Origin of the sequence: Cellulomonas sp. Y8 (genome assembly GCF_008033115.1) — a bacterium.
GTDB lineage: Bacteria > Actinomycetota > Actinomycetes > Actinomycetales > Cellulomonadaceae > Cellulomonas.
In genome coordinates this window covers 4,346,338-4,398,668 of record NZ_CP041203.1, presented here as the reverse complement: position 1 = coordinate 4,398,668, position 52,331 = coordinate 4,346,338, and the positions used below count along the sequence as shown (strand labels likewise).

The 52,331-nt window shown below is 75.0% G+C and carries 67 protein-coding genes and 1 pseudogene (2 of these 68 only partly in view); 34 read left to right on the top strand and 34 right to left on the bottom strand.

Going from position 1 to position 52,331, the window contains the following annotated elements; translation table 11 throughout:
- The 4 genes in view from dhaK to FKM96_RS20030 are tightly spaced (at most 36 nt apart) and all read right to left on the bottom strand, a layout consistent with a single transcriptional unit that may run on beyond the window.
- Window positions 1-509, bottom strand: the 5' portion of a protein-coding gene (dhaK, locus tag FKM96_RS20045; protein ID WP_147796733.1) for a dihydroxyacetone kinase subunit DhaK. The gene continues 487 nt to the left of window position 1, outside the view; only the first 509 of its 996 coding nucleotides appear in the window; it begins with the start codon at window positions 507-509; its stop codon lies off the left edge, out of view.
- Between the two features lie 36 nt (window positions 510-545).
- The gene (gene dhaL, locus FKM96_RS20040; RefSeq protein WP_147796732.1) at window positions 546-1,166 is read right to left on the bottom strand and encodes a dihydroxyacetone kinase subunit DhaL; all 621 of its coding nucleotides are present in this window, start codon (window positions 1,164-1,166) and stop codon (window positions 546-548) included.
- A complete protein-coding gene (locus FKM96_RS20035; protein ID WP_147796731.1) occupies window positions 1,163-1,954 on the bottom strand; it encodes an HAD-IA family hydrolase in 792 nt (263 codons plus the stop codon). Before FKM96_RS20035 ends, dhaL begins: the two co-directional genes overlap by 4 nt.
- A complete protein-coding gene (locus FKM96_RS20030; protein ID WP_147796730.1) occupies window positions 1,951-2,829 on the bottom strand; it encodes a class II fructose-bisphosphate aldolase in 879 nt (292 codons plus the stop codon). Before FKM96_RS20030 ends, FKM96_RS20035 begins: the two co-directional genes overlap by 4 nt.
- Window positions 2,830-3,062: 233 nt before the next feature.
- Between FKM96_RS20030 and FKM96_RS20025 the strand changes: the two genes are divergently transcribed.
- On the top strand, window positions 3,063-3,374 hold the full coding sequence (locus tag FKM96_RS20025) for a hypothetical protein (protein WP_147796729.1): 312 nt from the start codon (window positions 3,063-3,065) through the stop codon (window positions 3,372-3,374).
- A 41-nt stretch (window positions 3,375-3,415) separates the two neighbouring features.
- Here FKM96_RS20025 and FKM96_RS20020 read toward each other — a convergent pair whose 3' ends face one another.
- The 5 genes from FKM96_RS20020 to FKM96_RS22385 all read right to left on the bottom strand — a co-directional run bounded on the left by FKM96_RS20020 (window position 3,416) and on the right by FKM96_RS22385 (window position 7,609).
- Window positions 3,416-4,594, bottom strand: a complete 1,179-nt coding sequence (locus FKM96_RS20020) for a sensor histidine kinase (RefSeq protein ID WP_147796728.1) — start codon at window positions 4,592-4,594, stop codon at window positions 3,416-3,418.
- Window positions 4,591-5,253, bottom strand: a complete 663-nt coding sequence (locus FKM96_RS20015) for a response regulator transcription factor (RefSeq protein WP_147796727.1) — start codon at window positions 5,251-5,253, stop codon at window positions 4,591-4,593. The genes FKM96_RS20020 and FKM96_RS20015 overlap by 4 nt, the downstream gene beginning before the upstream one ends.
- Before the next feature lie 62 nt (window positions 5,254-5,315).
- Window positions 5,316-6,572, bottom strand: a complete 1,257-nt coding sequence (locus FKM96_RS20010; RefSeq protein ID WP_147796726.1) for an SLC13 family permease — start codon at window positions 6,570-6,572, stop codon at window positions 5,316-5,318.
- 36 nt (window positions 6,573-6,608) lie between these two features.
- Window positions 6,609-7,070, bottom strand: a complete 462-nt coding sequence (locus tag FKM96_RS22390) for a hypothetical protein (RefSeq protein WP_371300459.1) — start codon at window positions 7,068-7,070, stop codon at window positions 6,609-6,611.
- Between the two features lie 17 nt (window positions 7,071-7,087).
- Window positions 7,088-7,609 (bottom strand): NAD(P)-binding domain-containing protein, encoded by a 522-nt coding sequence (locus tag FKM96_RS22385; protein ID WP_371300458.1) that lies wholly within the window; start codon window positions 7,607-7,609, stop codon window positions 7,088-7,090.
- Window positions 7,610-7,886: 277 nt separating this feature from the next.
- Between FKM96_RS22385 and FKM96_RS20000 the strand changes: the two genes are divergently transcribed.
- The 4 genes from FKM96_RS20000 (at window position 7,887) to FKM96_RS19985 (ending at window position 11,346) form a co-directional block, all read left to right on the top strand.
- A complete protein-coding gene (locus FKM96_RS20000; protein WP_147796725.1) occupies window positions 7,887-9,626 on the top strand; it encodes an FAD-dependent oxidoreductase in 1,740 nt (579 codons plus the stop codon).
- Window positions 9,627-9,860: 234 nt separating this feature from the next.
- The gene (locus FKM96_RS19995; protein WP_147796724.1) at window positions 9,861-10,124 is read left to right on the top strand and encodes a metal-sensitive transcriptional regulator; all 264 of its coding nucleotides are present in this window, start codon (window positions 9,861-9,863) and stop codon (window positions 10,122-10,124) included.
- A gap of 78 nt (window positions 10,125-10,202) precedes the next feature.
- Window positions 10,203-10,595, top strand: coding sequence for a nuclear transport factor 2 family protein (locus FKM96_RS19990; protein ID WP_147796723.1), 393 nt, complete (start codon window positions 10,203-10,205; stop codon window positions 10,593-10,595).
- 40 nt (window positions 10,596-10,635) lie between these two features.
- Window positions 10,636-11,346, top strand: a complete 711-nt coding sequence (locus FKM96_RS19985; protein WP_147796722.1) for a YafY family protein — start codon at window positions 10,636-10,638, stop codon at window positions 11,344-11,346.
- Between the two features lie 16 nt (window positions 11,347-11,362).
- Here the strand turns inward: FKM96_RS19985 and FKM96_RS19980 are convergent, their stop codons facing one another.
- The 5 genes from FKM96_RS19980 to FKM96_RS19960 form a co-directional block, all read right to left on the bottom strand.
- Window positions 11,363-11,761, bottom strand: a complete 399-nt coding sequence (locus tag FKM96_RS19980) for a hypothetical protein (RefSeq protein ID WP_147796721.1) — start codon at window positions 11,759-11,761, stop codon at window positions 11,363-11,365.
- Between the two features lie 2 nt (window positions 11,762-11,763).
- Window positions 11,764-12,222, bottom strand: coding sequence for a hypothetical protein (locus FKM96_RS19975; RefSeq protein ID WP_147796720.1), 459 nt, complete (start codon window positions 12,220-12,222; stop codon window positions 11,764-11,766).
- A gap of 175 nt (window positions 12,223-12,397) precedes the next feature.
- Window positions 12,398-12,928 carry a putative immunity protein gene (locus FKM96_RS19970; protein ID WP_147796719.1) on the bottom strand — a complete coding sequence of 177 codons (531 nt, stop codon included), beginning with the start codon at window positions 12,926-12,928 and terminating at the stop codon, window positions 12,398-12,400.
- Window positions 12,929-12,980: 52 nt separating this feature from the next.
- A complete protein-coding gene (locus FKM96_RS19965) occupies window positions 12,981-13,736 on the bottom strand; it encodes an ABC transporter permease (RefSeq protein WP_147796718.1) in 756 nt (251 codons plus the stop codon).
- Between the two features lies 1 nt (window position 13,737).
- On the bottom strand, window positions 13,738-14,661 hold the full coding sequence (locus FKM96_RS19960; protein ID WP_147796717.1) for an ABC transporter ATP-binding protein: 924 nt from the start codon (window positions 14,659-14,661) through the stop codon (window positions 13,738-13,740).
- A gap of 79 nt (window positions 14,662-14,740) precedes the next feature.
- On the opposite strand from FKM96_RS19960, the gene FKM96_RS19955 reads away from it, so the two are divergent.
- The gene (locus FKM96_RS19955) at window positions 14,741-15,394 is read left to right on the top strand and encodes a TetR/AcrR family transcriptional regulator (protein WP_147796716.1); all 654 of its coding nucleotides are present in this window, start codon (window positions 14,741-14,743) and stop codon (window positions 15,392-15,394) included.
- A 70-nt stretch (window positions 15,395-15,464) separates the two neighbouring features.
- Complete coding sequence (locus FKM96_RS19950) at window positions 15,465-15,869, top strand: helix-turn-helix domain-containing protein (protein ID WP_147796715.1); 405 nt, start codon at window positions 15,465-15,467, stop codon at window positions 15,867-15,869.
- A gap of 30 nt (window positions 15,870-15,899) precedes the next feature.
- Here FKM96_RS19950 and FKM96_RS19945 read toward each other — a convergent pair whose 3' ends face one another.
- From FKM96_RS19945 to FKM96_RS19935, 3 genes are all read right to left on the bottom strand, one after another.
- Window positions 15,900-16,577, bottom strand: a complete 678-nt coding sequence (locus FKM96_RS19945; RefSeq protein ID WP_147796714.1) for an SDR family oxidoreductase — start codon at window positions 16,575-16,577, stop codon at window positions 15,900-15,902.
- A 77-nt stretch (window positions 16,578-16,654) separates the two neighbouring features.
- Window positions 16,655-17,344 (bottom strand): DsbA family oxidoreductase, encoded by a 690-nt coding sequence (locus FKM96_RS19940; protein WP_147796713.1) that lies wholly within the window; start codon window positions 17,342-17,344, stop codon window positions 16,655-16,657.
- Between the two features lie 115 nt (window positions 17,345-17,459).
- Window positions 17,460-18,473, bottom strand: coding sequence for a helix-turn-helix transcriptional regulator (locus FKM96_RS19935; protein WP_147796712.1), 1,014 nt, complete (start codon window positions 18,471-18,473; stop codon window positions 17,460-17,462).
- Window positions 18,474-18,714: 241 nt separating this feature from the next.
- Between FKM96_RS19935 and FKM96_RS19930 the strand changes: the two genes are divergently transcribed.
- The 6 genes and pseudogenes from FKM96_RS19930 (at window position 18,715) to FKM96_RS21770 (ending at window position 23,379) form a co-directional block, all read left to right on the top strand.
- Complete coding sequence (locus tag FKM96_RS19930) at window positions 18,715-19,869, top strand: glutathione-independent formaldehyde dehydrogenase (protein ID WP_147796711.1); 1,155 nt, start codon at window positions 18,715-18,717, stop codon at window positions 19,867-19,869.
- A 1-nt stretch (window position 19,870) separates the two neighbouring features.
- Window positions 19,871-20,446, top strand: coding sequence for a type 1 glutamine amidotransferase domain-containing protein (locus FKM96_RS19925; RefSeq protein ID WP_147796710.1), 576 nt, complete (start codon window positions 19,871-19,873; stop codon window positions 20,444-20,446).
- On the top strand, window positions 20,443-20,928 hold the full coding sequence (locus FKM96_RS19920) for a hypothetical protein (RefSeq protein ID WP_147796709.1): 486 nt from the start codon (window positions 20,443-20,445) through the stop codon (window positions 20,926-20,928). Before FKM96_RS19925 ends, FKM96_RS19920 begins: the two co-directional genes overlap by 4 nt.
- Entirely contained in the window at window positions 20,925-22,100 is a 1,176-nt protein-coding gene (locus FKM96_RS19915) for a zinc-dependent alcohol dehydrogenase (protein WP_147796708.1), read from the top strand. The genes FKM96_RS19920 and FKM96_RS19915 overlap by 4 nt, the downstream gene beginning before the upstream one ends.
- A gap of 4 nt (window positions 22,101-22,104) precedes the next feature.
- The gene (locus FKM96_RS19910) at window positions 22,105-22,791 is read left to right on the top strand and encodes a DUF1345 domain-containing protein (protein WP_147796707.1); all 687 of its coding nucleotides are present in this window, start codon (window positions 22,105-22,107) and stop codon (window positions 22,789-22,791) included.
- Between the two features lie 84 nt (window positions 22,792-22,875).
- A pseudogene (locus FKM96_RS21770) lies at window positions 22,876-23,379 on the top strand (nuclear transport factor 2 family protein).
- Window positions 23,380-23,441: 62 nt separating this feature from the next.
- On the opposite strand, the gene FKM96_RS19895 reads toward FKM96_RS21770, so the two are convergent.
- The gene (locus FKM96_RS19895) at window positions 23,442-24,236 is read right to left on the bottom strand and encodes a MerR family transcriptional regulator (protein WP_147796704.1); all 795 of its coding nucleotides are present in this window, start codon (window positions 24,234-24,236) and stop codon (window positions 23,442-23,444) included.
- Window positions 24,237-24,314: 78 nt separating this feature from the next.
- Here FKM96_RS19895 and FKM96_RS19890 point away from each other — a divergent pair, with 78 nt between their 5' ends.
- A complete protein-coding gene (locus tag FKM96_RS19890) occupies window positions 24,315-24,671 on the top strand; it encodes a nuclear transport factor 2 family protein (protein ID WP_147796703.1) in 357 nt (118 codons plus the stop codon).
- Window positions 24,672-24,704: 33 nt separating this feature from the next.
- Here the strand turns inward: FKM96_RS19890 and FKM96_RS19885 are convergent, their stop codons facing one another.
- Window positions 24,705-25,133 carry a VOC family protein gene (locus FKM96_RS19885; RefSeq protein ID WP_147796702.1) on the bottom strand — a complete coding sequence of 143 codons (429 nt, stop codon included), beginning with the start codon at window positions 25,131-25,133 and terminating at the stop codon, window positions 24,705-24,707.
- A 62-nt stretch (window positions 25,134-25,195) separates the two neighbouring features.
- Here FKM96_RS19885 and FKM96_RS21765 point away from each other — a divergent pair, with 62 nt between their 5' ends.
- Genes FKM96_RS21765 through FKM96_RS19870 form a run of 3 tightly spaced genes read left to right on the top strand, consistent with a single transcriptional unit; the run spans window position 25,196 to window position 28,202 of the window.
- A complete protein-coding gene (locus FKM96_RS21765) occupies window positions 25,196-26,878 on the top strand; it encodes a GNAT family N-acetyltransferase (RefSeq protein ID WP_147796701.1) in 1,683 nt (560 codons plus the stop codon).
- Window positions 26,770-27,426 (top strand): HAD family hydrolase, encoded by a 657-nt coding sequence (locus tag FKM96_RS19875; RefSeq protein ID WP_147796700.1) that lies wholly within the window; start codon window positions 26,770-26,772, stop codon window positions 27,424-27,426. The genes FKM96_RS21765 and FKM96_RS19875 overlap by 109 nt, the downstream gene beginning before the upstream one ends.
- 11 nt (window positions 27,427-27,437) lie before the next feature.
- On the top strand, window positions 27,438-28,202 hold the full coding sequence (locus FKM96_RS19870; RefSeq protein ID WP_147796699.1) for an SUMF1/EgtB/PvdO family nonheme iron enzyme: 765 nt from the start codon (window positions 27,438-27,440) through the stop codon (window positions 28,200-28,202).
- Window positions 28,203-28,213: 11 nt separating this feature from the next.
- Here the strand turns inward: FKM96_RS19870 and FKM96_RS19865 are convergent, their stop codons facing one another.
- Complete coding sequence (locus FKM96_RS19865) at window positions 28,214-29,185, bottom strand: NAD(P)-dependent oxidoreductase (protein ID WP_147796698.1); 972 nt, start codon at window positions 29,183-29,185, stop codon at window positions 28,214-28,216.
- Between the two features lie 255 nt (window positions 29,186-29,440).
- Here FKM96_RS19865 and FKM96_RS19860 point away from each other — a divergent pair, with 255 nt between their 5' ends.
- Window positions 29,441-29,650: a hypothetical protein gene (locus tag FKM96_RS19860; protein WP_147796697.1), complete on the top strand. Its 210-nt coding sequence runs from the start codon at window positions 29,441-29,443 to the stop codon at window positions 29,648-29,650.
- 229 nt (window positions 29,651-29,879) lie between these two features.
- On the opposite strand, the gene FKM96_RS19855 is transcribed toward FKM96_RS19860, so the two are convergent.
- The 4 genes from FKM96_RS19855 to FKM96_RS19840 are packed head-to-tail and all read right to left on the bottom strand — an operon-like array spanning window position 29,880 to window position 33,390.
- The gene (locus tag FKM96_RS19855) at window positions 29,880-31,304 is read right to left on the bottom strand and encodes a carboxylesterase family protein (protein WP_147796696.1); all 1,425 of its coding nucleotides are present in this window, start codon (window positions 31,302-31,304) and stop codon (window positions 29,880-29,882) included.
- The gene (locus tag FKM96_RS19850; protein ID WP_210417321.1) at window positions 31,301-32,614 is read right to left on the bottom strand and encodes a replication-associated recombination protein A; all 1,314 of its coding nucleotides are present in this window, start codon (window positions 32,612-32,614) and stop codon (window positions 31,301-31,303) included. Before FKM96_RS19850 ends, FKM96_RS19855 begins: the two co-directional genes overlap by 4 nt.
- Before the next feature lie 33 nt (window positions 32,615-32,647).
- On the bottom strand, window positions 32,648-33,007 hold the full coding sequence (locus FKM96_RS19845) for an MmcQ/YjbR family DNA-binding protein (protein ID WP_147796695.1): 360 nt from the start codon (window positions 33,005-33,007) through the stop codon (window positions 32,648-32,650).
- Complete coding sequence (locus FKM96_RS19840) at window positions 33,004-33,390, bottom strand: MmcQ/YjbR family DNA-binding protein (protein ID WP_147796694.1); 387 nt, start codon at window positions 33,388-33,390, stop codon at window positions 33,004-33,006. The genes FKM96_RS19845 and FKM96_RS19840 overlap by 4 nt, the downstream gene beginning before the upstream one ends.
- Window positions 33,391-33,461: 71 nt before the next feature.
- On the opposite strand from FKM96_RS19840, the gene FKM96_RS19835 reads away from it, so the two are divergent.
- Together FKM96_RS19835 and FKM96_RS19830 are read left to right on the top strand one after the other, a co-directional pair.
- Window positions 33,462-34,055: a TetR/AcrR family transcriptional regulator gene (locus FKM96_RS19835; RefSeq protein WP_168217058.1), complete on the top strand. Its 594-nt coding sequence runs from the start codon at window positions 33,462-33,464 to the stop codon at window positions 34,053-34,055.
- A gap of 28 nt (window positions 34,056-34,083) precedes the next feature.
- Window positions 34,084-35,106 (top strand): zinc-binding dehydrogenase, encoded by a 1,023-nt coding sequence (locus FKM96_RS19830; RefSeq protein WP_210417320.1) that lies wholly within the window; start codon window positions 34,084-34,086, stop codon window positions 35,104-35,106.
- Between the two features lie 75 nt (window positions 35,107-35,181).
- Here the strand turns inward: FKM96_RS19830 and FKM96_RS19825 are convergent, their stop codons facing one another.
- Window positions 35,182-35,664, bottom strand: a complete 483-nt coding sequence (locus tag FKM96_RS19825) for a hypothetical protein (RefSeq protein WP_147796692.1) — start codon at window positions 35,662-35,664, stop codon at window positions 35,182-35,184.
- 80 nt (window positions 35,665-35,744) lie between these two features.
- Window positions 35,745-36,329 (bottom strand): TetR/AcrR family transcriptional regulator, encoded by a 585-nt coding sequence (locus tag FKM96_RS19820; RefSeq protein ID WP_147796691.1) that lies wholly within the window; start codon window positions 36,327-36,329, stop codon window positions 35,745-35,747.
- Window positions 36,330-36,446: 117 nt separating this feature from the next.
- On the opposite strand from FKM96_RS19820, the gene FKM96_RS19815 reads away from it, so the two are divergent.
- Window positions 36,447-37,364: a serine aminopeptidase domain-containing protein gene (locus FKM96_RS19815; RefSeq protein WP_210417319.1), complete on the top strand. Its 918-nt coding sequence runs from the start codon at window positions 36,447-36,449 to the stop codon at window positions 37,362-37,364.
- A gap of 16 nt (window positions 37,365-37,380) precedes the next feature.
- Here the strand turns inward: FKM96_RS19815 and FKM96_RS19810 are convergent, their stop codons facing one another.
- The 3 genes from FKM96_RS19810 to FKM96_RS19800 form a co-directional block, all read right to left on the bottom strand.
- Window positions 37,381-37,611, bottom strand: coding sequence for a hypothetical protein (locus FKM96_RS19810; protein WP_147796690.1), 231 nt, complete (start codon window positions 37,609-37,611; stop codon window positions 37,381-37,383).
- An 80-nt stretch (window positions 37,612-37,691) separates the two neighbouring features.
- The gene (locus tag FKM96_RS19805; protein ID WP_147796689.1) at window positions 37,692-38,099 is read right to left on the bottom strand and encodes a nitroreductase family deazaflavin-dependent oxidoreductase; all 408 of its coding nucleotides are present in this window, start codon (window positions 38,097-38,099) and stop codon (window positions 37,692-37,694) included.
- 80 nt (window positions 38,100-38,179) lie between these two features.
- Window positions 38,180-38,623: an HIT family protein gene (locus FKM96_RS19800; protein WP_210417318.1), complete on the bottom strand. Its 444-nt coding sequence runs from the start codon at window positions 38,621-38,623 to the stop codon at window positions 38,180-38,182.
- Between the two features lie 340 nt (window positions 38,624-38,963).
- Here FKM96_RS19800 and FKM96_RS19795 point away from each other — a divergent pair, with 340 nt between their 5' ends.
- Window positions 38,964-39,449 carry an FBP domain-containing protein gene (locus FKM96_RS19795; protein ID WP_147796688.1) on the top strand — a complete coding sequence of 162 codons (486 nt, stop codon included), beginning with the start codon at window positions 38,964-38,966 and terminating at the stop codon, window positions 39,447-39,449.
- Window positions 39,450-39,487: 38 nt separating this feature from the next.
- Window positions 39,488-39,925, top strand: a complete 438-nt coding sequence (locus FKM96_RS19790) for a VOC family protein (protein ID WP_147796687.1) — start codon at window positions 39,488-39,490, stop codon at window positions 39,923-39,925.
- 6 nt (window positions 39,926-39,931) lie between these two features.
- Here FKM96_RS19790 and FKM96_RS19785 read toward each other — a convergent pair whose 3' ends face one another.
- The 4 genes from FKM96_RS19785 to FKM96_RS19770 form a co-directional block, all read right to left on the bottom strand.
- A complete protein-coding gene (locus FKM96_RS19785; protein WP_147796686.1) occupies window positions 39,932-40,720 on the bottom strand; it encodes an alpha/beta fold hydrolase in 789 nt (262 codons plus the stop codon).
- 31 nt (window positions 40,721-40,751) lie between these two features.
- Window positions 40,752-41,624, bottom strand: coding sequence for an SDR family oxidoreductase (locus FKM96_RS19780; RefSeq protein ID WP_147796685.1), 873 nt, complete (start codon window positions 41,622-41,624; stop codon window positions 40,752-40,754).
- Between the two features lie 22 nt (window positions 41,625-41,646).
- Window positions 41,647-43,050: an MFS transporter gene (locus FKM96_RS19775; RefSeq protein WP_147796684.1), complete on the bottom strand. Its 1,404-nt coding sequence runs from the start codon at window positions 43,048-43,050 to the stop codon at window positions 41,647-41,649.
- 88 nt (window positions 43,051-43,138) lie between these two features.
- Window positions 43,139-43,843 carry a DUF1361 domain-containing protein gene (locus FKM96_RS19770; protein ID WP_168217057.1) on the bottom strand — a complete coding sequence of 235 codons (705 nt, stop codon included), beginning with the start codon at window positions 43,841-43,843 and terminating at the stop codon, window positions 43,139-43,141.
- A gap of 106 nt (window positions 43,844-43,949) precedes the next feature.
- Between FKM96_RS19770 and FKM96_RS19765 the strand changes: the two genes are divergently transcribed.
- From FKM96_RS19765 to FKM96_RS19750, 4 genes are all read left to right on the top strand, one after another.
- On the top strand, window positions 43,950-44,426 hold the full coding sequence (locus tag FKM96_RS19765) for a hypothetical protein (protein ID WP_147796682.1): 477 nt from the start codon (window positions 43,950-43,952) through the stop codon (window positions 44,424-44,426).
- Window positions 44,427-44,490: 64 nt separating this feature from the next.
- A complete protein-coding gene (locus tag FKM96_RS19760; RefSeq protein WP_147796681.1) occupies window positions 44,491-44,925 on the top strand; it encodes a VOC family protein in 435 nt (144 codons plus the stop codon).
- Window positions 44,926-44,928: 3 nt separating this feature from the next.
- The gene (locus FKM96_RS19755) at window positions 44,929-45,576 is read left to right on the top strand and encodes a helix-turn-helix domain-containing protein (protein WP_147796680.1); all 648 of its coding nucleotides are present in this window, start codon (window positions 44,929-44,931) and stop codon (window positions 45,574-45,576) included.
- Between the two features lie 153 nt (window positions 45,577-45,729).
- Entirely contained in the window at window positions 45,730-46,755 is a 1,026-nt protein-coding gene (locus FKM96_RS19750; RefSeq protein WP_147796679.1) for a diacylglycerol kinase family protein, read from the top strand.
- 4 nt (window positions 46,756-46,759) lie between these two features.
- Here FKM96_RS19750 and FKM96_RS19745 read toward each other — a convergent pair whose 3' ends face one another.
- Window positions 46,760-47,137 (bottom strand): DUF2255 family protein, encoded by a 378-nt coding sequence (locus FKM96_RS19745; RefSeq protein WP_210417317.1) that lies wholly within the window; start codon window positions 47,135-47,137, stop codon window positions 46,760-46,762.
- 49 nt (window positions 47,138-47,186) lie between these two features.
- On the opposite strand from FKM96_RS19745, the gene FKM96_RS19740 reads away from it, so the two are divergent.
- The 7 genes from FKM96_RS19740 to FKM96_RS19710 all read left to right on the top strand — a co-directional run.
- Window positions 47,187-47,723 (top strand): cysteine hydrolase family protein, encoded by a 537-nt coding sequence (locus FKM96_RS19740; protein ID WP_147796677.1) that lies wholly within the window; start codon window positions 47,187-47,189, stop codon window positions 47,721-47,723.
- 55 nt (window positions 47,724-47,778) lie between these two features.
- Window positions 47,779-48,180, top strand: a complete 402-nt coding sequence (locus FKM96_RS19735; RefSeq protein WP_147796676.1) for a pyridoxamine 5'-phosphate oxidase family protein — start codon at window positions 47,779-47,781, stop codon at window positions 48,178-48,180.
- Between the two features lie 55 nt (window positions 48,181-48,235).
- Window positions 48,236-48,676, top strand: a complete 441-nt coding sequence (locus FKM96_RS19730) for a MarR family winged helix-turn-helix transcriptional regulator (protein WP_147796675.1) — start codon at window positions 48,236-48,238, stop codon at window positions 48,674-48,676.
- 133 nt (window positions 48,677-48,809) lie between these two features.
- Window positions 48,810-50,261, top strand: a complete 1,452-nt coding sequence (locus tag FKM96_RS19725) for an MATE family efflux transporter (RefSeq protein ID WP_147796674.1) — start codon at window positions 48,810-48,812, stop codon at window positions 50,259-50,261.
- A gap of 56 nt (window positions 50,262-50,317) precedes the next feature.
- Window positions 50,318-51,082: a phosphotransferase gene (locus FKM96_RS19720; protein WP_246855097.1), complete on the top strand. Its 765-nt coding sequence runs from the start codon at window positions 50,318-50,320 to the stop codon at window positions 51,080-51,082.
- Window positions 51,083-51,138: 56 nt separating this feature from the next.
- Window positions 51,139-51,696, top strand: coding sequence for a DinB family protein (locus FKM96_RS19715; RefSeq protein ID WP_147796673.1), 558 nt, complete (start codon window positions 51,139-51,141; stop codon window positions 51,694-51,696).
- A gap of 76 nt (window positions 51,697-51,772) precedes the next feature.
- Window positions 51,773-52,331: the 5' portion of an alkene reductase gene (locus tag FKM96_RS19710; protein WP_147796672.1), read on the top strand. The gene runs 515 nt beyond the window's last position; 559 of the gene's 1,074 nt are visible here — the first part of the coding sequence; the start codon lies at window positions 51,773-51,775; the stop codon falls past the right edge of the window.

The following is a 52,331-nucleotide window of genomic DNA, read 5'->3' as shown; positions in this document are numbered from 1 at the left end:
TCGGCCCCCGCCTCGGCGGCGGCGCCGACGGCCTTCATCACGAAGAAGTTGCCCGCGACGCCGCGGCGACCGACCGTCCACGTCGAGTCCTGGACCGCGACGTCGTCGTCGATGAACAGGGTGCGGACGGACAGGCCCTCGGCCTCGGCGAGCTCGGAGGCCATCTCGAACGCCATCTTGTCGCCGGTGTAGTTGTTCACCAGGAGCAGCACGCCCTTGTCGGACGCGAGCAGCTTGGCGGACTCGAGCACGTACTCCATCGGCGGGGCGGCGAACACGTCGCCGGGACACGCGCCGTCGAGCATCCCCTTGCCGACCACCATGACGTGCGCGGGCTCGTGACCGGACCCGGAGCCCTGGATGATCGACACCTTGTCGTGCCGCGGGGCGTCGGCCCGCATGATCAGGTTGTACTCGGGCACGTACCGGAGGGTGTCCGGGTTCGCCAGCGCCAGGCCGGTGAGCATGTCGGGCACGAAGGTCTTCGGGTCGTTGACGAACTTCTTCATCGCGGTCGCCTTCCCTGTCGTCCGGTTTTCGGTCGCTCACCAGGTGGCGGCGACCCGCTCTGCCAGCACCGCCACGGCGACGGCGCCGGGGTCGAGGGACCCGATGCTGCGCTCGCCGGTGTAGGACGCCCGGCCACGCCGGGCCTGCATCGGCCGGGTCGCCTCGGCCGCGGCGCGCGCGGTCGTGGCGGCCGCCTGCGCGACCTCGGCGGGGGCGGCGCCGGCGGCGAGCCGCTGCTCGACGGCGTCCGTCAGCGGGACGAGCGCGTCCAGCAGCGTCTTCTCGCCGAGGTCGGCGCCGCCCCGCGCCTTGATCCCCTCGACGGCGGCGCGCAGCATCGCCACGACGTCGTCGCCCGTGACCTCCTGCTTGCCCTTGACGACGCCGGCGGCCCGCAGGAACGCCGTGCCCCAGATCGGGCCGGAGGTGCCGCCGATCCGGCCGCTCATCGTCACCGCGATCTTCTGGAGGAACGTCCCGGCGTCGGCCCGGTCGTAGTCGTCCCAGCCCGCCAGCACGTTCTCGAACCCCCGGGCGAGGGAGAAGCCGAAGTCCCCGTCGCCGACCACGGAGTCCAGCTCGCCGAAGTACTGCTCGTTCTCGACGCAGGTCTCGGCGACGGTGCGGACGACCTGCTCGACGCGCTGCTGGCTCACGGTGTCGCTCCTTGCTGGGGTCCGAGGAGGCGCTGCAGGTGCTCGAGCCGGACGGCGCCGTCGACCTCGAGGCCGCGGGGGTCGGCCAGCGTGGTCGCCGGGTCGTCCGGGGGGTCGCCGAGGGACGTCACGACCAGCGCGGCCCCGGTGAAGTCCTCGTCCCGCGTGTAGCTGCTGACGGTGACGACGGTGGTGAGCCCGGCGGCGAGTGCGGCCCGCAGCCCGTTCGCGCTGTCCTCGACGACGACCACCTCGCGCGGGTCGAGCCCGGTCTCGCGCAGGGCCAGCAGGTAGATGTCCGGTGCGGGCTTCTTGTGCGGCACGACGTCGCCCGCGAACACGTCGAACCGCGCCGCCAGACCCGGCCCGACCGCGTGCTCCAGCACCGCCCGGACCGACTCCTCTGCGGAGGTCGACGCGACGGCGAGCCGCCAGCCCGCCGCGTCGGCCTCGGCGACCAGCCGGGCGATCCCGGGGCGGCCCGGGAGCGCGCCCGAGCGGACCAGCGCGGTGTAGCGCTCGGTCTTCGCCCGGTGCCAGCGGGCGACCAGCTCCCGCTGCTCGTCCTCGTCGGTCGGCAGCCCGGCGCGGGCGACGAGCCCGGGCTCGAGCAGGGTCCGCAGCCGCTCCTTGCCGCCGCCGATCGCGAGGAGCCGGCCGTACTCCTCCTGCGACCAGCGCACGGGGAGGCCGAACTCCTCGAAGGTCGCGTTGAAGGCGGGGAGGTGTCCGTCCCGCTCCGTGTCGGCCAGCACGCCGTCGCAGTCGAGCAGCAGCCCCGGGCTCACCGCACGGCCCTCGCAACGCCGCGCGCGTGGCCGGCGGCGCCGAACTGCTCGACCAGCGGCACGATCGCGCCCTCGACCGCCGCGGCGACGTCGCGGAACATGCTCGGGGGGTCCCACTTGTCGCGCTCGCGAGCGACGTCGAGGTGGGCCGCGGCCGCGCGCATGTAGGCGACCTTCACGGCGGTCGAGATGTTGATCTTCGAGACTCCCGCGGCGATGAACGCGGCGAAGTCGTCCGCCGAGAGCCCGGTGCCGCCGTGCAGGACGATCGGCCGGTCCGTCAGCGCGGCGAGCTCCCGCACCCGCTCGGGCAGGAGGACCGGCCGCGCGCGGTACTCGCCGTGCGCGGTGCCGAGCTGCGGCGCGAGGAGGTCGGCGCCGGTCCGGTCCGCGACCTCGGCGAGCTGCTCCACGGAGTACGCGTGCAGGGCGACGTCGGACCCGACGCCGTCCTCGACGCCGACGATGTTCTCGATCTCGGACTCCACGTCCAGGCCGGCCGCGTGCGCCTGCGCCACGACCTCGGCCGTCTCCCGCTCGGCCGTCACGAGGTCCCGGTCCGACGCGTCGAACAGCACCGACGACCAGCCCGCGGCGACCACCTCGTCGATCACCGACCGGTCGGGGCAGTGGTCCAGGTGCAGGGCCACGGGGACGGTCAGGTCGCGGGTCGCGTACCGGAACATGCTGGTCAGCAGCTCGGTGCCCGTCGACCGGACCGTCTTCACGGACAGCTGGACGATGAGCGGGGCCTGGAGGTGGACCGCGGCGGCCACCACCGCCCGCAGGCTCAGGTCGTCGAGGACGTTCACCGCGGGCACCGCGTACCCGTGCTCGCGGCCGTGCCGGGCGAGCGCCGCCGTGGATGCGATCATCGTCGATCTCCTCGGGCCCGGACGCTGCGATGCGTCCGGATTGTCCGGAGTCTAGGGCGCCGCCGCGCGCACGGGCCAGGGTGGACCGCGAGGATCACCCGCGGTCGGGCCTGGAGGAGCCGGCCGCCGGCCAGCACCCGATCGGGGCGCGGGGCGTCGGCGTCCCGCCGTGCGCGAGCCCCCACCTCCTGCCACCATCGGGCGCGAGGACGTCATCGGGAGAGCGGGTCACGATGGGCCGGGAAGCAGCCACCGGTGGGTCGCTTCGTGGCCAGGACTCGCAGCGAGCCCGCCGGGTGCTGGACGTCCCGACCGTCCTGGTCCTGCTGGGGCTCGCCGCCAAGGTGCTGATCAGCGTCACGGTCGACGAGACGCTCGGCACCTGGGTCGGTTCCGCGCTCGCGTTCGCGGGGACCGTGATGTTCTCCGTCTCGAGCTGGTCCGCCTGGCGCCGCGCCTCCGTCCTCGAGGAGGAGCCGCGCCGCGAGGAGCCGCCACGCACGGACCAGGACCCGCACCGCGATCGGCCGCCGGGCCGGGACTGAGCGGGCGAGGGCCATCCGCCGTGCGTCGGCGGGAGGTCACGTCAGGACGGCGGAGCCCCCGGCGACACGGTGAACGGCAGCCGGAAGCTCAGCCGCCCGCCGCCGTCCGGGTTCGTGCCGAGCGTGAGCGTGCCGCCCCGGTGCTCGAGCCGCTCGCGGTGCCGCGCGAGCCCGTGCAGGGGCGGGTCCGGGCGCGTCGGCCCGCTGCCGTCGTCGTCGACGACCGTCGCGAACACCCAGCGCCCCGGGTCCGAGGTCGGCTCGGCCTCGGCGCGCACCTGCACCGCGTGCGCCCGGCCGTGCTTGAGCGCGTTGGTGACGGCCTCCTCGACGGTGTAGATGACGACGAGCCGCTCGGCCATCGGCATGGGTGCGGCGCCGCGGTCGACGAGCCCGCGGTAGACGGGGCCGATCTCGATCGAGGTGCTGACCTGCGCCGGGAGCCGGTGCAGCAGCAGTGCGATCGCCTCCTCCGTGCCGAGGTCGGCGCCGGAGGGGAACACGGCGTGGCTCAGGGAACGCACGTCCTGCTCCCGGATCTCCTCCAGCGTCCCCGCCCAGGCGCGGACCTCCGCGCCGCGGTCGCGGGCGCCGGCCGCGTCCAGGTCCTCGGCCAGCCGGTCGAGGCCGGCGGTCACGCTCACCAGGTGGTACTGCAGGGTGCCGTGCAGCTGGTCGAACACCATGCGCCGCACCCGGAGCTCCTCGTCCTGCAGCGCGTCGACGGCGCGGCGGGCGCGGTCCGCCTCGGCCGCGCGGCGCTGCTCCTCGCGCCGGGCGCGGTCGACGAGCGTCCCCGCGAAGACGGCCGCGAGGACGCCGACGAGGCCGGACAGGAACCCCATCGCGCCGGTCGCGGTCACGTAGGCCACGCCGGTGGGCGTGCTGCCGAGCGACACCAGGGCCGCCATCCGCGGCACCGATGCGGCCGCGGACACCGCGGCGGTCAGCCCGACGCGGGCGGGCCAGCCGCGGTCGAGCACGCCCAGCGCGAGCGCGCCGGCCAGGACGGCGAGCCCGAACGCGAGGTTGATGACGAGGATGAGGACCCCGTCGGCGACGACGGCGGCGAGGCTGCGCTCCCGGCTCAGCTCGGCCTGCAACCCGCCCCACGCGGCCCACGCGCCCGCCGTCAGCGCCGCGTAGAGGGCGGTGTTGGTGATCCCGACGACGAGCGTGACGCGTCGTAGGTCACGGCTGCCCGCGGTCGCCGTGGTCACCCCCGCCACGTGCGCCCCGTCTGCTCGAGGAACGCCAGCACGGCGGCGACCCGCCGGTTGTGCCCGTCGCCGTCGATCCCGAGCCGCTGGTAGATCGACTTGAGGTGGCTCTCGACCGAGCGCTCGTTGATCCCGAGCCGCTCGCCGGCGGCCTGGTTCGACAGCCCCTCCGCGACGAGCCGCAGCACCCCGAACTGCGCGGGTGTGAGCTCGGAGACGGCCGACCCCGGCCGGGGCTGCGACCGCTGGACCAGGTAGGGGTCGAGCACGACCTGACCCTGCGCGGTGGCCACGACCGCGCGCACCAGGACGTCCCGGGCGAAGCTCGACCTCTTGGACAGGTAGCTCCACGGCCGGCTCGCCTGGTCCTGCACCGTGGTGAACAGGCCCATGACGTCCTCGCTGGACAGCAGCATGACCGCGAGCCGCGGGTCCGCCCGCTGCAGCGTGACGCCGAGGGCGACCCCGTTGCCGTCGGGCAGGTTGACATCGAGCAGCGCGACGTCGCACGAGCCCGGGGTGAAGACGAGCCGCGCCTCCGTGACCCCCGGGACCGCGTGCACGACGCGGATCGACTCCTGCGCCGACAGGGTCTGCTCGAGCATCGAGCGCATCAGCGCCTCGTCCTCGACGATGCCGACGCGTGTGAGGGGCGTCACGTGCCGATCGTAGGGCGGCGGGCGGCGCGCGGCCACGCGCCTCGGTGGAGGCGGCCCGGATCTCACGAGCCCAAAGGCCACACCAGGGGCACGACGAGCGTCACCACGACGAGCCACGCGAGCGTCACCACCGCCCCGAGCCGCCAGTAGTCGCCGAACCGGTACCCGCTGGGGCCCTGCACGATCATGTTGGCCGGGGTCGCCAGCGGCGTGAGGAACGACGCCGCCCCCGCCGCCGCCACGAGCATCAGCACCGGTTCGGCCCCGACGCCGACCTCGGCGCCCGCCGCCAGGGCGATGGGCGTGACGACGAGGACGGTCGCCGCGTTCGACACGAACTGCCCCAGGGCGACCGTCAGCAGGAACAGCGCGACCAGCAGGAGGTGCCCGTCGCCGTCGGGGACCACGCGGACCACGACGTCCGCCAGCACGTCGGCCGCGCCGGACCCCGAGATCGCGGCCGACAGCGGGATGAGGCCGCCGATCAGGACCAGCGTCTCCCACGGCACGGCCCGGAGCGCCCGGGCGGGCCGCACCACACCGGTGAGGACCATCGCGGCGGCCCCGGCCAGGCCCGCGAAGGCCGGTGTGACCACCCCGGAGGCCAGCAGGGCGATCGTCGCCACCAGCACGACAACCGCCCGGACCGCGGCGCCGCCCACGCGCGCGTCCTCGTGCACGACCGACCCGGGGGCGGGGTCCGGCGCCGCTCGGTCGGGCAGCAGCCGGTTCCCGAGCAGCGTCGTCACCAGCACCGTCACGAGGGTGAGCGGCACGCCGAGCGCCGCGAACTCGAAGAAGCCGAACCGGTCCCCGGTGGTGTCGGCCAGGGCGTCGGAGACGATCACGTTGACCGGGCTGCCCGCCAGGGTGAGCAGCGCGCCGGCGCTCGCCGCGTAGGCCCCCGGGATGCCCAGACGGGACGGAGCGCTCCCGGAGCGCCGGGCCACCAGGAGCGCGACCGGGAGCACCGCCGCGGCCGCGCCGTTGGGCGTGACGAGCGCGGAGGTCACCGCCGCAAGCGCCATGACCGCGACGACGACCCGCCGCCGACCGGTGCCCGCGCGCGTCAGCAGCAGGTCGCCCGCCCAGGCCGTCACGCCCGAGGCCTGCAGCCCCTCGCTCAGCACGAACAGCGTCGCGATGAACACGACCACGGGGTCGCCGAACCCGGCGACGGCCTGCGCCTCGGTGACGACGCCGGTCGCCGCGAGCGCCAGCGCCGTGAGGACCGCGACGACGGCGGCCGGGAGCCGGTTCCAGACGAACAGGGCGACGGCGGCGGCGAGGACCAGGAGGCTGGTGGTGGCGTCCGACATCCGGGTCGCCGTCGCCGCGGGTCGACCGTCGGGGGCTCAGAGCCCGAACGGGCGGGCGGTCTCCCGCAGCGCGTCCGCCGAGCGCCGGAGGGCCACGAGCTCGTCGGTCGACATCGGCACCCGCAGCGGCGCACCGGCCCCGTCGTGCGCGACGACGGTGGGCACGGACAGGCACACGTCGCCGATGCCGTCGAGGTCGTCGATCAGGGAGGACACGGGCATGACGCGGTGCTCGTCGTTCGTGAGCGCCTCGACGATCCGCGACCCCGCCAGCGCGATGGCGTAGCTGGTCGCCCCCTTGCCCTCGATGATCTCGTACGCGGAGTGCACCACGTCGTGCGCGATGGACGCGCGGACGGCCGGTGTCAGCGGCTCGCGCCCGGGCAGCGGGTCCAGGTCCAGCAGGGGCACCCCGCCGATCGTCGCCGAGGACCACAGCGCCACCGCGGTGTCGCCGTGCTCGCCGACGATGTACGCGTGCACGTTCTGCACCGCCACCCCGACGTGCTGGGAGATCAGGTACCGGAACCGGGAGGAGTCCAGGACCGTCCCGGACCCGATGACCCGGGCGCCGGGGGAGTCCGGAGAACCGGAGCGCCGTAGGTGACGACGTCCACCGGGTTCGTCACCATCACGAACACGGCGTCGGGCGCGACCTCGACGAGCTGCGGCACGAGCGTGCGCATCAGCCCGATCGTGCGCTCCGCCAGGTCCGTGCGGGTCTGCCCGGGACGCTGGTTGGCCCCCGCGGTCACCACCACGACGTCCGCGCCGGCGCATGCGGTGATGTCGTCCGTGCCGACCACGTGCGCCATCGGCACGAACTGGATCCCGTGCGCGAGGTCGAGCGCCTGGGCGCGGACCTTCGCCGTGTCGACGTCGTAGAGCACGACCTCCCGCGCCGCGCCGCGCATCAGCACGGCGTAGGCGAGGGTCGCGCCGACGGCGCCGGCGCCGACCACGGCGACCTTCGCGGTCGAGCGGGGGGTCGGCTCAGCGCCGCCCTCCACGGTCCGTCCCTCGGCGTCACCCGTCACCGCGCCCCCCTCGGCCCGTGTCCCCCAGCCCCGCCGTCCGTCGCGAACGTCCGGTCAGGTCCGGTGCTGCGACGCGTGGAGACGGGGTGTGACGCGCGTCACCCTATCGCCCGACTTGCGGCACCGACCACCCCGGTCGCCCGCCGCGCGCCGCGCGCCACGTCGACGGCAGGAATCGCGCGGCTGGGCTGTGAGGTCGCCGGCGCGGGTCCCAGGTCCGGGGCGGGGTCCGCGGGACCGGTTGGTCCCGATACCCCCGGGGGTATACGATCACGCCATGTCCACGACCTCCGACCCCGCCGCCGCACCCCGTCCTCGCCGCCTCGTGATCGTCGGGGGAGTGGCCGGAGGCATGAGCGCCGCCGCCCGCGCCCGCCGCCTCGACGAGCGCGCCGAGATCGTCGTGCTGGAGCAGTCCGAGCACGTCTCGTTCGCGAACTGCGGTCTCCCGTACGGGCTGTCCGGCGAGATCGAGCAGCGCGCGGACCTGCTGCTGCACACGCCCGGGTCGCTGCACGCCGCGCTCGCGCTGGACGTCCGCACCGGCAGCCGCGTCACCGCGATCGACCGCGCCGCGCGCACCGTGCACGTCGCGACGGCGACCGGCGGCTACGAGCTCGGCTACGACGCGTTGCTCCTGGCTCCGGGGGCCGTCGCCGTCCGCCCGCCGGTGGACGGCCTCGACCACCCCGCGGTGCACGCGCTGCGCACGGTCCCCGACCTCGACGCCCTGACCGACCGGATCGCGGCGCTGCCCGTCAACGGCCCCCGGCGTGCCGTCGTCGTCGGTGCCGGCTTCATCGGGCTGGAGGCCGTGGACGCGCTCGTCGCCCGCGGGCTCGAGGTCGCGCTGGTCGAGCTCGCCGACCACGTCCTGCCTCCGCTCGACCCCGAGCTCGCGCCGCTGCTCGCGGACGAGCTGCGCGCGCACGGCGTCGGGCTCCACCTCGGTGTCTCGGCCACGGCGATCACCGGGACGGCGGACGGGGCCGCGCTCGTGAGCCTGTCGGACGGCACCCGGCTCCCCGCCGAGGTCGTCGTGGTGAACGTCGGCGTGCGGCCCGCGAGCGACCTCGCCCGGGACGCCGGTCTCGACCTCGGCGCCCGCGGCGCGATCCGGGTCGACGCCGACCAGCGGACCTCCGACCCGCACGTCTGGGCCGTCGGCGACGCCGTCGAGGTCGTCCAGGCCGTCACCGGTGACCGGGGGCCCGTGCCGCTCGCCGGGCCGGCGAACCGCCAGGGCCGGCGCGCGGCGGACGCGATGCTCGGCCGGCGCACGACGCCGCAGGCGCCGGTGCTCGGGACCGCGATCGTCCGGGTGTTCGGACTGACGGCGGCCGTCACCGGGGCGGGCCGGTCGACGCTGCGGCGCGCCGGCCTCGCGCACGAGACGGTCCGGGTCCACGCGGGCCACCACGCCGGGTACTTCCCGGGGGCCGAGCAGGTCCACGTCGTCGCGAGCTTCGCGCCCGACGGCCGGCTGCTCGGTGCCCAGGCGGTGGGCCGCGAGGGCGTCGACAAGCGGATCGACGTGCTGGCCACGGCCCTGCGCGCCGGGATGGGCGCCGACGACCTCGCCGAGCTCGAGCTCGCCTACGCGCCGCCGTACGGCTCGGCCAAGGACCCGGTCAACATGCTGGGCTTCGTGGCGCAGAACGCCCTGGACGGCACCATGCCGCAGTGGCAGCCCGACGACGCCGACGACGTGCTCGCCGGCAGCCTGGTCCTCGACGTCCGCACGCGCGCCGAGCACGACCGCGGGCACCTCGCCGGGGCGCTGCACATCCCGCACACCGAGCTGCGCGACCGGCTCCACGAGGTCCGCGCGGCGGCGGACGGCCGCCCGGTGGCGGTGCACTGCGCCAGCGGCGTCCGGTCGCACATCGCCACGCGCGTCCTGCTGCAGGCCGGGTTCGACGCCCGCAACCTGTCCGGCGGCTGGATCAGCCTCGACCTGGCCCGCCCCGACCTCACCCGCGCCCACGATCGGGCCCTCGACGGGGCCCTGGTGTGACCCTGCGGCAGGATGCCCGGGCGGTCGTCGTGCGAACGGCCCCCCTGACCCACCACCCACACCCACACCCACACCCACACCCACGAACGAGGAGAACACCCACCATGTGCAGCCCCGCCCTGTGCCGCTCCTGCGGCAAGACCACCTGGACCGGCTGCGGCATGCACGTCGAGTCCGTCATGGCCGACGTGCCCCGAGACCAGCAGTGCACCTGCAGCTGAGGAGAGGACGACCATGGAGCTCGACCGCGGCGAGATGGGCAAGGTCGTCAACCGCCTCAAGCGGGCCCAGGGCCAGCTGGCCGCGGTGGTGCGCATGATCGAGGAGGGCCAGGACTGCGAACCGGTGGTGACCCAGCTGTCCGCGGTCTCCAAGGCGCTGGACCGCGCCGGCTTCGCGATCATCGCGTCCGGCATGAAGCAGTGCCTGACCGACCCGGACGACGACAGCACGCTGGACGTCGACAAGCTGCAGAAGCTCTTCCTCTCGCTGGCCTAGGCGCGGGCGCCGGGGACCGGTCGACCGGTCCCGGAACACCGACACACCGTTGTCGCGCCCGTGTCCGAGCCTGGACGCATGACCGGGACCACGAACACCACGACCACCTCCCGCAGCGCCCTCGACCTGTGGCTGACCATGTGGAACTCCGACGGCGACCTCGCCCGCGAGATCTGCGCCGAGGACTTCCGCATCCACTTCGCCGTGACCGAGCCGGACGGCTCGACCCCGGCGGACGGCATCCGCTCCGCCGACGACTTCGCGCGGTACCTCACCTGGTGGCACGGCCAGAACCCCGGTGTGGTGTTCACCGCGGTCGCCGACGCGATCGACGGGGACCACGGCCGGCTGCTCTGGGACGTGGAGCAGGGCGGCGCACGGGCCGGTGGCGTGGACGTGTTCGACTTCGACGCCGACGGCCGGGTGCGCCGGGTCTGGTCCGTCGGGGGGCAGCGGAGCATGCGCAGCTGACCGCCGCGACCAGCGACGACGCGTCTGCCAGGCTGGCGGCATGAAGCGAGCCGAGCGGCAGTACGCCCTCGTCGACCTGCTCCGCGGAGCGCGCCGGCCGTGGTCGGCCGCCCGGCTCGCCCGCGAGCTCGGGGTGTCCACCCGCACGATCGAGCGCGACATCGCGTCGCTCCAGGTCGCGGGCGTGCCTCTCTACGCCGAGCACGGGGTCACGGGGGGCTACGCGATCCTGCCCGAGTACTCGCTGCCGCCGCTCAACCTCTCGGCCGCCGAGTCCCTGGCGGTGCTCGCCGGGCTGGCGCTGCTCGACACCTCGCCCTACCAGGGCGCCGCCCGGCGCGCCCGCGCCAAGGTCGCGGCGGTCATGGGGGAGGAGCACCGCGCCCCGGTGCAGGAGCTGCTCGGGCGGATGCAGGTCATCGACCCCGTCGCCCCGGCAGGAGGTGGCGTGCCGTTCGGCATGCTCTCGGACGCCATCGCCGCCCGGCGGGTCGTGCGGCTGACCTACCTGGGCGAGGCCTCGGGGGACGACGTCCCGGCGAGCACGGTCCGCGACGTCGAGACGATGGGGCTGCTGCGCGGAGGAGACGCCTGGTTGCTCGTCGGGTGGTGCCGGCTCCGCGACGCGATCCGCGGGTTCCGCATCGAGCGCATCACGCGCCTGGAGCTCCTCGACGAGGTCGCGCCGGAGCGCGACCCGGCGCTGCTGCAGGCGGACCAGGTGCGCTGGCCGATCCGGAGCCTCGGCTGAGCGGTGGGACCGTCCGTCAGGGCCGCTGTCCCGGGACCGCCACCCGGTCCCAGTCGATCGCGAACCGTCGCGGATCGAACCGCACCACCCAGATCGGCAGCCGGTCGCCGACGCGCACCGGCCTCGGGAGCGCCTCGGCGTGCGTCACCCGGGGTTCGCCGGGTGCGTCGATCCGCAGCACCAGCTCCGCCCGCCGCGGGCCGTCGCCGGTGGCGGGGAGCGCGGCGACCGCCTCGACCACGGCGGTGGTGGGCACGCCGTTGTGCGCGCCCACCACGCCGCTGATCAGCGCGTCCTGGTACGCCCGGACGTCGTCGGTGGCCCGGACGCCCGCGCTCAGCGCGTCGGCCACGGAGGGCCGGCTCTGCGCCCGGCTCCACCGGACCAGGCGGACCAGGTCGCGCAGCGCCCCCATGGTCAGGCGCGGCCCTCGCGCACGATCCGGCCCATCTCCCGGCCCACCGCGGGGTTGGTCTGCGCGCGGGCGGCGAACTCCTCGGCCGCCACGGTCCAGGCCGCCCCGTCGATCCCGAGGCCCGCTGCGATCCCGGCGAGCGCCCCCTGGTCGTAGCCCACCGCCTGCGACTGCGCGATCACGGAGGCGTACTGCTGCCAGGTCACCCCGACGGCCGCGGGGGCGAACGCGGCGTCGTCCGCGGAACCGCCGGTGTTGCGGAAGTCCGCCTCCACCTGGGTCGCGGGCTGGGCCATCGCCTGGGCGACCAGCGCCTGCTGGTCGGCGGCGCTCATCCCCGCCACCCCGGCCGCGTGCGGAGCGCCGGACGCGGCGCGCGCCGCGGCCACGGTGGCCTCGGCGTCGCGGCCCGCCTGCTGGGCACCGCCCACCGCGTCCTTGATCCGGTCGAAGAGCCCCATCGTGATACTTCCTCTCATCTCGGTGCCTCGTCCGGGGTCAGGCTTACCAAGCGCGTGGTCGGGAATCAAACGCTGACGAGGGCCCGGTGTCCGGGAGTCGATGCAGGTCAGGGCCCTGCGGGAGGCCTCGACCTGCTCGAGGGACCCCGCGAAGGCCCGCGTCCGAGCGCTCCTCTCACGCCCGCCCCCGCTCCCGGATCGCCGAGTCCAGCGCGCTCATGAGGGCTGCCACGCGCGTGCTCCCGCCCGGCGCCGCGGGGTACCGACCCAGGACCTCCGGGACCGGGGGAGCGGCCCGCTCGGCCAGGCGGCCGACGGCCTCGTCGCCCGTGGCGCCGGTCCTCATCTCGACCACCCGCGCCGCGCACGCGGCGGCTCGCAGGATGTGCCCGACCTGGGTCGCCTCGGCGATCGGGTGGAGGTAGGCCGCCGCAGCCGCGTCGCCGCACGCGAGCGCGGCGAGCCGTGCAGGCTCCACGGCGACGGACCGCGCCGCGCGGTGGGCGGCGAACGCTGCGGCGCGCTGCAGGTTCGAGCGCGCGGCCCCGTCGGCGAACGCCCGCGCCGCGGCGATCGCGTCGCGCGGGCGGGGGTCGTCCGGCGCGACGGACTCGAACTCGGGGAGCAGGTCCCGGGCGCAGTCGACGGCGAACCGGACGACGGCGCGCAGGTCGTCCGTGGTCAGGTCGACCTGTCGCGTCCGCATCTGCCCATGATGCCGCCCGCGGAACCGGCTGCGGGGTGGGCCCGCAGGAGCCTCACGCGTCCCGGGTCCGGAGCGTCACGTGGGCGGCGAGCGTGGTCCAGAGGGTGCACACCGCCATGACCGCGAGGCCTCCCGGGCCCGCCAGGGGTCCGGTCCCGGTGGTCGTGTAGGAGGCCTGTCCGGCCGTCGTGGGCCAGTACGTCCCGGCAAGGTCCCCGAGGGCGCCGGGCAGCCCGGGTGCGAGCGCCGGCACGAGCAGCGCCACGGTCACGACGACGGCGAGCGCGCCCGAGGAGGAGCGCGTCAGGGCGCCGAGCGCCACGCCGAGCACGGCCGTGAGCACCAGGTAGCCGACCGCGCACAGGACCGCCCGGACGGTGCCGGCATCGGTCAGATCCGCCGTCGGCAGCCCCGCGGCGGCGAGGGCCGCCTGGCTCGCGCCGAGGCTGGCCGCCACGGTGAGGACGGCGGTCGCGAGCGCGACGAGGGCGGTGACGGCGAGCTTCGTGACCAGCAGGACGGCGCGCCGGGGTGCGGTCGTCAGGGTCGTGACGATCTGGCCCGTCGCGTACTCGCTGGTGAAGGCCTGTGCGCCCAGCGTCGCGACGAGGATCTGCCCGACGAGGATGCCCTTGAAGCCGACGCCGGTCGGGTCGAAGTCCGCGGGCAGGTCGGCCTGCCAGCCGGCCACGAGGCCGCTGATGCCGAGCAGGCTCACCACCACGGTGACCAGGACGGTGCCGGCCGCCAGGATCCAGGTGGTGCGGATGCTGCGGGTCTTGATCCACTCCGAGGCGAGGAGGTCCATGTCAGGCGGCGTCCTTCCGGGTCGAGGTCATGGTGAGGAAGACGTCCTCCAGCGAGTCGCGGACCGCGGTGAGCTCGGACAGCCCGATGCCCGCGGTGGCGGCGACGCGGCCGACGTGGTCGGTCGCGGCCCCCTCGACGTCGACCGCGTCCGCGCCGGCGGGGTCGGGTGTGGCCCGCAGTCCGGCGCGGGCCAGTGCCTCGAGGAGTCCTCGCCGGTCCGGCGTGCGCGCGCGGACGTGCTCGGTGGTGCGGTCGGCGATGAAGGCGGCCAGGGGCTGGTCCGCCAGCAGCCGTCCGTGGTGGACGACGACGAGGTGGTCCGCCGTGAGCTCCATCTCGCCCATGAGGTGGCTGGAGAACAGGACCGTGCGGCCCTCGGCGGCCAGGTCGCGCATCAGCGAGCGCGCCCACCGGATCCCCTCGGGATCGAGGCCGTTGAGCGGCTCGTCGAAGATCACGACGGCCGGGTCGCCGATCAGCGCGGTCGCGATGCCGAGCCGCTGCTTCATCCCGAGCGAGAAGTCACCGGCGGGGCGGTTCCCGGCGCCCCCCAGCCCGACCAGGTCCAGCATCTCGGGCACCCGGGACCTGGCCACGCCCCCGGCGCGGGCGACCGCCGCGAGGTGGTCCGCGGCCGTGCGGCGCGGGTGGACCCCCCGGGCGTCGAGCATCGCGCCGACGACGCGCATCGGGTGCGGGATCTCCGCGAGCCGCAGGCCGCCGACCGTCGCCGCACCGCTGGTCGGCCTGTCCAGGCCGAGGAACATCCGCAGGGTCGTGGACTTCCCCGCCCCGTTGGGGCCGAGGAAGCCGGTCACGACGCCGGGCCGCACCGCGAAGGACAGGCCGTCCACGGCGGTGAGGTGCCCGTAGCGCTTCCGCAGGGCGTGCGCCTGCAGGGTCACCGGGTTCATGGTGTGCATGGCGAGCGACACTACACCGTGTCGTGTAGATCTACACCGGCCGGTGTAGCATCGACCGCGAGCACCACGGAGGAGAGCGATGACGACGGTGGGCGACAGGCCCGTGCGCGAGGGACAGGCGCACAAGCGGGCGGCGATCCTGGCCGCCGCCCGGGAGCTGTTCGTGCAGACGGGCGTGGAGCGCACCAGCATGGACGCGGTGGCCGCGCTCGCCGGGGTGTCGAAGCGGACGGTCTACGACTACTACGGGGACAAGCGGCGCCTGCTGCTCGGCGTCGTGGAGGACGCGGGGGAGCGCGCGCTGGCCACGCTCCGCGGGCTGGTCGCGGAGCACCTCGACGACGCAGGCATCACGGACGTCGCCGGCCTCGACGAGGCGCTCACCGCGCTCGCCGCCGACCTCGGCCGCTCCCTGCTGCTGTCGTCGGACTACCTCGCCGCGGTCCGGCTGATCAACGAGAACGAGCCGCTGCTGCCGGAGCTCGACGACCACCCGCTCGACGAGGCCCACGCGCAGGTCCTCAGCGAGCGCGTCGGCCGCTTCGCCCGCGCCGGCCTGCTCGACGCCGAGGACCCGGATCTGGCCGCCGCGCACTTCCACGCCCTGACCGCGCTGCGCGTGCTCAACGAACCGGCACGCCGGCGCGCCGAGAGCGCGCACGTCCGGCGGATCATGACGGACGGGGCGCGCGCGTTCGTGCGCGCGTACGGCGTGCGCGACGGGGGCGGGTGACACCCCGGCGTCCCGACGTACGCTGCGTGCTGCTACGTGACGAGCAGTAACGGACGGGGAGGTGGTCGCCGTGGCGACGACGACCAGGACGCTGAGCGGGCCGTGCCGGGCGTGGCCGGCGGAGAGCAGGTTCATCCGGGAGGTGCTGGACCGCATCGGCGACAAGTGGACGATGCTCGTCGTCAGCACGCTCGGCAACGGGCCCCTGCGCTACTCCGACCTGCAGGCGAGCATCCCCGGGATCTCGCAGCGGATGCTCACGGTGACGCTCAAGGCGCTCGAGCGCGACGGGCTCGTCACCCGGACCGCGTACCCGGAGGTGCCGCCGCGGGTGGAGTACGAGCTGACGGACCCGGGACGCTCGCTGTCCGACGCCGTGCTGTCGATGGCCGCGTGGGCCGCGAGCCACCACGAGGAGGTCGCGGCGAACCGGCGGGCCCACGAGATCACCGGGGCGGGCCGGAAGGGCGCGTAGCGGCGCCCTCCCGGCCGGAACCGGTCGCGGTCAGGGGGCGACGACGACCTCGTGCGCGGACCGCTGCTGGTGGGCGTCCCAGTAGAACGGCGCGATCTGCGCCGCCGACAGCGCGGGCACGCCGTCGGGCGCCTGGTCGGTGATCCACGCGGCGATCGCGACGTGCGCGACGTGGATGCCGTCGCCCGCCAGCTCGCCGGCGAGGTTCAGCGCCCAGTTCCGCATGGCCGCGGCGCCGGCGTTCACGTTGCCGAAGACCGCCGACGGCGTGATCGACCCCGCGCCGCTGGTGAACAGCAGCGTGCCCGCGCCCGCCCGGAGGAGGTCCGGCAGCACGGCGGCCGCGGCGGTCTGGGCCCCGTACAGGTAGTACTCGACCTGCGCCTGGGTGTTCTCAGGGGTCGTCTCCCGGATGTGGACCGGGGCGAGCGGTCCGGCCGAGGCGTCGGCGGGGGAGTACTCCAGCACGTCGATCCCGCCGAAGTGCTGCTTCGCGGCGTCCAGCGCGGCCGTCAGGCCGGCGCGGTCCAGGACGTCGGCGGGGAACGCGGCCGCGGTGATCCCGTCGGCGGCGAGGTCGGCGACCAGGCCGTCGAGCTTCTCCCGGTTCCGGGCGACGAGCGCGACGTCGAAGCCCTCCGACCCGAACCTGCGCGCGATGGCGAGGCCGAGTCCGGGGCCGGCGCCGATGAGGGCGATCGTTGGCATGGTGCTCCTCTGGTAGTGCGGTGTGGTGGTGCTCCTGACAGATGGGGTGCGCGCGGCGTCCTCGGCCGGTCCGCCGCTCATGTCGCCGCCGGCGCCGCCGGCGCGCCCGCGACCACCCGGTCGAGCACCTGCGCGTAGGCCGCCACGGTCTGGGCGCCCGCGACGGCGAACCGGCGGTCGAGCACCACGAACGGCACGCCCCGCGCGCCCAGGTCCCGGCCCTCCCGGACGTCGGCCCGGACCGCGTCGGCGTACTCGTCGCCGGCCAGCACCTCCCGGACCCGCCGGCCCGACAGGCCGACCTCCTCGGCGACCCGCGTCAGCGCCTCGGCGTCGAAGGGGTCGAGGTCGCCGGCGAAGAAGCGGTCCTGGACGCGGGAGAAGAGCTCCAGGCCCCTGCCCGACTCGTGGGCGTGGTGCACGAGCCGGTGGACGTCGAAGGTGTTCGCGTTGCGCCGGTCCACGGAGAAGGGGAGACCCTCGCGCTGCGCGAGGGCCTGGATGCGGCGCTCCGCCTGGCGCACGACCTCCGCGTCGCCGCCGTGCGAGCGGAGGAACGCGGCCTCGATCGTCTCCGGCGTCCGCGGCGCGTCCGGGTGCAGCTCGAACGACCGCAGCGCGACGACGAAGCGCCCCGCGTCCGGCCGGGCCGCGATCGCGCGCTCCAGCCGGTGCTTGCCGACGTAGCACCACGGGCAGCCCAGGTCGGACCACACCTCGATCACCACCGAGCCCTCGGGACCGTCCGGCGTCGTCCGCTCATCCATCGTTCCACCCCACTCCTCGTGCGTCACCACATCATCGGTGCGTAAGGAGGGGGCTACAAAAGGCACTTCGAGGTGCGTGGGGGCGGGACTCCGCGCGGGTCGGTGGCGACGTCGACTAGCAGGGCACCGCGGGCACGTAGAGCCCGTCGCGCTCCGCGCGCACCGCGGCGTGGGTCCGCGTCGGCGTCCCGAGCTTGGCGGCGATGTGCTCGAGGTGCGTGGCGATCGTCCGCGAGGTGACGACGAGCCGGCGCGCGATGTCGGAGTTGGTGCACCCCTCGACGAGCAGCCCCAGCACCTCCAGCTCCCGCGGCGTGAGCCCGTGCAGCGGGGGCGCGGGGGAGAGCAGCGCCAGGCCGGCCAGCCCGGGACCCGCGTCGTCCGACGTGCTCAGGACGGTGACCCGCGCGTGGCCGTCGGGTGCGTGCGCCCCGCCGAGCGGCCAGAGGAACGACGAGCTGACCCGGCCGTCGCCCACCCGCCGCCGCACGAAACCGAGCAGCGGCGAGCCCGGCAGCAGCAGCGGGTCGGTCGCCAGCCCCGGCACCACCTGGCACCCGCCGTCCGCGCGCAGGGCCGTGCCCGCGGTCACGCCCTGGACGAGCCGGGCGCCGGCGAGGAGCGAGCTCAGCGGGTCGAGGCAGCGCGCGAGCAGGGGCGCGAGCCGGGCGAGGCGCCGGCGGGTGGCCGCGGACGGCGGGGCGGGGCTCGCGGAGAGCACCGCGAGGTGACCGACGTGCCGGCCGCCGTCGGCGAACAGGGCGACGCCGAGCCCCTCCCGGAGGCCGGACGGGATCAGGCAGTCGGCCCAGGTCGCCAGCTCCTCCGCGGGGTAGGGCAGGTCCGACGACCCCAGCGGCGGTCGCGCGCGGTCCGTGCCGGTCAGCTCGATGTCCCGGGCCACCTGCGGCCCCTCGAGGAACCGCACCGCGGCGTCGTCCAGGTCCAGCGTGGCGAGCAAGGAGGGGCGATGCTCCCCCGGGTCGGCGAACGCGAGGAAGGCCGCGTCGAACGGGACGACCCGGCGCAGCACCTCGAGCAGGCCCCGGGCTCGCTCGGCGGGCGGGGCGACGGGTCGCGCCGAGGCGGCCTCGGCGAGGAGCAGCTCATCGGCGCGGAGCGGGCGCATGGGGACCCCTCGGGGACGCCGGCGCCAGGGCGCCGACCACCCGGGCAGGGCCGTTTCTCGACCGGGAGGCGGGTGCGGACGAGACCCTTCCTACCCCACTGCGGGCCCCGTCGCCCGCGGGCGGGCGCCGGCCCGCGGAGACCACGGATCGGCAGGTCTGCCGATACCGCGGAGGCGCAGCACGTGGGTGCAATGACGTGTCCGACCCCGGCGTCCGCCGGGACCGATCTAAGGAGCCGTCATGAAGGCAGTGGTGTACGAGGGTCCGCGCCAGGTCAGCGTCTCGGACGTCCCGGACGCGAGGATCGAGCGGCCGACCGACGTGCTGGTGCGGATCACGTCCGCGAACATCTGCGGCTCCGACCTGCACATGTACGAGGGCAGGACGGACTTCGAGAAGGGCCGGTGGTTCGGGCACGAGAACCTGGGCCAGGTGGTCGAGGTCGGCGACGGCGTCGACAAGGTGCAGGTCGGCGACTGGGTGGTCCTGCCGTTCAACATCGCCTGCGGGCACTGCAAGAACTGCGAGCGGCAGCTGACCAACTACTGCCTCACCGCGCAGCCGGAGCCGAGCATGGCGGGGGCCGCCTACGGCTTCGCCGACATGGGCCCGTACGGCGGCGGCCAGGCCGAGCTGCTGCGGGTGCCGTGGGGCGACTTCAACTGCCTGCGGCTGGGCGAGGACGCCGAGGAGCGGCAGACCGACTACGTGATGCTCGCCGACATCTTCCCGACGGGGTACCACGCCACCGAGATGGCCGGCGTGAAGCCCGGCGACCAGACGGTGATCTACGGCGCCGGACCGGTCGGGCTGATGGCCGCGCTGTCGGCGACGATCCGCGGCGCCGGCAAGGTGATGGTCGTCGACCGGCAGCCCGACCGGCTGCGGCTGGCCGAGTCCATCGGGGCAATCGCCATCGACGACTCGAAGGTCGACCCGGTGGAGGCCGTCCTGGAGCAGACGATGGGCCTCGGCGCCGACAACGGCTGCGAGTGCGTGGGCTACCAGGCGCACGAGCCCGATGGCCAGGAGCAGACGAACCTGACCATGAACCGGTTGGTCGGCTCCGTCCGGTTCACCGGGACGATCGGCACCGTCGGCGTCTTCGTCCCGCAGGACCCCGGGGCCGAGGACGAGCTCGCGAAGCAGGGCAAGATCGCGTTCGACTTCGGCATGTTCTGGTTCAAGGGCCTGCACCTCGGCACCGGGCAGGCGCCGGTGAAGAAGTACAACCGGCAGCTGCGCGACCTGATCGCCGGCGGCAAGGCCGAGCCGTCGTTCATCGTGAGCCACGAGCTGCCGCTGGACCGCGCCCCCGAGGCGTACGAGCACTTCGACAAGCGCGACGACGGGTGGACGAAGGTCGTCCTGCACCCCGACGGGCGGGGGGCCTGACGTGGCCGGGGCGCTGGACGGGCGCCGGGTCGCGATCGTCGCGGCCGACGGGGTGGAGCGCGTCGAGCTCGAGAAGCCGCGCCAGGCGCTCGACGACGCGGGCGCGACCACCGTGGTGGTGTCGCTCGCGCCGGGCGAGATCCAGGCGCGGGACAACGACCTCGAGGACGCCGGCACGTTCCCCGTCGACCGCCTGGTCGGCGACGTGGCGGTCGACGACTTCGACGCCCTGCTGCTGCCCGGCGGCACGGTCAACCCGGACAAGCTGCGGATGGAGCCCGCGGCCGTGCGGTTCGTGCGGGACTTCGTCGGGTCCGGCAAGCCCGTCGCGTCGATCTGCCACGGCCCGTGGACGCTCCTCGAGGCGGACGTCGTGCGCGGCCGCCGCCTGACCTCGTGGCCCAGCGTGCGCACCGACCTGCGCAACGCGGGGGCCGAGGTCGTCGACGAGGAGGTGGTGACGGACGGCACGCTCACGACGAGCCGCTCGCCCGACGACCTCCCCGCCTTCTGCGAGCGGATCGTCCAGGAGTTCGCCCGCGGCCCGCAGCCCGCCCACGCGGGGGCCGGGTCGTGACCGGGCCCGTCGCGCGGGTGGGGTCCGCCGCGGCGCTCGCCGGCGGCGCGGTGCTGCTCGTGCGGGTCGCGCGCGGCCGGGCGCCGCGCGGCCCCGTCACGGGCGGCTGGACCGGGTCCGGGTGGCTGGCGGTGACCGTGCTGCGCGAGCCGTCGGACCTCGACACCGACCAGCTGCCGGCCCCGCTCGCCGAGCTGGGGGACCGGGTCGAGGTCCGGGTCCGCCCCGCGGCCGGCGGCAAGGGGACCGAGCTGGCGGCTCGGCTCCGGGACCGGCCGGCGCCGGCGTCCGCGCCGAGCCGGCTCGGCGGGCGCGACCCCGAGGCCGGGCTGCGCTCCGCGCTGCGCCGGGCCAAGCAGGTGTACGAGGTCGGGGAGGTGCTGGCGGTGGACCCGGCACCGCACGGCAGGCGGACGGCGACTCCCTGGGGCGCGCTGCTGGAGGCGTGGACCCGGGTCGCGCCGGCGGGAGGTGTGCGATGAAGGCGGTGACCTGGCGGGGCGTCAACGAGATCAGCGTCGAGGACGTCCCCGAGCCCGGGATCCTCAACGACCACGACCTGATCCTCGAGGTGGGGCTGAGCGCGACCTGCGGCTCCGACCTGCACCTGCTCGGCGGCTACATCCCCGCGATGCGCGCGGGCGACGTGCTCGGCCACGAGTTCATGGGCACGGTCGCCGAGGTCGGGCGCGCCGTGACGAAGCACCGGGTCGGCGACCGGGTCGTGGTCGTCTCCTTCACCAGCTGCGGGCAGTGCTGGTACTGCCGGCAGGGCCTGTGGTCCCTCTGCGACAACGGCAACCCCAACCCGGGGATCACCGAGGCGCTCTGGGGCCAGTCCATCGGTGGCTGCTACGGCTACTCGCACGCGATGGGCGGCTGGGCCGGCAGCCACGCCCGCTACATCCGGGTGCCGTACGCCGACCAGGGCGCGTTCGCCATCCCCGACGGCGTGTCGGACCTGCGGGCCCTGTTCGCCTCGGACGCCGGCCCGACCGGCTGGACCGGGGCGCACCAGGCCGGCGTGCAGCCGGGCGACGTCGTCGCCGTCTGGGGCGCCGGGGGAGTCGGGCAGATGGCGGCGCGGGCGTCGATGCTCATGGGGGCCGAGCGGGTGGTGGTCATCGACCGCTACGACAACCGCCTCGACCAGGCGCACACGTACGTCGGGGCCGAGACCCTCGACTACGAGCAGACCGACGTCACCGCCGCGCTGCGGGAGATGACGGGCGGCCGCGGGCCCGACGTCTGCATCGAGGCCGTCGGGATGGAGGCGCACTCGCCCGGGCCGCAGTACGCGTACGACCAGGTCAAGCAGCAGCTGCGGCTGCAGACCGACCGGCCGACCGCGGTGCGCGAGGCCATCTACGCGTGCCGGAAGGGCGGGACGGTCTTCACCCTCGGCGTGTTCGCCGGCGTGGTGGACAAGTTCCCGCTCGGCGCCGTGATGAACAAGGCGCTCACCCTGCGCGGCGCCCAGCAGCACGGGCACCGGTACATCCCGGAGATCCTCGAGCGCATGAGCCGGGACGAGGTGACGACCGAGCACCTCGCCACGCACGTCATGTCCCTGGACGACGGCCCGACGGGCTACCGGATGTTCAAGGAGAAGGAGGACGGGTGCGTGCGCGCGGTGTTCCGCCCGGGTGGGTGACCGGGTGGTGACCGGGCGCGGGTCCGCGCCGGGTGCCGCCGCCGGGGACGGCGCGGGGGAGTCGACCTTCCTCGGGTCGCGCCGCCTGCTGCTGTTCCTCGGCGGCGGCGTCCTGGCGGCGGCGGCGACCGCGGTCCTCGGCGCGCCCGAGATCGCGGTGCTCGTGGGCTGGGTCTTCGCCGCCGGCGGGCTGCTGCTCCGGGTCTGGCGGATCGGCTGGCCGCAGGACCACCGCGGGACCAAGCGGCTCGCCGAGGAGGAGGGGCGGACGCGCGCCACCGACGCCGCCGTCCTCGGTGCCGCCGTGATCAGCCTCGGCGCGGTCGCCCAGGGCCTCGTCCAGGCCCAGTCCCGGGACCTCCTCGGGATCGTCACCGTGATCCTGTGCGTCCTGACCGTCGTCCTGTCCTGGTCCCTGGTGAACACCGTCTTCGCGCTGAAGTACGCCCGGCACTACTACGCGGGGGGCGACGGCGGGATCGACTTCGGGCAGGGCGAGGCGCCGGCCTACAGCGACTTCGCGTACCTCGCGTTCACCGTGGGGATGAGCTTCGGCGTCGCCGACACCCAGCTCGTCACCACCCCGATCCGCAAGGTGGGGCTCGGGCACGCGCTGCTGTCGTACCTGTTCGGGACCGTGGTGATCGCGGTGGCGGTCAACCTGGTGACGAACCTGGGCCAGTCGGGCTGAGCGCGGGGACCGCGACCCCGCTGCCGGCACCTCCGCGTCCCGGGACCCCCCGGTGCTCGCCGCCGGGTGGCTACCGTCTCGGGCATGACGAGCGAGACCGACCTCCACGAGCGCCTGGACCGCCTCGAGTCCGAGTCCGCCATCCGCACGCTGGTGCACGAGTACTGCCACGGGGCCGACAAGCGGGACCTCCGCCGGTTCGCGGCCGTGTGGACCCCGGACGCCGTCTGGCAGGTCGCGCCCACGCAGGAATTTCGGGGAGTGGAGGCGATCTGCGCCGCTGTCGAGTGGCAGTAGAGCGCGTTCCCGCAGATGCACCACTGGACCGCCAACCTCGTGATCGACCTCGCCGGCGACGAGGCGTGGGGCGAGGTCGACGTCAGCGTGACGACCCGGCTCCCGGACGGTGCCTGGCTGCGCGGCGGCGGGGTCTACCGCGGCACGTACGTCCGGACCGGCCTCGGCTGGCGCATCTCGCGACGCGAGGCCGAGCACCTGTTCAGCCTCGATCCACGGCCTGGCCAGGACCCCGGCACGCTCGATCGCCACGAGGCGCTCGGCGCGGGGTCGGGCGACCCGGAGCGGTAGCGCGACCCGCGGGGACGGCCGCGTCGCGCGTCGGAACGCGGTGGTCCTCCCGTGCGCGGGTGTTACGCGACGCGGAACACCGGCCACCCGATCTCCGTGCGCCAGGCGGCCGGGTCGGCGGTGTCCCGGGGCCCCACGCGGTAGACCTCCCGCACGGGGCCGGCGACCGCCATCGCGTTCCCCACGACCCACGCGCCGAGCTCGCCGTAGGTGACGTCCACGCCGTCGTGCTCGCCGACGTGGGTGGTCACCGCCAGCTCCGCGGCCGGGAGGGTGACGGCGCGCACCCGTCCGGTGCGCGGCGGGTCCGAGGTCGGCAGGTAGACCAGCGCCCGGCCCCGGCCCTCCTCGAACAGGCCGTCGTCGTAGGTACCCCCCGACGGTCCGGTCGCGCCGGCGCCGACGGCCGACTCCAGCTCGGCCATGGCGCCGGCGAACCACGCCTCCACCTCGTCGTGCCCGATCACCGCCTCGACCGCCGCGACCCGGCGCGCGGGCTCGGCGCGCAGCTCGACCGTGATCGGCGCGGGGTCGGGCCGCAGCAGGCGCCGCAGCGAGGCGACCGCCGCACGGGTGCGGTCGAGCTCGGACTCCAGGCGCCGGAGGTGCCCCGCGACCAGGGCCGACCGGGCGCCGGGCTCCGAGGCGCGCAGGATCAGCCGGACGTCGCCCAGGGGGACGTCGAGCTCGCGGAGGCGGTGGATGACCTGGGCGGTGGGGATCTGCTCGACGGCGTAGTACCGGTAGCCGGTCGTGCCGTCCACGACGGCCGGCTCGAGCAGCGCCGCCTCGTGGTACCGACGCAGGGTCCGCACGCTCAGGTGGGTCAGCCGCGAGAACTCGCCGATGGTCAGCACGCACCCAGTGTGGGGGCTCTCCCCGGGGGAGGGTTGACCGCTTGACCCTGCTCCCGGGGGAGGCCGCACGGTGACGACATGACACGCACCGAGCACGCCGACACCGTCCCGACCACCGTCCGCGACTTCCTCGCCGCCAGCACCGTGCACGACGCCGACGCGGCCTCGGCCTTCCTCGTCGAGGACGTCGTGGTCGTCGACCAGGGCGAGGCCTTCCGCGGCCGCGACGAGGTGCGTGCCTTTGTGCGCGACGCCGGCGCCGAGTTCGCGTACACCACCGAGCAGACCGGCGCCCGCCGCGTCGACGACGACCACTGGGTCGTCACCCTGCGCCTCGAGGGCACGTTCCCGGGCGGCGTCGCCGACCTGGACTACCGCTTCACCCTCCGCGGCGGCCTCGTGGCCGAGCTGGTCATCGCCAACCACGACGCGTGAGCCGGCCACCGGGACTCGGCCGCTCTGACGCCCTCAACGGCCGTAGCGGCCGGCGAACCGCTCGACGGCTTCCGCACTGGCCGGGCTGAACACGCCCACGAGGTTCTGGTCGGGGTCACGCAGGAAGAAGACCCGGTTGCCCCACGGCATGAGCGCCGGCTCGGCGACGAACTCCGTGCCCAGCGCGGCCAGGCGCGCGTACTCGGCGTCGACGTCGTCGACGAGGAACTCGACGATCGCCGAGCGGTTGGCCGCCGCCTCGGCGGAGCCGGGGGCGAACAGCGGCACCGTGGCGGTGCTGCCGAGGGCGAGGGTCGCGGTCGGGGTGACGATCTCGGCGAACACCGGGGCGGGGCGTACGGCGGTGGTGCCGGTGAGCTGCTCGTAGAAGTCGACCATCGCGTCGATGTCGTCGGTGATGAGGCGGGTCGAGACGAGGGCGGGGGTCCGGGAGCTGGTCATGGACGCGACGCTAGGACGAATATAGGGCGGAATCCGCCCGGTATGCGTGGGAATCTGTCCACATGACCCGCTCCACCGCTCGTGTGCTCGCCCTCCTGGAGCGCCTCCAGGCCGGAGGGATCCAGTCGGTCGGGACGCTCGCCGCCCGGCTGGGCGTCGACGAGCGGACCGTGCGTCGCTACGTGGCGCAGCTGGTGGAGATGGCGGTGCCGGTCGAGGCGGTCCGCGGGCGCCACGGCGGGTACCGCATCGCCCCCGGCTACCGGATGCCACCCCTCATGCTGACCGACGACGAAGCGCTCACCCTGCTCCTGGGCCTGATCATCGGCCGTCGCGGCGGCGGGCTGCCGGTCGACGACGAGGCCGTCGAGAGTGCCGTCGGCAAGGTGCGTCGCGTGCTGCCGCGACGGACGGCGTCGCGGCTCGACGCGCTGCTCTCCTCCGCGGACCTGGCGCTGCTCGGCCGCTCCGGACCGTCGGCCACGGAGGCCGCCGGTGGCACCGACCCGGAGGTGCTGCTGGTCCTCGCCGAGGCCGCTCGCGATCGCCACCCCGTCGAGATCCGCCACACCCGCGCGGACGGGACGGCCAGCGGGCGGACCATCCTGCCGTACGGCGTGGTCGCGCGGTCCGGGCGCTGGTACGTCACGGGCCACGAGTCGCGCACCGGTGAGATCCGGACCTTCCGCGTCGACCGGATGAGCAACCCGGTGACGCTGCCCGGCTCGTTCCACGTGCCCGGCGACTTCGACGCGAGCGCCACCGTGCTGGCGGGCCTCGCCGCCACCCCGTGGCGCCATGAGGTGTCGGTCCGCGTCGCCGGCACCGTCGAGGACCTGCGCACGCAGCTCCCCGCCGGCCTGGCGGCGCTGGAACCGACCTCGTCCGCCGCGGGGCCCTGGACCCGCGTCCACCTGCGCGCCGAGCGGCTGGACTGGGTGGCTCCGTACCTCGCCGGGCTCGGCCGCGATCTCGTCGTCGAAGGTCCGGCCGAGCTCCGGGAGCACGTCCGGGTCCTGGCCGACCGCCTGCGCGCTGCGTGCGGGGACGAGATCGCCGACGAGACCTCTCCCGAGGACCGACCCGAGCGCCGCGGCCCCCGGGTCCGCATCGTCCATCTGACGGGCGCGGTGTTCGACGCGCTCGCCGCCGGTGACCTCGCCCGCGCGAACGCGTGCAGCCCCGTCCGGTTGACCTCGTACTTCGCCGGACCCGACTGGCGCAGCACGTGGGCGAGGCGGGGCGAGCAGGCTCGTCGGGACCCCGCCAGCACGGCCTGGGTCACCGGCGTCATCTGGGACGAGGACCAGTCCTTGGCCGCCGGTCGCGCCGGCTTCCACGGACCGCCGGACGCCGACGGCATGGTGGAGATCGGGTACGCGGTCGATCCCGCGCACCGTCGCCGCGGTTACGCCCGTGCGGCACTCGAGGCGCTGCTCCAGCGAGCTCGGGAGGAGCCCTCGGTGCGCACGGTGCGGGTCACCATCGCTCCGGGGAACACCGCCTCCCTCGGGTTGGCCGCGCAGTACGGGTTCACCGCCGTGGGGGAGCAGTGGGACGACGAGGACGGTCTGGAATCGTCTACGAGGTCGCTGCCGACGCCGGGACCTCGTCGCCGGTCGTCTCGGACGAGCAGATGGCGTCGCTGGCGCCGGGGGGTCTGCGTGCCGTCGTCTTCGACGTGGGGGAGACCCTGGTCGACGAGTCGAGGGCGTGGGGCGAGCAGGCTCGGACGGCAGGGGTGACCCCGTTCAGTCTCATGGCCGCGATCGGATCGGTGATCAGCCGAGGACGCGACCACCGCGAGGCGTGGACGCTGCTCGGGGTGGCGCCGCCGGCCTCGGCACCTGAGATCGAACCGGGCGACCTGTATCCGGACGCGCTCGAGTGCCTCCGCTCGGCACGCGCGGCGGGTCTCGTGGTGGGGGTGGCGGGGAACCAGCCCCGAGGGGCGGAAGCCGCACTCAGAGCGGCCGGTGTCGACGTCGATTTCGTGGCCGCCTCCGCCACGTGGGGGGTCGCGAAGCCGTCGCCCGAGTTCTTCCGACGCGTGGTGGAAATGACCCAGGTCGACGCTCACCGCGTCCTCTACGTCGGCGACCGCCTGGACAACGACGTCCGCCCGGCAGCCGCCGCAGGTCTGCGGACGGCGTGGCTGCGACGCGGACCGTGGGCGCAGCTGCAGCAGCGGACGACCGACGAGGCGCGCCCGGACCTCGAGCTCCGCGATCTCGCGCAGCTGACCGCGATTCTCGGGCGCCCTGCGCCGCCCGGCGAGCGAGCCGGCGACTAGCGTCGGGTCGCGTGACCCTACCCCCGACGACCGACGTCCCCGGCGGCGTCATCGAGCTGTCCGATGCCCGTCGCGGGACCTCTCGCCAGGTCTCGCTCTGCGGCTTCGAGATCGGCACGCGACCGGTCACGGCGGCCGAGTACGCCGCCGTGACCGGAGAGGCGGGGGTCCCGGACGGGTCTCCCGCTGCCCCGGTGCACGGAGTGCGCTGGCTCGATGCCGTGGCGTGGTGCAACGCGGCGTCCGTCCGCGCCGGCCTGACCCCGGTCTACGAGCTCGGCGGACAGCTCGTGCGGTGGGACGTCACCGCGGCGGGTTACCGGCTCCCGACCGAGGCGGAGTGGGAGTTCGCGTGCCGGGCCGGCACGACGGAGGCTACCTACGGACCGCTCGCGGCCACGGCCTGGACGTCGCTGGACGACGTGGACGGCCCGCAGCCGGTGGGTGTCAAGGCTGCCAACGCATGGGGCCTTCACGACATGCTCGGCAACGTCTGGGAGTGGTGCTGGGACTTCGCCGACACCGCCCGGTACGGCGACTACCGCGTGCTGCGTGGTGGAGGGTGGGCGGACGCGACGTGGAGCGTCCGTGCCTCGGTGCGACGCGGCAGCGCCCCCGACGCCGTGATCGAGGACGTCGGGTTCCGCGTCGCACGCGGCGCGGTGCCGACGCGCGGCTCCGGGTCGGTGCAGGGGTGGTCGGCCGACGAGGACCGCCGACGCGCCGACGTCCGTGGTCCGCTTCCCCTCGGCTGGACACCGCTGCGCGGGTTGTGACCCGACGACGACTAGACGGTCAGCGGGTTCTCGACGCTCAGCTGCCCGTGCTCGACGAGCCAGCGCACCGACTGCAGGATCGCGTCCTCGGGCTCCCACGCCGGCGCGTACCCCAGCAGGTCGCGCGACTTCTCGATGGACAGCACGTGGTTGCGCTGCAGGTGACCCCAGGAGCTCTCCGCGAACTCGGAGGTGGTGAGGGTCCGGAACTCGTCCCACGTCACCGGCTCGAGCCGGGCGGTCCGGCCGAACCAGCCAGCGGCGATCGTCGCGTAGCCGTGCACGGTGAGGGCATGGGGTGCGACGGCGTGGAAGTCCTCTCCCGCGGCCTGGTCGCGACGCGCGACGGCCAGCTCGAAGACCTGGGCGACGTCGTCGGCGTGCACGTGGTGCATCGACTCGGCGCCGCTCCCGGGGACGCGCAGCGTTCGTCCCGCCGAGAGCGCGGTCCACGTCGCGGGGTCGTTGTTGCCGAGGACACCGGTGGGGTGCCACCCGGGGCCGACGATGTGCCCCGGGTGCACGGAGGTCGTCACCAGCCCACCTGCCGCGGTCTCGCGCGCGAGGTAGCGGGCGATCAGCTCCTTCTGCGTCCCGTACTCGTCGATCGCCGGGGTGCCCTGCCCCTCGCTGATCGGCAGCTTGAGGCTGGGGCCGTACCGCCACAGCGATCCGCAGTGCACCAGGTGCTCGACGCGGCCGCGGATCGCCTCGACGAGCGAGGTGGTGCTCTCCAGCGTGAAGCCGAGGAGGTCGATGACCACCTGCGGTTCCAGCCCGAGCACCGTCGCGCCGAACGTGCCCTCGGCGTCCTGCTGCGACCGGTCGACGGCGACCTGCGCCACCTGCTGCCACTCCGGGCCGACCGCGTAGGCCTCGCGCGTGCCGCGGCTCATCGAGATGACGTCGTGGCCGGCACGGACGAGACGCGGGACGAGGTACGTCCCGATGTGGCCGCTGCCACCGATGACGAGGACGCGCATGGGTGCTCCTGTGTTCGTGGCGACGACGGGGCGCCGCCGGCTCTCGTGAGGCTAAGTCACGGGGGAGGGGTGGGTCAGGTCGACAGCGTGACCGTGCGAGCTGTTCGGTGACCGAACCCCGGACGTCGGCGGCGCTGGCCCGCTAGCGTGCCGAGAGCGTTCGGGCACCGGCCCGACAAGACGGGGGGCACGGTGTCGGTGGCGCAGCGGCAGATGGCACGGGTTCGGCTACGGGCAGCGGCGAAGGTCGTCGCCGTGCTGGCCCTCCTGCTCGCCGTCGCAGACGGGTTCCGGTGGGGGAATCGCTGGTACGTGGCCACTCAGTTCGCCCAGTCCGACGTGGACTGGGGCAACGCGATGGTCACGCACGCGCACGAGGCGCTGGTCCGCGGGCTCGCGCTGCTTCTGGTGGCGGCTGTCGCGGCGGCGATCGGGTGGCGCGTGCGCGTCGTCGTGCACCGCTGACCCGGGCGAGCGTGATCCGCCGATGCTGGACGCTGGCGGCCAGGTCGGACATCGCAACAGCACGCAGCCGGAGGTCAGCGCAAGATGAAACGGCCTACTGGCACCTCTGCGTATCAGGATCGGTCGTACTCCATGCCGTCCGCGGCGACTGCCGGGCCGCGAAGAAGCACCCGACGACCGGTGTGGCGGGCATCCGCCGAGGTCGCCGAGGCGCACCAGGGCGAGCTGTTCAGGGCCGGGCGATGCCGTCGAAGGTCTGCAGCACGTCGCGCGCGTGGGTGGTCGGGTCGTACGGCGGGTTGCCGACACCCTGGGTCAGGGGGATGTCGGTGACCGCGTCCCAGAGCCCGCTCTGGTCGCCGGACGCCAGGGCCAGCAGTGCGTCGCGCACGAGCGTGTCGCGGGCGATCTGCTCATCGGAGGCACCTGGTCGCGTCTGGCCGACGATGCCGTACATCTCGGTGCCGTGGACGGCGTGCGCTCCCTCGACGGGGCCGACGCAGAGCAGGTGCGCGGTGCCTCCGGCGGCTGCGTGCGCGAGCGCTCCGCGGGCCTGCGGGAGGGTGAAGGAGAAGTCGGTGAGCAGCGCACCGCGGACCTGGACCGGGGTGCGTCCGTCGACGTCGTAGGCGGCGATGATCGTGCGGGCGCGGCTGCGGGGGATGCGGTTGCGGTGGGCGAACTCCTCGACCAGGCCGTCGATGCTGCCGGGGTCGAAGTCCTCGGTCCGGTGCAGGACCCACCAGTCGGTCTCGTGGGTGGTGCTGCTGAAGAGGATCTCGACGTCGCGGTGCCGGCCGGACTCCAGGACGCGCATGGGATGGTCGACGAGGACGCCGTTCGGCTGGTCGCGGTCGTCGACGATGGCGATGACGTCGTTGTCGACCCCGTGCGCGGCGCCCGGGTCCGACGACTGCGTGGCGGCCATCGTCGCGGCGAGCACGTACGCGTCGACGTCCAGCAGCTTCTCGGGATCGTCCTGGATACCCAGGGCGGTGAGGACCGCGAGGGCACGCTCCTCCGCTCCCCACGCCGGCACCTGGCGGGACGGCATGCCGGAGAACGCGGCGAGCCGGTGGTACAGACCGTCGGCGGACGGTGCGGCGAGCAGACTCAGGGCGCTGAAGGCGCCCGCGCTGTGGCCGGTGACGGTGACGTTGTCGGGGTCGCCGCCGAACCGGGCGATGTTCTCCCGCACCCAGCGCAGCGCAGCGATGATGTCGTGCAGGCCGAGGTTGGTGGCCTCGGCGAGCGCGCCGCCGTACTGGGACAGGGACAAGCACCCGAAGGGGCCGAGTCGGTAGTTCAGCGAGACCCCGATGGCCCGTCCGGTCGCGGCGAGTCCGGATGCGTTCGAGGTGGTCTGGGTGTTCGCGCCGAGCATCCAGCCGCCGCCGAAGACGTAGACGACGACGGGCAGCGGCTTGTCGCCGGTGTCCTCGGGGGCCCAGACGTTGAGGTTCAGGCAGTCCTCGCTGAAGCCGTTGTCGGCCTCGAGCCAGCTCGTGTCGCCGGCCTGCAGGGGGGCCGGGCCCTTCTGGTCGTAGGGCCGGTCCGGGTCGAAGGGCAGCAGGACAGGGCGGCGGAAGCGCTCGGCTGCGGCGTAGGGGATGCCCATCCAGGAGCGGACGGGGTGGTTCGTGGTGCCGGTCATGAGGAGGTCCTTTCGGTGGTGGGTGGCTCGTCGCGCGCCTGGTCTGGTGTGTCACCGGTCGCGGCGCGCAGCTGCGCCCAGTGGCGCAGGCGTTCGGTGATGGCGCGTTCGTAGCCGTGGGTGGTGGGCTCGTAGTAGGTCTCTCGGCTCATGCCGGCGGGGAGGTAGTCGGCGCCGGAGAACCCGTCGGGGGTGTCGGGGTCGTACTGGTAGCCGTCGCCGTAGCCGAGGTCCTTCATCAGCCGGGTCGGGGCGTTGAGGATGTGCGCCGGCGGCATGAGCGAGCCGGTGCGCCGGGCCGCGGCCCGCGCCCGGCTCGCGCCGCGGTACACGGCGATCGACTTGGGAGCCGTGGCGAGGTAGACCGCCGCCTGGGCGATCGCGAGGTCGCCCTCGGGGGAGCCGAGCCGTTCGTAGGCGTCCCAGGCGGCGAGGGTCTGCTGGACCGCGGCTGGGTCGGCCATGCCGACGTCCTCGTTCGCGAACCGCACGAGCCGGCGCGCGATGTACAGCGGGTCCTCCCCGCCGTCGAGCATCCGCGCCAGCCAGTACAGCGCCGCGTCCGGGTCGGACCCGCGCATGGACTTGTGCAGGGCGGAGATCAGGTTGAAGTGCCCCTCCTGGGACTTGTCGTACAGCGGCGCCCGCTTCTGCACCGCCCGGGCCAGTTCCGTGGCGTCGACCGGCCCGGGCAGCGACTGCACCTGCTCGATCATGTTGAGCAGGTACCGCCCGTCACCGTCCGCCATCGCGGTCAGCGCCTGGCAGGCGTCGTCGTCGAGGGGGAGGGGGGCGCCCAGCAGGTCCTCGGCGCGGGCGATCAGCGTCGTCAGCGCGTCGTCGTCCAGCCGCCTGAGCACCAGGACCTGGCAGCGGGACAGCAGCGCGGCGTTCAGCTCGAAGCTGGGGTTCTCGGTCGTCGCCCCGACCAGCACGATCGTCCCGTCCTCCACGTAGGGGAGGAACGAGTCCTGCTGGGCGCGGTTGAACCGGTGGATCTCGTCGACGAACAGCAGCGTGCCCTGCCCGACCTCGCGCCGCCGCTGCGCGGCCTGGAACACCTTGCGCAGGTCCGCGACCCCGGAGAACGTCGCGGACAGCGGCTCGAACACCAGGTCGGCCCGTTCGGCCAGCAGCCGTGCGATCGTCGTCTTGCCGCAGCCGGGCGGTCCCCACAGCACCATCGAGGCCAGCCGGTGCGCGGCGAGCATCCGCCCGATCGGGGCGTCGTCGGCGAGCAGGGTGCTCCTGGCCCACGACGTCCGTGAGGGCCCGGGGGCGTAGTCGCTCCGCAAGCGGGCGCGAGGCATCGTCCACCTCGAACAACGACGGCGGGTCCTGCGTCACGGGGACGTCTTCCCGGCCCGGTCGGCGACGAGGTCGTAGGACCCCTGCACGAGCTCCTCGACCAGCCGGCGCGTGACACCCGGGCCCGCGCCGACCGAGATCCAGTGCTCCTTGTCCAGGTAGCGCCCGCGGGTGATCGAGTCGTGGTCGCGCCGCAGAGCGTCACCGTGGTGCGGGTCGACCTTGACCGTGATGACCTGCGCGTCGGTGTCGTCGTCCGTCACGATCAGGAAGACCTTGTCGCCGACCTTCCACACGTCCAGGTGCGGGGTGAACGGCCGGCCGTTGCTGACGTCGTCCAGAACCTCGGCGGCGCCGCGGGCGACCTGCTGAAGCCGGGCGCCGGACAGGCTCATGACTCCCTCCGGCCGAACAGGGCCGGGTCGACCGGCCGCTTCTCCCGCGGCAAGTTCTCCACGACCAGCAGGTAGGACTCCGTCACCAGGTCCTCGACCAGGGAGGGTTCCAGGGAGCCGCCCGGGTGCAGCGTGATCCAGTGCTGCTTGTTCATGTGGTACCCCGGCGTGATGTCCGCGTGCTCGCTGCGCAACGCCGCGGCGTCGTGCGGCTCGGACTTCAGGATCACGATCGGCTCGCCGGTCGCCTCGGTCATCAACATGAACACCTTCCCCCGGACCTTGAACACGTCCCACTCCGGCCCGAAGGGATGCTCCAGGTCGCTCCCGGGCAGCTCCTCGGCTCGTGCCCGGGCCCGCTCCTGCACCGTCTGGTCCTGCATGGGGCCTCCCTCGCTCGACTCCTTCACGCAAGTACGTACCATGGTACGTACTTCGACTGACAGGAGACCCGGTGCGCAAGGGCAGGCCGAACGACCCGCAACGACGCGACCGCATCCTGCGGGCCACGCTCGCCGTGATCGGCGACGAGGGCGTGCACGCGACGTCCTACCGTCGGGTCGCGGCGCGCGCCGACGTCCCGCTGGGCTCGATGACCTACTACTTCGCGGACCTGGAGACGCTGATCGTCAGCGCCTTCGAGACCCTGGGGGAAGGCTTGGAGCCGCGGTACGCCGGCCCGCTGCGCGACGCGCGGGACGAGCTCGAGGCGGTCGAGGCGCTGGTGGCGGCCACCGGCGGCGCGACCAGCCCGAGCCGGCACGACATCCGCCTGTACACGGAGATGTACCAGTACGCCGCGCGCAGTCAACGGGTGGCCGAGCTCGTCCGCACCTTCCAGGAGGACTCGCTGCAGGTGCTGCGCCGACACTTCTCGGACTCCGCGGCGCGCGCGGTCGACGCACTCATCTGGGGCTGGTGGACCTACCGCTCGTTCCACGACACGCCTCTGGACGAGGCGATGGTCCGGCGCGCCTTCCGAGCGCTGGTCACCGACCTCGCCGACGACACCGGGACCGAACCCGACGGCGCGACGTCACGCGCCTGAGCGAACACCACACCGAGGGGACCGACAGATGAGCGACACGATCACGACCCACCGCGCCGCACCGCCGACCATGCGCGCGGTCGTCGTCACCCGACCCGGGGACCTGGCGGCGTTGGAGGTCCGCGACGTGCCCACCCCCGCGCGCGAGCCGGGCTGGGTGCTGATCGCCGTGCGGGCGTTCGGGGTCAACGAGTCCGAGGTCACCACACGCAAGGGGGAGTCCGACGCCGACGTCACCTACCCCCGCATCCCCGGGATCGAGGGCGTCGGGGTGGTCGTCAATGCCGACCCGGACAGCGACCTGCGCCCCGGCCAGCAGGTGGCGACCCTGATGGGCGGCATGGGCCGCTCCTTCGACGGGTCCTACGCCGAGTGCGTCACCGTCCCCGCGAACCAGGTCATCCCGTTCGAGAGCACGCTGCCCTGGGAGACGCTCGGGGCGCTGCCCGAGACGCTCCAGACCGCGTACGGGTCGCTCAGCACGGGCCTGGACCTCCAGGCCGGGCAGACGCTGCTCATCCGCGGCGGGACGTCCACGGTCGGGCTGGCGGCCGCGACCCTCGCCAAGGAACTCGGCGCCACGGTCATCGCCACCACAAGGCACGCCGACCGGCTCGACTCCCTCCGCGCCGTCGGCGTGGACCACCCGATCACCGACGACGGGAACATCGCCGCCACGGTGCGGGACCTCGCCCCGTCCGGCGTGGACGCTGCGCTCGAACTGGTCGGCTGCACCGCCCTTCCCGACACACTGGCCTGCGTCCGGATCCACGGGACCACGTGCTTCACCGGCGCACTCGGGGGAGCGTGGACGATCACCGACTTCAACCCGTTCGCCATCCCCAAGGGCGTCCGCCTCACCAGCTACGCCGGCGACGCCGGCGACCTTCCGCCCGAGGTGCTCCAGCGCCAGCTCGAGGCGATCGGCGCAGGCCGCCTCACCGTGCCCGTTGCGCGCACCTACCGCGGGCTCGAGCAGGTCCCCGACGCGCACGCCGCACTCGAGTCGGGGAGGACCACGGGGAAGCACGTCGTCGTCCTCGATCACTGAACGCCGGCGACGGCTGCGAACCGTGACCGACCGTCGCTCATGGGCCGGGGTGTACGCGGTCTGACATAACGTGCATTATCGGCGTTGCGCCAGCGGCTGCGGGCCCGGGCGCACAGGCCGGACGATCGCCCAAGCCGCAGCGGTGCCCAGGCCCCACGTCACCGCCGCGATCCCGCCGACCAGCGCGGCGATCGTCCAGTCGTACGGCGCATCCGGTTCGGTGGACCGCCAACCGAGCGGGCCCCACGGGCTGAACGGGAACGCCGCGCCGACGGCGGCGGCTCCGGCGGTGAACCAGCCGACCGTCAGCACCTGCCACCCGAGACCGGCCTCGTGGAGGCTCACCGCCGCCGCGGCCAGCAACGGCATGCCGATCACGACGGCGGGCACGACGGCGAGCAACGGGACCCAGAGCACCACGTACCGGACGTCAGGCAGCGCGCCGAGGTCACCCGAGAACGCCGCCGTGGCCACCAGCAAGGCAAGGATGCTCGCGGCGACCGAGAGCACGAACGCCAGCGGCCAGACCGCGAGCACGCGCCACCACCGGACGGACATGGTGGCGATCATGGCACCCGACGGGCCCGCGACGTGCGCGATGGCCAGCGAGTCCCCCGGGTGCGCTGGCGCGCCGGGCATCACCCGTCCGCGCGCAGCCCGGCCAGCAGCACCGCCACCGCGGCGCGCGCGTCGTACCGCTCGTCCGACTCGGCGCCGATGCACAGGTTCCCGATCGACCGCATCAGCTCGTAGGCGCCCAGCGCGTCGCCGATCTCGCCCGCGGCCCGCGCGGCGGCCAGCAGCTCGCCGCACACCGGCACGAGCCGGCTGACGAACAGCCTGTGCAGCGCCTCGAACCCCGGGTCCGTCGAGCGCAGCGCTCCTGCGAGCCCGTGCTTGGTGACGAGGAAGTCCACGAACCCGTCGATCCACGTCGCCAGCGCCGCCGACGGCGTCCCGCCCGCGGCGAGCAGGTCGGGCCCGAGGTGTGCCAACGCGTCGATCTGGTGCCGGTAGACGGCGACGACCAGGTCGGCGCGCGTCGGGAAATGCCGGTAGATCGTGGCGACGCCGACGCCGGCTCGCGCGGCGACGTCGCGCACCGGGACGTCGACGCCGGCGCGGACGAACTCCGCGGACGCGGCGTCCAGCAGCGCGGCGATGTTGCGCTCGGCGTCCGCGCGCCGCCGTCCCCGACCCGGGTTCGCCTCGGTCTCGGTCATGTGTGGGCCCACCTCGCGCTGCTTGCTAACCGGAACATGGTTCCATATGGTCTACCGGAACACTGTTCCGCATGGTTCAGTGTGCCAGATCGTCGTCTCCGTCGAAAGGCCATCGCCGTGACCACCAGCACGATCCCCGCGACGCCCATCAGCTCGGTCAAGCCGGTCGAGGTCCCGGCCGAGGGCCGCCCCGATCCTCTGCGCGTCCGGGTCACCGCTCCTCTGCGCGGCGACCGCCTCCCCGTCGTCGTCCTGTCCCACGGCAACGGCTGGTCGATGGACGGCTACGCACCGCTCGCCGAGCACTGGGCCGGTCAGGGCTTCGTCGTCGTCCAGCCCACGCACCTCGACTCGCGCTCCCGGGGCCTCGGTCACGACGACCCCGGCTTCGCGGACATCTGGCGATGGCGCATCGCGGACCTCACGGCGGTGCTGGACCACCTCGACCAGGTGGTGGCGGCCGTCCCCGGGCTGGTCGAGCGGGTCGACCGGGAGCGGATCGCGGTCGCGGGGCACTCCTGGGGCGCGCAGACCGCGGGCACCCTGCTCGGCGCCGGCGTGCTGAGCCCCGACGGCGCCACCGAGGAGCGGTTCGCCGACCCGCGGGTGCGCGCGGGGATCCTGCTCGCCGCGACGGGCACCGGCGACAGCCTCACCCCGTTCGCCGCGGAGCACCTGCCGTTCATGCGCCCCGCGTACGGGCACCTGACGACCCCGACGCTCGTGGTCGCGGGTGACGCCGACCGCTCGGCTCTGTCCAGCCGCGGACCCGACTGGTTCACCGACGCCTACCGCCTCAGCCCGGGCGCTGACGCGCTGCTCACCCTGGTCGGCGGCGAGCACTCCCTGGGCGGGATCGTCGGGCACGAGGTAGCCGAGACGACCGACGCCAGCCCGGAACGGGTCCGGCTCGTGCAGCGCGTGACCACCGCGTGGCTGCGGACCCGGCTCGGTGTCGACCCGACCGCGTGGCCCGCGGTGGCCGCGGACCTGCGGTCGTCGCGGGGCCGGTTCGGCCTGCTGTCGACCCCGTGACCGCGCCGCCCCGCCGTCACCCCGCGGCGACGGTGCGCCGACGGCGGAGGTCGGCGGTCGCGCTCGCGAGGTAGCTCGCGCCGAGCAGCGTGAACAGCGTCCCCGAGGCAGGCCCGACCCAGCTGCCGCTCGGCTCGAGCGACCACCACCGGCTCACCGAGAACACCAGCCAGAGCCCGCCCAGCCAGAACCCGGTCGCGGGCGTGCGGGTCATCTGCCACCACGGCTTCTTCGCTGCGGACTCCATGCCGTCGAGCCTAGCGACGTCGCCCCGGCCAGGAGCCTGGTTGCGCGATCGACCTCGCCCCCCCGTCCACCGCCGGTGCGTCAGCGCGGGTCGAGCACGACCACGGGGATCTCCCGGGTCGTCTTCGCCTCGTACCCGGCGAACCCGGGGTACGCGGCCTTCTGCTGCTCCCAGATCGCCCTGCGCTCCTCCCCCGAGGCCACCCGCGCCACGAACTCCCGCCTCCCGGTGCCGATCTCGGCGGACACGCGCGGCTCCGCCACCAGGTTGTGGAACCACGCGGGGTTCACGTCCAGCCCGGCGTACGACGCGAACACGGCCACCCGACCCTCGCCGAGGTCCCGGTAAATCACCGGGTTCACGCGCTCCTGTCCCGACCTCGCGCCCGTGGTGTGCAGCAGGAGCAGGGGCGACCCCTCGAACCGGCCGCCCACCCTGCCGTCGTGGGCGCGGAACTCCTCGATGATGCTCGTGTTCCAGTCGTTCATGGGTGCCTCTTCCCGAGTTCTCTCGTGTTCAACAAGCATGACCGGCCCGGGCTTCCGCCCCGTTGCAGCGGCCGGCGGGCTCAGAGCGCCGCCGCCACGGCCCGCGCGCGCTCGGCGATCGCGTCCGCGTCCGCGGGACGGCCCGGTGCGAACGGCAGCGTCATCCGGTCCCTGCTCCGGTCCCGGTACCGCGGGATGACGTGCAGGTGGAAGTGGAAGACCGTCTGCCAGGACTCCGGGCCGCTGCAGTTGAGCAGGTTGACCCCGACGGCGCCGAGCGCGGCACGCACTCCCCCGGCGATCCGCCGCGCGGCGAGCACGGTCGCGGCCAGGTCCTCCGCGGGGATGTCGAACAGGTCGGCGCTGTGCCTCTTGGGGATCACGAGGAGGTGGCCGTCGGAACCGGGGTCGATGTCCATGAAAGCGAAGGTCGTCTCGTCCTCGGCCACCTTCGCGCACGGGACCACGCCGGCGACGATCCCGCAGAACACGCAGTCCTCTGACGGGGCTGCCTGGTCGCTCACGCCGTGATGCTAGTGCGCTCGGCGTGGTCTGCAGCACGAGGGCCGCAGGCTTGCAGGGCCGAGCGACAAAAGGGCGCGACGATCCCGCGCTCCGTGGTCCATGCTCGGCGGGAGTGCGCCGCGCGAACCGCCGCGGCCGCAGGAGCACGAGGAGCCAGCGGATGTCCGCAGGGAGCGGGGTCGGCCGACACGGCCACCTTGTGTGACGGGTCCCCCGCCGTCGCGCCGGACCGACCCACCCGCACGGGTGCGCGTCCCGGTCCCCCGCGACGGCGCTGCCCCGTGCCCGCGCGGCCCTGACCGCGCCGGGCGCTCCCCCTCTCCGAGAGCGAGCTCCACCATGCGTGCCCTGACCGTGCCCGAGATCCGTGCCTCCTTCGTCAACTGCTCCCGCCGCGACGCGGCGCAGGCCGTGCTGCCCGACCTGGCGTCCCTCGACTGGGATCGCCTGGACTACCTGGGCTGGACGGACCCCAAGAACCCCCGCCGCGCCTACGTCGTCACCCGCGTCGACGACCGCCCGACCGGCATGGTGCTGCGCGCCTCCGACGGCGCCACCCGCCGCAGCGCCGTGTGCACCTGGTGCGAGGACGTCGTCGCGACCAACGAGGTGGCCCTGTTCGTGGCGAAGCTGGCCGGCCCGGCCGGGCGGAACGGTGACACCATCGGCACCCTGATCTGCGCCGACTTCGCGTGCTCCCGCAACGCCCGCCGCCGGCCGACGATCGTCGAGGCCGGGGAGGACGCCGCCGCGGTGGTCGCCCGGCGGGTCGCGGCGGTGCAGGAGCACAGCGCGCGGTTCGTGGCCGCGGTCGCCCGCGGCTGAGCCTCCGGCGTGCGCCGCACGGGCGTACCGTGCGGCGCATGCCGATCGCGCTCGAGAACGTCGGGATCGCCGTCCGGGACCTGGACGCGACGATCGCCTTCTTCACCGACCTGGGCCTGGAGGTGCTCGGCCGGGACGAGGTCAGCGGCGACTGGGCGGACACCGCCGTCGGTCTCGACGGGAACCACGCCCGGATCGCGATGCTCGGCACGCCGGACGGCCACGGGCGGCTCGAGCTGTTCGAGTACCTGCACCCCCACGCGATCGAGACCGAGCCGACGCTCCCGAACGAGATCGGGATGCACCGGGTGGCGTTCTCGGTCGACGACCTCGACGCCGCGCTGGCGACGGCCGCGCGGCACGGCTGCCACCCGCTGCGCGGGATCGCGACGTACGAGGACGCCTACCGGCTGACGTACGTGCGCGGGCCGAGCGGCATCATCGTGATGCTCGCCCAGGACCTGCGCCGGGGCTGACGCGGGTCAGCCCGCGTCGGCCCGCATCCGCGCGAGCCAGTCGGCGACGAGCGCCGCCGTCACGGCCGGCTGCTCCAGCTGCACGTCGTGCCCCGCCGCGTCGAGCACGACGAACGTGGTCCTCGGGTAGTGCGACCGGCGCGCCCACGCGTCCTCGTAGCCGACGACGTGGTCCTGCCGCGCGGTCAGCACCAGGCCCGGTGCCGTGAACGGCTCCGGGTCCACGTCCTCCGGCTCGCGGTCCAGGGCGTACCGCGCGGCGATCCGCGCGAGCGCCCGCGTGTCGGCGGCGAGCAGGCCCGGCCGGACGTGCTCGAGGAAGGCCCGGACGTGCGCCTCGGACTGCACGACGGCGCCCTCGGCGTAGTCCGCCGCGGCCTCGCCGGCCAGCGCGAGCGCGGCCGGGTCGGCGCGCAGCACGGTGGCGGGCGGGACGTCCCGGCGGGCGTGCTCGGCGACGAACACGCCCGCGACGGTCGCCAGCCCCAGCACCCGGGGCCGGAGGTCGTGCGCGACCTGCCGCGCGACCATGCCGCCGAACGACTGCCCGAGCACCGCGAACGGCTCGTCGCCGATCCGGCGCTCCAGCTCGTCCTCCACGGCCGCGACCACGTCCTGCGTGCTCGCGACGTCCCCGACGGGGGTTCCGCCGGCGCCGGGCAGGTCCACGTAGAGCCGCCGCCACCCGCCGGCCGCCTCGAGGACCGGGTCCAGCGGCAGCAGCACGCGGTGGTCGAGGCCGAAGCCGTGCAGGAGGACGAGCGGCGTCCCGGTCCCGTGCTCGACGACGTTCACCGGCGCACCGTAGCGGCCGGAGCCGACACCGTCACTGGAGCCCGAAGCCGCCGTCCGACGTCAGCACCTGCCCGACGACCCACGACCCGGCCGGGCTCACCAGCCAGCCGATGAGCCGCGCGGGGTCGGTGGGATCGCCCCACCGCCCGAACGGCGTCGCCGCGCGGAGCGCGTCGAGCTCCGCCAGCGGGCGGTCTGTCGACCCGGGATCGAGGTACCCCGTGTTCACCGGGCCCGGGTTCACCGTGTTGAGCACGATGCCGAGATCCAGCAGCTCGGCCGCCACCGTGGCCGTCACCCCGGCGAGCGCGGCCTTGGACGCCGCGTATGCCACCTCGCCGCGCATGGGCCCGTGCTGCTGCCCGGAGGTCATCCAGACGACCTTCGGGGCGCGCTCGGGGTCGGCCGGCGCGGTTCGCGCGTGCCGCTCGCCCGGGCGCGTGCCCGCGGACGGCGGCACGAACTGGCGCGCGAACCGCTGCGTGAGCTGGATCGTCGACCGGGTGTTCGTCTGCCAGAACGCGTCGAGCGCCTCCGGCGTCATGTCGAGGATCGAGCCGTCCCCGCCGCTGCGCGCGTGGTTGCACACCAGCACGTCGACGGTGCCGGTCAGGCCGCGGGCCGCGGCGAACAGCGCGTCGACCTCGGCGGGGTCGCGCAGGTCCGCGCTCGCGCGACCCGCGACGGCCTCGCCCCTGAGCCCGTCCCGGACGCCCGCGGCCACCGCGTCGAGGTCGTCGCCGCCCCAGGGCTGGTCCGCGTCGTGCGGCGCGTAGTCGTGCGTGAAGACGCTGGCGCCGAGGCGTCCCAGCTCGCGGGCGACGGCGTACCCGATGCCCTGGCGGCGGGACACGCCCGTCACGAGCGCGGTGCGGTTGGCCAGCGGGAGCTCGTCGAGGTGCATCCCGCGACCGTACCGAGGCGGGTCAACGGGATTCCCGGCGCCCGAGCGTCCGCGGCCCGGGAGTCGCGCCGGGGTCGACTTCCGTCGGCGTCGGCCCCTCCGCGCCCGCGCACCGCGCCGACCACGCCACCCAGCCCGCGGTGACGGCCGCCAGGGCGGCCGCGCTCCCCCACCCCCAGGCGGGCGAGGCGAGCGCCGCGACGAGGACCACCAGCGCGGTGCCGATCGCGGTGCCGAGCTGGGCTCCGGTGTTGAGCACGCCGCTCGCGCTGCCCGCGAGCGAGGCGGGCACCGTGGTCCCGAGGTGCGTCGCGGCGACCGACGCCACCCCGAGCCCGAGCCCGAGCACCCCGGCCCCGCAGGCGACCCCGAGCCGGGTGCCGCCGACGAGGACGAGCACCAGGTCGCCCGTCGCGATCACCGCGAGTCCCGCCGCCGCCGCGTACCGCGCGGCCACCCGCCCGAGCAGCGGCCTCGCCGCCGCCGATCCGACGACGACGAGCACGCTGAGCGTCAGCAGCGTCGTCCCGGCGCCGAGCGCCGACTGCCCGAGGTCGTCCTGGAGCACGAGCGTCGCCACGACGCCCGCGCTGCTGGTGGTGGCCGTGTTCACGAACGACAGCACGGTCCCGTGCCGCAGCTCGACCGACCGGGCCGCCGCCAGCGGGATCAACGGGTCGCGCGCCCGGCGCACCCGCAGGACGAACCCTGCGCCGGCGACGAGGCCGCACGCGGCGAGACCGGCCGCGGTCATGAGCGCCGTCCCGCGCGCGCCGCCCTGCTCGGCCCGGGCTGCCCCCGCCACGACGCACGTCACCGCCACCAGGAGCAGCGCGGCGCCCACCAGGTCGACCCGCGGCCGGTCCCCGCCCCGCGGGAGCTCGGGGACGGTCGTCAGCAGAGCGAGCAGGAGAGCCGCCCCGACCGGCGCGTTGACCCAGAACACGGCCCGCCAGTCCCAGGCGTCGACGAGCAGGCCGCCGACGACGAACCCGGCCGCGCCGGCCGCTGCCCCCGCGGCGCTCCACGCCGCCAGGGCGGAGCGGCGCTCCGCCTCCCCCGGCGTGACGTGCAGCAGCAGCCGCAGCGCCGACGGCACCGACGCCGCCGCGGCCGCCCCCTGCAGGGCCCGGGCCGCCAGCACCTGCGGCACGGAGGCCGCGAGCCCGCCGACGAGGGACACGGCCATGAACGCGACGAGTCCGACGGCGAGCACCCGGCGGTGCCCGTACCGGTCGCCGAGCCGGGCGCCCACGACGAGCAGGCCGCCGAAGAACATCGCGTAGGTCGTGGCGAGCGGACCGGCGGCCGCCTCGTCCGCGTCCAGGCCCTCGAGGATCGCGGGGATCGCCGTGGTCGCGCTGGTGACGCCCAGCACGTCGACGAACTGGGTCAGGCAGAGCACGACGACGGCAGCCCGGCGCATGGCGCTCACCGTACGGGCGGGCACCGACAGCGGCGGCGTGGCGTGCGCACCGGCCCGGGGCGCAGGGCGGTGCGTGCGCGGGCGCGCCCTAGCCGAGCGCGACGACGGCGCCGACGAGCGGCCCGACGACGACGAGCTGCATGAGCCCGAAGAACGCCCCGCACACGACGGTGAACGCGCCTGCCTCGGCGAGCCGGCCGGGTGCGCGCAGGTGGGCCACGACCCGCGCGACGAGCCGCCACGGCCGCAGGACGTCCCAGCTGTTCACCCGGATGTTCCGGCCCAGGTAGATGCCGAAGGCCGCGAGGAGCAGCACCGCCACCGTCAACCAACGCACCTCGGCGGACTGCAGCCCGTCCACGTCGTCGAACCGCAGCGCCACGTACGCGAGCTGGACGAAGAACACGTTGATCAGCATGTTCAGCACGCCGGACATCGCCAACGACAGCACGAGGAGGATGTCGTACCACTCGGGGACGCGCTCCCCCGGCTTGCGGTGGGACTGGTTCAGCTCGGTGACGAGGTACCCGGCGTTGGGCAGCAGCAGCAGCCACACCAGGACGACCGCGACCTCCGCGGCCACGCCCACGGCCCGCGGCGCACCGGCGGCGAGCAGCAGCGCCACCGCCAGGACGCCCGCCCCGAGGACGACGACCGGCGCGATCGACAGGCCGATGTTCAGCAGCATCGGCCGGTACAGCCGCGTCCGGAACAGCGGCGCCCGCGCGACCACCAGCAGCAGGGCGAGCGCGTTCATCCCGACGATGCCCAGCACCGTGTCCTGCAGCAGCACGTGTCCCCCTCCGCCAGTCCGACCTCGCCCATCGTGCCGGACGACCCGGCAGGTCGGTCCGCGGAACGCCCCCGCGGCGCCGGCCGCCGTCGCTACGGTGTGCCGCATGACGCCCGAGCAGGTCCCCGCGCCGCCGCCGCCCCCGCCCGACCGCGGGCCGCGGCGGACGGCCGTCGTCGCGCTCGCACCGGTCCTCGCGTCCGCGGTCGCTCTCCTCGCCTACGAGGTGGTGGGCAGGCTCGCCGGCGCGGCCGCCGGCCCCGGGAAGGCGGACGTCATCGACCTGGGACCGGCCGTCGCGGTCCTGCTCGGCGGGGGCGCCGCGGCCGCCGTGGTGTGGGCGGTCGGGCTGCGCGTCGTCGTGGGCGCGCTGTTCCCCGCCCCCGCGCGGTCGCGCATCTGGTGGCAGCTGGTCGGCGCGGGGCTGGTGACGCTCGTCGTGGGGTCGCGGGCGCTCGCCCTGCTCCTGCCGGTGCCGATCCCGCTCGGGGGCTGGCTCCTCCAGCAGGCCGCGCTCGTCCTCGTCTCCCTCGCGGCGGACCGCCGGCTCGAGCGGGCCGAGACCGTCTCCCCCCGGTCTTGACGCCGCACTTGCTTTTTGCAAGTGTGGTGCGGGTCACAGTCAGCCGCGTCCGAGGGAGAGCACCATGTCCGCGATCTTCGTCAACCTGCCGGTGACCGACCTCGAGCGCGCGAAGGCGTTCTACGAGGCGCTCGGGTTCACCGTCAACCCGCAGTTCACCGACCACAACGCCGCGTGCGTCGTCGTCGAGGAGGACCACGGGTACTTCATGCTCGTCACGCGCGACTACTTCCAGACGTTCAGCGACCGCCCCGTCGGCGACCCGTCGACGACGGTGTCCGCGACGACCGCGATCTTCCTCGACAGCCGCGCCGCGGTGGACGGCACGATCGCCCGGGGCCAGGGCGCGGGCGGCGTGGAGGAGCGGCCCGCCGCGGACTACGGCTTCATGTACCAGCGCCAGATCGCGGACCCCGACGGGAACCTGCTCGAGTTCGGCTGGATGGACCCGGTCGCCGCCGCGAACGGCCCCGCGGCCGTGGCGGACCAGCAGGCCTGAGCGATGGCCGCGCGCGACTACGGGCAGTACTGCGGCGTCACCCGCGGGCTGGAGCTCGTGGGCGAGCGTTGGGCGCTGCTCGTCGTGCGCGACCTGCTCGTGGGGCCGCGCCGCTACGGCGAGCTCGCCGCGGGGCTCCCCCGCATCCCGAGCAACGTCCTGGCGGCGCGGCTCAAGGAGCTGCAGGAGGCCGGGGTGATCCGGCGGGCGCCCCGGTCCCGGGTGATCGTCTACGAGCTCACGCCGTACGGGCGCGAGCTCGAGCCCGTCGTCCTCGCGCTCGGGGCGTGGGGCTTCAAGGCGCTGGGCGAGCCGCGCGAGGGGCAGGTCGTCACGCCCGACTCCCTGACGGTCGCCCTCCGCACGGCGTTCCGCCCGGAGGTCGCCGCGGCGCTGCCGCCGACCGCCTACGCCGCGCGCGTCGGGCCGGCCGACCTGCTCGTCCGGGTCGACGGCCCGGCGCTGGCCGTGGCGCCCGGCGACGGCACCGCGTCGGCCGACCTCGCGTTCGCGACGGGTCCCGGGATCCGGCGGCTGATCTCGGGCGAGCTCGACCCCGCGGGCGCGATCGCGTCCGGGGTGGTCGAGGTGCTCCGCGGGCCGGGCGACCTGCTCGACCGGTTCGCGCGGACGTTCCACCTGGCGGCCTGAGCGGCGCCACGCCGCGGTCGCGTGCCCGGGGCCGACGCGCGCCGGCGGGCCGCTCGGCGCGCCGGAGCGTGTGTGCCGTGGTCCACTGCGGGTCGTGACCGCACGCTGCCGGACGGCAGGCGTGCCCCGCTGCTGGACGGAAGTATGAGCGCCATGAACTCGACCGGCACGACCGGCCCCGCCGACGCGACCCCCGACGCGCCCGACGGCGACGGCTACCCCGCCGACACCTCGCTCGCCCGCGACGCCGGGCCGCTGCGCTCGGTCGTCGTCTACAACCCCGTGCGGGTCGACGGGCTGGAGGAGCGGCGAGCGGCGGTCGAGGCCGCGCTGACCGAGGCCGGGTGGCCGCTGCCCGAGTGGGTCGAGACCACCGCGGAGGACCCGGGCGCCGGGCAGGCGCGGCAGGCCGTCGCGGACGGCGCGCAGGTCGTGTTCGCCTGCGGCGGCGACGGCACCGTGCGGTCCTGCGTCGAGGGCCTCGCCGGCACGGACGTCGCCCTCGCGGTGCTGCCCGCCGGCACCGGCAACCTGCTCGCCGCGAACCTCGGCGTGCCGGACGACCCGGCCGCCGCCGTGCAGATCGTCATCGAGCACGGGCGCCGGCGCATCGACGTCGGCGAGGCGGACGGCCGGACCTTCGCGGTGATGGCCGGCATGGGGTTCGACGCCGCCCTGCTCGACGACGCCTCCACCGCGCTCAAGGCCAAGGCCGGCTCCGTCGCCTACGTGCTGTCCGCCCTGAAGCACCTGCGCGACCGCAGCATGCACCTCGAGATCCACCTCGACGACCGGCCCCCGGTGCGCCGCCGGGCCCGCTCGGTGCTCATCGGCAACGTCGGCCGGCTCCAGGGCGGCGTGCGGCTGCTCGCCGACGCCGAGCCCGACAACGGGCAGATGGACGTCGCGGTCCTCGCCCCGCGCACGATCGGGCACTGGGTCCAGACCGCCTGGGGCGTGCTCCGGCACCCCCACCGGGTCGCGCACCTGGACGTGCTGCGCGCCGAGCGCATCCGGGTGGTCAGCGACCGGGAGCAGCGGCGGCAGGTCGACGGAGACGTCATCGACCCGGGCCGCACGCTCACCGTGACCGTGCGGCCGCGGGCCCTGGAGCTGTGCGTGCCGCGCCCCGAGCGCAGCGCGGACCTGTCCGAGGGCTCGGAGCGGCTCGGGCGGTAGGGGGTCAGCGGCGCGGGTCCAGGCGCAGCGTGCTGTCGACGGCGGAGGGCGTCACCACCGAGTCCGCCCCGGTCCCGCTGTACTTCGCCCGGTACGCCGCCGTCACGCCGTCGGGCGCCCTCGCCCCGACGTCGACGACCGCGACGTCCGCCGTGAGCCCCGGGACGCGCACCCGCGCCCGGCCCGCCGCCACCGCGGCGCCGTACCACCCGGTGTCCCGGCGCACCCACGTGCGCACGTACACGCGCCCGTCGGCGACGACCACCCAGATCGGGGTCCAGGGGCGGTGCGTGCCGTCGCGTCGCTCGGCCGCCACCTCGAGCTCCTGGGCGCGCCCCAGGCGGTCGAGCTCGTCCGCCGTCCATCCCGCCTCGTCCACCACGGGACCAGTCTGCGCCCGGGCGGGGCCGCGCGTCTGGCAGCATGCCCGCGTGACCGCGCGCACCGCCCTCCTCGTCATCGACCTGCAGACCGGCGTCCTGGACGGCTGCGTCGACGCCGCCGGCGTCCTCACCCGGACCGCGGCGCTCGTCGACCGAGCCCGGGCCGAGGGCGTCCCGGTGGTGTGGGTGCAGGACCACGGCGCCTTCGAGGTCGGCTCCCCCGACTGGCGGCTGGCACCGCCGCTGGCGCGCCGCGACGACGAGCCGGTGGTGGGCAAGACGTACCGCGACTCGTTCGCCGGCACCGACCTCGCCGGGGTGCTGGCGGGGCTGGGCGCGACGCACCTCGTGGTCGCGGGGGCGCAGAGCGACTACTGCATCCGCACGACCACCCAGTCGGCGGCGGTCCGCGGGTTCGACGTGACCCTGGTGAGCGACGCGCACACGACGACCGACGCGGAGTACGACGGCGTGCGGATCTCCGGGGAGCAGATCGTCGCGCACACCACGATGTACTTCCGCGGCCTGCGCTATCCCGGGCGGCGGTACGCGGCAGTGCCGCACGACCGCGTCGTCCTCGCCTAGCGGGGCCGGGGCCACGGGCGCGCCGCCGCGGCGCCCGCCCCGTACGCTTCCCCGCGTGCTCCGCCTCTCCCCCGCCCGGCTCGCGTTCGTCACGGAGCGCCACCTCGCGACGCTCACCACCCTGCGTGCCGACGGCAGCCCGCACGTCGTGCCCGTCGCGTTCACCTGGGACGCGGAGGCGGGCGTGGCGCGCGTGACCACGAAGCCGACGACCCAGAAGGCCGTGAACGCGCGCCGCGGCGGCGCCGACGGCCCGGGACGCGCGGTGCTGTGCCAGGTCGACGGCCGCCGTTGGCTCACGCTCGAGGGCACGGTGGAGGTCGCCGACGACCCCGCCGAGATCGCCGAGGCGCTGCGCCGCTACGAGCAGCGGTACCGCCCGCCGAACCCCGCCGTCGAGCGGGTCGTGCTGCGGGTCGCGGTCGACCGGGTGATGTCCTCGCGCGACCTCGCCTGAGCCGCCCTCAGTTCGACGGTTGACAGTTAGAGGCCTAACACTTAGGTTTCTGCACATGGACGCGCCCGAGCTCACCACGACCCTCGACCTGGTCCGCTGGATCGGCTGGGCCCAGCGCAAGGCCGGCGAGGACTGGGTCCGCACCCGCGGGCTCAGCCACGAGCAGGCCTTCGTCCTCGGCTACCTGGCGCAGAACCCCGGGGCCATCCAGCGCGACATCGCCGCGATCACCCGGACCAGCGCCGCGAGCGTCTCGAGCCTGCTCAAGGGCCTGGAGGCGCGCGGCCTGGTCGAGCGCCGCACCGAGCCGGGCGACGAGCGCAGCAAGCGCGTGCACGCCACGCCCGAGGGCGCCGAGCTCGTGGCGGGCTTCGCCGCCGCGGTCGAGGCGGCCGACGACATGCTCCTGGCCCCGCTCGACCCGGAGGAGCGTGCGACCCTGCACGCCCTGCTCCACAAGGTCACGGCCGCACTCCCCCGCCCGACGCGGGACTGACAGCCTCCTGACCCGTCCCCACCGCGCGGCCCGTCCGCGCGGCGGCACCCCACGCCCTCGCGCGCCTCCTCCACCCCCACGCACCCACGCGGCGTCCGCCGCGCGCTTCGCCCTGCCCTGAAACGGAGCAGCCATGCGCACCACGACCCCAACCCCCGATGCCGCCACCCCGGCAGACGCCCCCGGCACCGACCGGTGGTTCCTCTCCTCGGCGCCCGTCGTCAGCGCCCTCGTGCACCTGTGCGTGCCCATGGCGGCGGCGATGATCGTCGGCGCCCTCTACAACGTCGTCAACGCCGGCTTCATCGGCTCCCTGCACGACGACGCCCTGCTCGCCGCCGTGACCCTGGGCTCCCCGGTGCTCGCGCTGGTCATGGCGATCGGGAACGTCTTCGGCGTCGGCGGCGGGGCGCTCGTGTCCCGGCTCCTCGGGGCCGCCGAGCACGACGGGGCCCGCGGCGACGAGATCCGGCGCGTCTCCGCGTTCGCGCTGTGGGGCACCGTCGGCGCGGGCGTCCTGCTCGGCGGGACCGCGCTGCTGCTCCTCGACCCGGTGGTCTCGCTGCTCGGGGCGGACCAGGCGGCGCGGCACGCGACCTCGACGTTCGTCGCGATCCTGCTCGCGTTCGTCCCCGTCCTCGCCGCGGCCGTCTGCCTCGAGCAGCTGGTGCGCGCCGAGGGCGCCGCCCGGCAGGTGATGACGGGCCTGGTCGCCTCGACCGTCGCCAACGTGGCGCTGGACGCCCTGTTCATCCTCGGCCTGCACCTCGGCGTGGCGGGGGCGGCGCTGGCCGTCGGCCTCGCGAACCTGGTGTCCGTCGGCTACTTCGCGGTGTGGCTCACCCGGAACAGCACGCAGATGAGCCTGGCCCCGAGGTGGTTCACCGTCGCCCCGAGCGTGCTCAAGCCCGTGCTCGGCGTCGGCGTCGGCACCCTGCTGCAGTCCGCGTTCCTGATCGTCACCGCGCTCGTGCTCAACAACCTCGCCGCCGGCTACGGCGACGGGCCGCTCGCCGCGATGGGCGTCGCGGTGCGGATCGCCCAGGTGCCGGAGTTCCTGGTCATGGGCGTGACGCTCGGGGTGCTGCCGCTGCTCGCCTACGCCTACGGCAAGGGCGACCGGGCGCGGCTCACCGCGGCGCTGCGGACCTCGGCCGTCGCGGTCGGCGGGGTCGCCCTGCTGTTCTCGACGGTGGTGTTCCTGTTCCGCGACACGGTGCTGGCCGCGTTCCTCACCGACCGCTCCGTGCTCGCGCTGGGCGCGACGGTCCTGGCGGCGCAGCTGACCGCGATGATCGCCAACGGCTTCACCGGGCTCGTCACCTCGCTGTTCCAGGCGACCGGCCAGGCGCTGGCGGCCACCGTCATGTCCGTGACGCAGGGCGTGCTGTTCGTGCCCGTCGTGCTGCTGGGCAACCTCTGGTTCGGGCTGCCGGGCATCATCTGGGCGCTGACCGTCACGGAGGTCGCGGTCCTCGCGGCCGGGGCGGTGCTGCTGCTGACGACCCGGCGGGCGATCGACCGCGGGCTGGCGGAGGGCAGCCCGGAGCGCGCCGAGGAGGCGCTCGCGGCTGCGGCTGCGTGAGGCCGGCCGCGGGAATGCGCTGGCCGCGCCGGTCCGGGCGGCGCGACGATGGCGGCGTGGACGAGAGGACCGCCGAGACCCGGCTCCCCGGCGGCGGCATGGGCGGCGCCGTCCGTGCGGGCGGCACCGTGCGGCGCGCCGGCGGCCCCTGGACCCCGACCGTGCAGCGCCTGCTCGCGCACCTGCGCGCGGCGGGCGTCCCCGGGGTGCCGGAGCCGCTCGGCGTCGACGAGCGGGGCCGGGACGTCACCGGCCTCGTCCCGGGGGAGGTCCCCGCGTACCCGCTGCCGGCGTGGGTGTGGCGCGACGACGTGCTCGCCGACGCCGCGGCGCTGCTCCGGCGCGTGCACGACGCGTCGGCGTCGTTCGACCGGACCGGCGCCACGTGGCGGCTCCCGGAGCACGAGCCCGCCGAGGTGGTCTGCCACAGCGACACCTCGCCGGACAACATGGTGTTCCGGGACGGGCGCCTGGTGGCGCTGATCGACTGGGACACCGCCGCGCCGGGGCCGCGCACCTGGGACCTCGCGTACCTCGCGTACCGGCTGGTCCCGCTCGGCCCGGCGGGCGCGGACGCGGTCCCGGTCGCCCTGGCCGAGCGCCGGCGCCGGCTCGGGCTGCTGTGCCGGGCGTACGGCGACGTCCGGCCGCGCGACGTCGTCCCGGTCGTCGCGGTGCGGCTGCGTGAGCTCGCGCGGTTCACCCGGGAGCGCGCCGACGGCGACGGGCGGCTGCTCGGGCACGTCGACCTGTACCTCGACGACGCCGCGTGGGTCGAGGCGCGGGCGGCGCGGCTCGCCGCCCCGGGCGAGGAGGGCTGAACCCGGGCCGCGGGAAACACCTCGACCTCCGCGGCGGACCGGACGACCATGGCGCCATGGACCGCCCCACCCGGTGGACCCGGGCGACCGTGTACCCCGACATGTGGGTCGACCCCGCCGACGACCCGCGGAACAGCGACGGCGTGAGCCCCGACGGGGAGCTGCCGACGCTCGTCGACTACCTGGGACGGTACCGGGCGACGCTGCTGATGAAGTGCGACGACCTCGACGCCGAGCAGCTCGCCCGCCGGTCGGTCCCGCCGTCGACCCTGTCGCTGCTCGGCCTCGTCCGGCACCTGGCCGAGGTGGAGCGGGACTGGCGCGGCTGGATCACGCCGGGCGCGGTGCCGCCCCGGCTGTACGGCAGCGCCGACGGCGACTTCGAGGGCGCTGCCCCCGACCCGTCGCTCGTCGCGAGGGCGTTCGCGGACCTCGCGCGGGAGCAGGCCGCGACCGACACCGCCCTCGCCGCGCACCCCGACCCGGGCGAGCGCCTGGGTGCGGACGGCATCGCGGTGCGCGAGCTTCAGGTGCACCGGATCGAGGAGTACGCCCGGCACTGCGGGCACGCCGACCTGCTGCGCGAGTGCATCGACGGTCGCGTCGGCCAGTGACCCGGGACCTCGCGGAGGCGCCTGCCGGTGGCGCACGTCACGGAACAGCGCGCGCGTGCGAGGCGCTGGGTCGTGCGTGAAGATCTTCGACCCCACCACCGTCGGCCGCGTCGCGCTGGCCAACCGCGTCGTCATGGCCCCGCTGACCCGGCTCCGCGCCGGCGAGTCGGCGGTGCCGGGCGAGCTGCTCGTCGAGCACTACCGCCAGCGCGCCGGCATGGGCCTCGTCCTCACCGAGGGCACGTACCCCGTGATCGAGGGCCGCACCTGGACCGGGCAGCCCGGCATCGAGACCGCTGAGCAGGCCGCCGGCTGGACCCGGGTCGCCGACGCCGTGCACGCGGCGGGCGGGCGCATCGCGATGCAGATCATGCACGGCGGGCGCATCGCGCACCCCGACGTCACCGGCGCCGCCCGCGTCGTCTCGGCCAGCGCCGTCGCCGCGCCCGGCGAGATCCGCACGCCCGCCGGCAAGGCGGCGCACCCCGTGCCGCACGCCCTCGGCACCGAGGAGATCGCCGAGGTCGTCCGCGGCTTCGTCGCCGCCGCGCGCCGGGCGGTCGACGCCGGACTCGACGCGGTCGAGGTGCACGGCGCCAACGGCTACCTGATCCACCAGTTCCTCTCCCCCGCCA

Coding starts and splice junctions, on each gene's coding strand:
- FKM96_RS19780 (WP_147796685.1), bottom strand. CDS start 41,624: ATGCACCTCGACGAGCTCCCGCTGGCCAACCGCACCGCGCTCGTGACG.
- FKM96_RS19875 (WP_147796700.1), top strand. CDS start 26,770: ATGGCGTCGCTGGCGCCGGGGGGTCTGCGTGCCGTCGTCTTCGACGTG.
- FKM96_RS19985 (WP_147796722.1), top strand. CDS start 10,636: ATGAAGCGAGCCGAGCGGCAGTACGCCCTCGTCGACCTGCTCCGCGGA.
- FKM96_RS20000 (WP_147796725.1), top strand. CDS start 7,887: ATGTCCACGACCTCCGACCCCGCCGCCGCACCCCGTCCTCGCCGCCTC.
- FKM96_RS19970 (WP_147796719.1), bottom strand. CDS start 12,928: ATGCGGACGCGACAGGTCGACCTGACCACGGACGACCTGCGCGCCGTC.
- FKM96_RS19765 (WP_147796682.1), top strand. CDS start 43,950: ATGACGCCCGAGCAGGTCCCCGCGCCGCCGCCGCCCCCGCCCGACCGC.
- FKM96_RS19760 (WP_147796681.1), top strand. CDS start 44,491: ATGTCCGCGATCTTCGTCAACCTGCCGGTGACCGACCTCGAGCGCGCG.
- FKM96_RS19840 (WP_147796694.1), bottom strand. CDS start 33,390: ATGCAGGACCAGACGGTGCAGGAGCGGGCCCGGGCACGAGCCGAGGAG.
- FKM96_RS19975 (WP_147796720.1), bottom strand. CDS start 12,222: ATGGGGCTCTTCGACCGGATCAAGGACGCGGTGGGCGGTGCCCAGCAG.
- FKM96_RS19855 (WP_147796696.1), bottom strand. CDS start 31,304: ATGACCGGCACCACGAACCACCCCGTCCGCTCCTGGATGGGCATCCCC.
- FKM96_RS19945 (WP_147796714.1), bottom strand. CDS start 16,577: ATGCCAACGATCGCCCTCATCGGCGCCGGCCCCGGACTCGGCCTCGCC.
- FKM96_RS19930 (WP_147796711.1), top strand. CDS start 18,715: ATGAAGGCAGTGGTGTACGAGGGTCCGCGCCAGGTCAGCGTCTCGGAC.
- FKM96_RS19980 (WP_147796721.1), bottom strand. CDS start 11,761: ATGGGGGCGCTGCGCGACCTGGTCCGCCTGGTCCGGTGGAGCCGGGCG.
- FKM96_RS19915 (WP_147796708.1), top strand. CDS start 20,925: ATGAAGGCGGTGACCTGGCGGGGCGTCAACGAGATCAGCGTCGAGGAC.
- FKM96_RS20025 (WP_147796729.1), top strand. CDS start 3,063: ATGGGCCGGGAAGCAGCCACCGGTGGGTCGCTTCGTGGCCAGGACTCG.
- FKM96_RS19890 (WP_147796703.1), top strand. CDS start 24,315: ATGACACGCACCGAGCACGCCGACACCGTCCCGACCACCGTCCGCGAC.
- FKM96_RS19865 (WP_147796698.1), bottom strand. CDS start 29,185: ATGCGCGTCCTCGTCATCGGTGGCAGCGGCCACATCGGGACGTACCTC.
- FKM96_RS19960 (WP_147796717.1), bottom strand. CDS start 14,661: ATGCACACCATGAACCCGGTGACCCTGCAGGCGCACGCCCTGCGGAAG.
- FKM96_RS19805 (WP_147796689.1), bottom strand. CDS start 38,099: ATGAACGACTGGAACACGAGCATCATCGAGGAGTTCCGCGCCCACGAC.
- FKM96_RS19790 (WP_147796687.1), top strand. CDS start 39,488: ATGCCGATCGCGCTCGAGAACGTCGGGATCGCCGTCCGGGACCTGGAC.
- FKM96_RS19955 (WP_147796716.1), top strand. CDS start 14,741: ATGACGACGGTGGGCGACAGGCCCGTGCGCGAGGGACAGGCGCACAAG.
- FKM96_RS21765 (WP_147796701.1), top strand. CDS start 25,196: ATGACCCGCTCCACCGCTCGTGTGCTCGCCCTCCTGGAGCGCCTCCAG.
- FKM96_RS19725 (WP_147796674.1), top strand. CDS start 48,810: ATGCGCACCACGACCCCAACCCCCGATGCCGCCACCCCGGCAGACGCC.
- FKM96_RS19830 (WP_210417320.1), top strand. CDS start 34,084: ATGAGCGACACGATCACGACCCACCGCGCCGCACCGCCGACCATGCGC.
- FKM96_RS19775 (WP_147796684.1), bottom strand. CDS start 43,050: ATGCGCCGGGCTGCCGTCGTCGTGCTCTGCCTGACCCAGTTCGTCGAC.
- FKM96_RS19755 (WP_147796680.1), top strand. CDS start 44,929: ATGGCCGCGCGCGACTACGGGCAGTACTGCGGCGTCACCCGCGGGCTG.
- FKM96_RS19730 (WP_147796675.1), top strand. CDS start 48,236: ATGGACGCGCCCGAGCTCACCACGACCCTCGACCTGGTCCGCTGGATC.
- FKM96_RS19845 (WP_147796695.1), bottom strand. CDS start 33,007: ATGAGCCTGTCCGGCGCCCGGCTTCAGCAGGTCGCCCGCGGCGCCGCC.
- FKM96_RS19990 (WP_147796723.1), top strand. CDS start 10,203: ATGACCGGGACCACGAACACCACGACCACCTCCCGCAGCGCCCTCGAC.
- FKM96_RS19795 (WP_147796688.1), top strand. CDS start 38,964: ATGCGTGCCCTGACCGTGCCCGAGATCCGTGCCTCCTTCGTCAACTGC.
- FKM96_RS19715 (WP_147796673.1), top strand. CDS start 51,139: ATGGACCGCCCCACCCGGTGGACCCGGGCGACCGTGTACCCCGACATG.
- FKM96_RS19935 (WP_147796712.1), bottom strand. CDS start 18,473: ATGCGCCCGCTCCGCGCCGATGAGCTGCTCCTCGCCGAGGCCGCCTCG.
- FKM96_RS19940 (WP_147796713.1), bottom strand. CDS start 17,344: ATGGATGAGCGGACGACGCCGGACGGTCCCGAGGGCTCGGTGGTGATC.
- FKM96_RS19810 (WP_147796690.1), bottom strand. CDS start 37,611: ATGGAGTCCGCAGCGAAGAAGCCGTGGTGGCAGATGACCCGCACGCCC.
- FKM96_RS19885 (WP_147796702.1), bottom strand. CDS start 25,133: ATGACCAGCTCCCGGACCCCCGCCCTCGTCTCGACCCGCCTCATCACC.
- FKM96_RS19825 (WP_147796692.1), bottom strand. CDS start 35,664: ATGTCCGTCCGGTGGTGGCGCGTGCTCGCGGTCTGGCCGCTGGCGTTC.
- FKM96_RS20010 (WP_147796726.1), bottom strand. CDS start 6,572: ATGTCGGACGCCACCACCAGCCTCCTGGTCCTCGCCGCCGCCGTCGCC.
- FKM96_RS20030 (WP_147796730.1), bottom strand. CDS start 2,829: ATGATCGCATCCACGGCGGCGCTCGCCCGGCACGGCCGCGAGCACGGG.
- FKM96_RS19820 (WP_147796691.1), bottom strand. CDS start 36,329: ATGACCGAGACCGAGGCGAACCCGGGTCGGGGACGGCGGCGCGCGGAC.
- FKM96_RS19750 (WP_147796679.1), top strand. CDS start 45,730: ATGAACTCGACCGGCACGACCGGCCCCGCCGACGCGACCCCCGACGCG.
- FKM96_RS19850 (WP_210417321.1), bottom strand. CDS start 32,614: ATGCCTCGCGCCCGCTTGCGGAGCGACTACGCCCCCGGGCCCTCACGG.
- FKM96_RS19995 (WP_147796724.1), top strand. CDS start 9,861: ATGGAGCTCGACCGCGGCGAGATGGGCAAGGTCGTCAACCGCCTCAAG.
- FKM96_RS19965 (WP_147796718.1), bottom strand. CDS start 13,736: ATGGACCTCCTCGCCTCGGAGTGGATCAAGACCCGCAGCATCCGCACC.